Source organism: Synechococcus sp. UW179B, assembly GCF_900474245.1.
GTDB lineage: Bacteria > Cyanobacteriota > Cyanobacteriia > PCC-6307 > Cyanobiaceae > Synechococcus_C.
The window spans coordinates 55,814-111,820 of the sequence record NZ_UCNZ01000021.1; the positions used below are offsets into that span (position 1 = coordinate 55,814).

General features: G+C 51.7%; 58 protein-coding genes and 1 tRNA gene (2 of these 59 only partly in view). 25 read left to right on the forward strand and 34 right to left on the reverse strand.

Features of this window, described 5'->3' with window-relative positions:
- The 4 genes from DXY38_RS09025 to DXY38_RS09040 form a co-directional block, all read right to left on the reverse strand.
- Positions 1-2,660, reverse strand: partial view of a type I secretion system permease/ATPase gene (locus DXY38_RS09025; protein WP_115071366.1) — the 5' portion only. Its footprint begins 295 nt before the window's first position; the window shows 2,660 of its 2,955 coding nt (coding positions 1-2,660); its start codon is at positions 2,658-2,660; its stop codon lies beyond the left edge, outside the window.
- On the reverse strand, positions 2,660-3,418 hold the full coding sequence (locus tag DXY38_RS09030) for a peptidylprolyl isomerase (RefSeq protein ID WP_244279073.1): 759 nt from the start codon (positions 3,416-3,418) through the stop codon (positions 2,660-2,662). Before DXY38_RS09030 ends, DXY38_RS09025 begins: the two co-directional genes overlap by 1 nt.
- Before the next feature lie 114 nt (positions 3,419-3,532).
- Positions 3,533-4,141, reverse strand: a complete 609-nt coding sequence (locus DXY38_RS09035; RefSeq protein ID WP_115071367.1) for a 7-carboxy-7-deazaguanine synthase QueE — start codon at positions 4,139-4,141, stop codon at positions 3,533-3,535.
- The gene (locus DXY38_RS09040; RefSeq protein WP_115071368.1) at positions 4,138-5,811 is read right to left on the reverse strand and encodes a CTP synthase; all 1,674 of its coding nucleotides are present in this window, start codon (positions 5,809-5,811) and stop codon (positions 4,138-4,140) included. Before DXY38_RS09040 ends, DXY38_RS09035 begins: the two co-directional genes overlap by 4 nt.
- A gap of 53 nt (positions 5,812-5,864) precedes the next feature.
- Between DXY38_RS09040 and DXY38_RS09045 the strand changes: the two genes are divergently transcribed.
- Positions 5,865-6,599 (forward strand): SDR family NAD(P)-dependent oxidoreductase, encoded by a 735-nt coding sequence (locus DXY38_RS09045; protein WP_115071369.1) that lies wholly within the window; start codon positions 5,865-5,867, stop codon positions 6,597-6,599.
- Between the two features lie 3 nt (positions 6,600-6,602).
- On the opposite strand, the gene DXY38_RS09050 is transcribed toward DXY38_RS09045, so the two are convergent.
- From DXY38_RS09050 to gcvT, 4 genes are all read right to left on the reverse strand, one after another.
- Positions 6,603-7,085 (reverse strand): Dps family protein, encoded by a 483-nt coding sequence (locus DXY38_RS09050; protein ID WP_115071370.1) that lies wholly within the window; start codon positions 7,083-7,085, stop codon positions 6,603-6,605.
- Between the two features lie 30 nt (positions 7,086-7,115).
- Positions 7,116-8,246, reverse strand: a complete 1,131-nt coding sequence (locus DXY38_RS09055; RefSeq protein WP_115071371.1) for an RNA polymerase sigma factor, RpoD/SigA family — start codon at positions 8,244-8,246, stop codon at positions 7,116-7,118.
- 93 nt (positions 8,247-8,339) lie between these two features.
- A complete protein-coding gene (gene aspS / locus DXY38_RS09060) occupies positions 8,340-10,175 on the reverse strand; it encodes an aspartate--tRNA ligase (RefSeq protein ID WP_115071412.1) in 1,836 nt (611 codons plus the stop codon).
- A 74-nt stretch (positions 10,176-10,249) separates the two neighbouring features.
- Positions 10,250-11,359 (reverse strand): glycine cleavage system aminomethyltransferase GcvT, encoded by a 1,110-nt coding sequence (gene gcvT, locus DXY38_RS09065; protein WP_115071372.1) that lies wholly within the window; start codon positions 11,357-11,359, stop codon positions 10,250-10,252.
- A gap of 225 nt (positions 11,360-11,584) precedes the next feature.
- On the opposite strand from gcvT, the gene DXY38_RS09070 reads away from it, so the two are divergent.
- A complete protein-coding gene (locus DXY38_RS09070; RefSeq protein WP_244279074.1) occupies positions 11,585-11,773 on the forward strand; it encodes a hypothetical protein in 189 nt (62 codons plus the stop codon).
- 143 nt (positions 11,774-11,916) lie between these two features.
- Here DXY38_RS09070 and speB read toward each other — a convergent pair whose 3' ends face one another.
- Complete coding sequence (gene speB / locus DXY38_RS09075) at positions 11,917-12,798, reverse strand: agmatinase (RefSeq protein ID WP_115071373.1); 882 nt, start codon at positions 12,796-12,798, stop codon at positions 11,917-11,919.
- Positions 12,795-13,658 (reverse strand): polyamine aminopropyltransferase, encoded by an 864-nt coding sequence (gene speE, locus DXY38_RS09080; RefSeq protein WP_115071374.1) that lies wholly within the window; start codon positions 13,656-13,658, stop codon positions 12,795-12,797. Before speE ends, speB begins: the two co-directional genes overlap by 4 nt.
- Positions 13,659-13,780: 122 nt before the next feature.
- On the opposite strand from speE, the gene arfB reads away from it, so the two are divergent.
- The gene (gene arfB / locus DXY38_RS09085) at positions 13,781-14,215 is read left to right on the forward strand and encodes an alternative ribosome rescue aminoacyl-tRNA hydrolase ArfB (protein WP_115071375.1); all 435 of its coding nucleotides are present in this window, start codon (positions 13,781-13,783) and stop codon (positions 14,213-14,215) included.
- A 22-nt stretch (positions 14,216-14,237) separates the two neighbouring features.
- On the opposite strand, the gene mazG is transcribed toward arfB, so the two are convergent.
- Entirely contained in the window at positions 14,238-15,080 is an 843-nt protein-coding gene (mazG, locus tag DXY38_RS09090; protein WP_115071376.1) for a nucleoside triphosphate pyrophosphohydrolase, read from the reverse strand.
- Positions 15,081-15,189: 109 nt separating this feature from the next.
- Positions 15,190-15,708, reverse strand: a complete 519-nt coding sequence (locus DXY38_RS09095) for a metal-binding protein (protein ID WP_115071377.1) — start codon at positions 15,706-15,708, stop codon at positions 15,190-15,192.
- Between the two features lie 56 nt (positions 15,709-15,764).
- On the opposite strand from DXY38_RS09095, the gene DXY38_RS09100 reads away from it, so the two are divergent.
- From DXY38_RS09100 to DXY38_RS09105, 3 genes are all read left to right on the forward strand, one after another.
- Positions 15,765-15,836: transfer RNA gene (locus tag DXY38_RS09100), tRNA-Val, on the forward strand.
- Positions 15,837-16,002: 166 nt separating this feature from the next.
- On the forward strand, positions 16,003-16,161 hold the full coding sequence (locus tag DXY38_RS13700) for a hypothetical protein (RefSeq protein ID WP_006854200.1): 159 nt from the start codon (positions 16,003-16,005) through the stop codon (positions 16,159-16,161).
- Positions 16,162-16,172: 11 nt separating this feature from the next.
- A complete protein-coding gene (locus DXY38_RS09105) occupies positions 16,173-16,373 on the forward strand; it encodes a hypothetical protein (protein ID WP_006854199.1) in 201 nt (66 codons plus the stop codon).
- 69 nt (positions 16,374-16,442) lie between these two features.
- Here DXY38_RS09105 and DXY38_RS13705 read toward each other — a convergent pair whose 3' ends face one another.
- From DXY38_RS13705 to DXY38_RS13710, 3 genes are all read right to left on the reverse strand, one after another.
- Positions 16,443-16,619, reverse strand: a complete 177-nt coding sequence (locus tag DXY38_RS13705; protein WP_170952906.1) for a hypothetical protein — start codon at positions 16,617-16,619, stop codon at positions 16,443-16,445.
- 172 nt (positions 16,620-16,791) lie between these two features.
- Positions 16,792-17,025: a chlorophyll a/b-binding protein gene (locus DXY38_RS09115; protein WP_115071379.1), complete on the reverse strand. Its 234-nt coding sequence runs from the start codon at positions 17,023-17,025 to the stop codon at positions 16,792-16,794.
- Between the two features lie 483 nt (positions 17,026-17,508).
- Positions 17,509-17,679: a hypothetical protein gene (locus tag DXY38_RS13710; RefSeq protein ID WP_006854194.1), complete on the reverse strand. Its 171-nt coding sequence runs from the start codon at positions 17,677-17,679 to the stop codon at positions 17,509-17,511.
- Positions 17,680-17,933: 254 nt separating this feature from the next.
- Here DXY38_RS13710 and DXY38_RS09125 point away from each other — a divergent pair, with 254 nt between their 5' ends.
- Positions 17,934-18,278: a hypothetical protein gene (locus DXY38_RS09125; RefSeq protein WP_115071380.1), complete on the forward strand. Its 345-nt coding sequence runs from the start codon at positions 17,934-17,936 to the stop codon at positions 18,276-18,278.
- Positions 18,279-18,553: 275 nt separating this feature from the next.
- Positions 18,554-18,757 carry a hypothetical protein gene (locus DXY38_RS09135; RefSeq protein WP_115071413.1) on the forward strand — a complete coding sequence of 68 codons (204 nt, stop codon included), beginning with the start codon at positions 18,554-18,556 and terminating at the stop codon, positions 18,755-18,757.
- A gap of 18 nt (positions 18,758-18,775) precedes the next feature.
- Here DXY38_RS09135 and DXY38_RS09140 read toward each other — a convergent pair whose 3' ends face one another.
- Genes DXY38_RS09140 through DXY38_RS09150 form a run of 3 tightly spaced genes read right to left on the reverse strand, consistent with a single transcriptional unit; the run spans position 18,776 to position 20,398 of the window.
- Positions 18,776-19,174, reverse strand: a complete 399-nt coding sequence (locus tag DXY38_RS09140) for a transcriptional repressor (RefSeq protein ID WP_115071382.1) — start codon at positions 19,172-19,174, stop codon at positions 18,776-18,778.
- A 6-nt stretch (positions 19,175-19,180) separates the two neighbouring features.
- On the reverse strand, positions 19,181-20,101 hold the full coding sequence (locus tag DXY38_RS09145) for an oxidoreductase (protein WP_115071383.1): 921 nt from the start codon (positions 20,099-20,101) through the stop codon (positions 19,181-19,183).
- A gap of 39 nt (positions 20,102-20,140) precedes the next feature.
- On the reverse strand, positions 20,141-20,398 hold the full coding sequence (locus DXY38_RS09150) for a hypothetical protein (protein ID WP_006854188.1): 258 nt from the start codon (positions 20,396-20,398) through the stop codon (positions 20,141-20,143).
- Positions 20,399-20,460: 62 nt separating this feature from the next.
- Between DXY38_RS09150 and DXY38_RS09155 the strand changes: the two genes are divergently transcribed.
- Both DXY38_RS09155 and DXY38_RS09160 read left to right on the forward strand, forming a co-directional pair.
- On the forward strand, positions 20,461-20,928 hold the full coding sequence (locus DXY38_RS09155; protein WP_006854187.1) for a hypothetical protein: 468 nt from the start codon (positions 20,461-20,463) through the stop codon (positions 20,926-20,928).
- The gene (locus DXY38_RS09160; RefSeq protein ID WP_115071384.1) at positions 20,928-21,590 is read left to right on the forward strand and encodes a 2OG-Fe(II) oxygenase; all 663 of its coding nucleotides are present in this window, start codon (positions 20,928-20,930) and stop codon (positions 21,588-21,590) included. Before DXY38_RS09155 ends, DXY38_RS09160 begins: the two co-directional genes overlap by 1 nt.
- A 13-nt stretch (positions 21,591-21,603) precedes the next feature.
- Here DXY38_RS09160 and DXY38_RS09165 read toward each other — a convergent pair whose 3' ends face one another.
- Positions 21,604-21,885: a hypothetical protein gene (locus tag DXY38_RS09165; RefSeq protein WP_244279075.1), complete on the reverse strand. Its 282-nt coding sequence runs from the start codon at positions 21,883-21,885 to the stop codon at positions 21,604-21,606.
- 91 nt (positions 21,886-21,976) lie between these two features.
- Between DXY38_RS09165 and DXY38_RS09170 the strand changes: the two genes are divergently transcribed.
- Complete coding sequence (locus DXY38_RS09170) at positions 21,977-24,721, forward strand: valine--tRNA ligase (RefSeq protein ID WP_115071385.1); 2,745 nt, start codon at positions 21,977-21,979, stop codon at positions 24,719-24,721.
- A 23-nt stretch (positions 24,722-24,744) separates the two neighbouring features.
- Here the strand turns inward: DXY38_RS09170 and DXY38_RS09175 are convergent, their stop codons facing one another.
- The gene (locus DXY38_RS09175; RefSeq protein ID WP_244279076.1) at positions 24,745-26,379 is read right to left on the reverse strand and encodes an alpha-amylase; all 1,635 of its coding nucleotides are present in this window, start codon (positions 26,377-26,379) and stop codon (positions 24,745-24,747) included.
- Between the two features lie 47 nt (positions 26,380-26,426).
- Positions 26,427-28,298: an alpha-amylase family glycosyl hydrolase gene (locus tag DXY38_RS09180; protein ID WP_244279077.1), complete on the reverse strand. Its 1,872-nt coding sequence runs from the start codon at positions 28,296-28,298 to the stop codon at positions 26,427-26,429.
- A gap of 291 nt (positions 28,299-28,589) precedes the next feature.
- Between DXY38_RS09180 and DXY38_RS09185 the strand changes: the two genes are divergently transcribed.
- The 7 genes from DXY38_RS09185 to DXY38_RS09215 all read left to right on the forward strand — a co-directional run bounded on the left by DXY38_RS09185 (position 28,590) and on the right by DXY38_RS09215 (position 36,564).
- Positions 28,590-29,180, forward strand: a complete 591-nt coding sequence (locus DXY38_RS09185) for a DJ-1/PfpI family protein (protein WP_115071386.1) — start codon at positions 28,590-28,592, stop codon at positions 29,178-29,180.
- A gap of 45 nt (positions 29,181-29,225) precedes the next feature.
- Complete coding sequence (locus tag DXY38_RS09190) at positions 29,226-31,055, forward strand: AGE family epimerase/isomerase (protein ID WP_115071387.1); 1,830 nt, start codon at positions 29,226-29,228, stop codon at positions 31,053-31,055.
- A 16-nt stretch (positions 31,056-31,071) separates the two neighbouring features.
- Positions 31,072-31,410, forward strand: a complete 339-nt coding sequence (locus DXY38_RS09195) for an STAS domain-containing protein (RefSeq protein WP_115071388.1) — start codon at positions 31,072-31,074, stop codon at positions 31,408-31,410.
- A complete protein-coding gene (gene glgX / locus DXY38_RS09200; RefSeq protein WP_115071389.1) occupies positions 31,410-33,518 on the forward strand; it encodes a glycogen debranching protein GlgX in 2,109 nt (702 codons plus the stop codon). The genes DXY38_RS09195 and glgX overlap by 1 nt, the downstream gene beginning before the upstream one ends.
- Before the next feature lie 58 nt (positions 33,519-33,576).
- Positions 33,577-33,888 carry an STAS domain-containing protein gene (locus tag DXY38_RS09205; protein ID WP_115071390.1) on the forward strand — a complete coding sequence of 104 codons (312 nt, stop codon included), beginning with the start codon at positions 33,577-33,579 and terminating at the stop codon, positions 33,886-33,888.
- A 3-nt stretch (positions 33,889-33,891) separates the two neighbouring features.
- The gene (locus DXY38_RS09210; RefSeq protein WP_115071391.1) at positions 33,892-34,350 is read left to right on the forward strand and encodes an ATP-binding protein; all 459 of its coding nucleotides are present in this window, start codon (positions 33,892-33,894) and stop codon (positions 34,348-34,350) included.
- An 81-nt stretch (positions 34,351-34,431) separates the two neighbouring features.
- Positions 34,432-36,564, forward strand: coding sequence for a PP2C family protein-serine/threonine phosphatase (locus DXY38_RS09215; RefSeq protein ID WP_136988093.1), 2,133 nt, complete (start codon positions 34,432-34,434; stop codon positions 36,562-36,564).
- Between the two features lie 119 nt (positions 36,565-36,683).
- Here DXY38_RS09215 and DXY38_RS09220 read toward each other — a convergent pair whose 3' ends face one another.
- The 4 genes from DXY38_RS09220 to DXY38_RS09240 all read right to left on the reverse strand — a co-directional run bounded on the left by DXY38_RS09220 (position 36,684) and on the right by DXY38_RS09240 (position 41,705).
- Positions 36,684-37,907, reverse strand: coding sequence for a mechanosensitive ion channel family protein (locus tag DXY38_RS09220; RefSeq protein ID WP_244279078.1), 1,224 nt, complete (start codon positions 37,905-37,907; stop codon positions 36,684-36,686).
- 71 nt (positions 37,908-37,978) lie between these two features.
- The gene (locus DXY38_RS09225; RefSeq protein ID WP_136988095.1) at positions 37,979-39,229 is read right to left on the reverse strand and encodes a hypothetical protein; all 1,251 of its coding nucleotides are present in this window, start codon (positions 39,227-39,229) and stop codon (positions 37,979-37,981) included.
- A 108-nt stretch (positions 39,230-39,337) separates the two neighbouring features.
- Complete coding sequence (locus DXY38_RS09230; protein ID WP_115071395.1) at positions 39,338-40,297, reverse strand: aminoglycoside phosphotransferase family protein; 960 nt, start codon at positions 40,295-40,297, stop codon at positions 39,338-39,340.
- 334 nt (positions 40,298-40,631) lie between these two features.
- Positions 40,632-41,705, reverse strand: a complete 1,074-nt coding sequence (locus tag DXY38_RS09240) for a mechanosensitive ion channel family protein (RefSeq protein ID WP_115071417.1) — start codon at positions 41,703-41,705, stop codon at positions 40,632-40,634.
- Positions 41,706-41,845: 140 nt separating this feature from the next.
- Here DXY38_RS09240 and DXY38_RS09245 point away from each other — a divergent pair, with 140 nt between their 5' ends.
- The 3 genes from DXY38_RS09245 to DXY38_RS09255 are packed head-to-tail and all read left to right on the forward strand — an operon-like array spanning position 41,846 to position 44,406.
- Positions 41,846-42,820, forward strand: coding sequence for an ATP-binding cassette domain-containing protein (locus DXY38_RS09245; protein ID WP_115071418.1), 975 nt, complete (start codon positions 41,846-41,848; stop codon positions 42,818-42,820).
- Positions 42,820-43,617 (forward strand): ABC-2 family transporter protein, encoded by a 798-nt coding sequence (locus DXY38_RS09250; protein WP_115071397.1) that lies wholly within the window; start codon positions 42,820-42,822, stop codon positions 43,615-43,617. The genes DXY38_RS09245 and DXY38_RS09250 overlap by 1 nt, the downstream gene beginning before the upstream one ends.
- On the forward strand, positions 43,618-44,406 hold the full coding sequence (locus tag DXY38_RS09255) for an ABC transporter permease (protein WP_006854179.1): 789 nt from the start codon (positions 43,618-43,620) through the stop codon (positions 44,404-44,406). It begins immediately after the preceding gene.
- Here DXY38_RS09255 and DXY38_RS09260 read toward each other — a convergent pair.
- Complete coding sequence (locus tag DXY38_RS09260) at positions 44,323-45,693, reverse strand: mechanosensitive ion channel family protein (RefSeq protein ID WP_115071398.1); 1,371 nt, start codon at positions 45,691-45,693, stop codon at positions 44,323-44,325. The two genes, DXY38_RS09255 and DXY38_RS09260, sit on opposite strands and share 84 nt — an antisense overlap.
- Positions 45,690-46,958, reverse strand: a complete 1,269-nt coding sequence (locus DXY38_RS09265) for an ABC transporter substrate-binding protein (protein WP_244279079.1) — start codon at positions 46,956-46,958, stop codon at positions 45,690-45,692. Before DXY38_RS09265 ends, DXY38_RS09260 begins: the two co-directional genes overlap by 4 nt.
- 115 nt (positions 46,959-47,073) lie before the next feature.
- On the opposite strand from DXY38_RS09265, the gene DXY38_RS09270 reads away from it, so the two are divergent.
- Complete coding sequence (locus DXY38_RS09270; RefSeq protein WP_115071420.1) at positions 47,074-47,685, forward strand: TVP38/TMEM64 family protein; 612 nt, start codon at positions 47,074-47,076, stop codon at positions 47,683-47,685.
- Positions 47,686-47,857: 172 nt separating this feature from the next.
- Here DXY38_RS09270 and DXY38_RS13715 read toward each other — a convergent pair whose 3' ends face one another.
- Genes DXY38_RS13715 through DXY38_RS09285 form a run of 4 tightly spaced genes read right to left on the reverse strand, consistent with a single transcriptional unit; the run spans position 47,858 to position 51,667 of the window.
- A complete protein-coding gene (locus DXY38_RS13715) occupies positions 47,858-48,016 on the reverse strand; it encodes a hypothetical protein (protein ID WP_006854174.1) in 159 nt (52 codons plus the stop codon).
- The gene (locus tag DXY38_RS09275; protein WP_115071399.1) at positions 48,013-49,128 is read right to left on the reverse strand and encodes a TIGR00341 family protein; all 1,116 of its coding nucleotides are present in this window, start codon (positions 49,126-49,128) and stop codon (positions 48,013-48,015) included. Before DXY38_RS09275 ends, DXY38_RS13715 begins: the two co-directional genes overlap by 4 nt.
- Positions 49,129-49,143: 15 nt before the next feature.
- Positions 49,144-51,237, reverse strand: coding sequence for an NAD-dependent DNA ligase LigA (gene ligA / locus DXY38_RS09280; RefSeq protein ID WP_115071400.1), 2,094 nt, complete (start codon positions 51,235-51,237; stop codon positions 49,144-49,146).
- Between the two features lie 10 nt (positions 51,238-51,247).
- Positions 51,248-51,667 (reverse strand): hypothetical protein, encoded by a 420-nt coding sequence (locus tag DXY38_RS09285; RefSeq protein ID WP_006854171.1) that lies wholly within the window; start codon positions 51,665-51,667, stop codon positions 51,248-51,250.
- A 99-nt stretch (positions 51,668-51,766) separates the two neighbouring features.
- On the opposite strand from DXY38_RS09285, the gene DXY38_RS09290 reads away from it, so the two are divergent.
- From DXY38_RS09290 to DXY38_RS09300, 3 genes are all read left to right on the forward strand, one after another.
- Positions 51,767-52,315 (forward strand): SprT family zinc-dependent metalloprotease, encoded by a 549-nt coding sequence (locus DXY38_RS09290; RefSeq protein ID WP_170952907.1) that lies wholly within the window; start codon positions 51,767-51,769, stop codon positions 52,313-52,315.
- A 106-nt stretch (positions 52,316-52,421) separates the two neighbouring features.
- Complete coding sequence (locus DXY38_RS09295; protein WP_115071401.1) at positions 52,422-52,949, forward strand: RNA helicase; 528 nt, start codon at positions 52,422-52,424, stop codon at positions 52,947-52,949.
- A gap of 46 nt (positions 52,950-52,995) precedes the next feature.
- Positions 52,996-53,517 carry a DUF1269 domain-containing protein gene (locus DXY38_RS09300; RefSeq protein ID WP_006854167.1) on the forward strand — a complete coding sequence of 174 codons (522 nt, stop codon included), beginning with the start codon at positions 52,996-52,998 and terminating at the stop codon, positions 53,515-53,517.
- 14 nt (positions 53,518-53,531) lie between these two features.
- Here DXY38_RS09300 and DXY38_RS09305 read toward each other — a convergent pair whose 3' ends face one another.
- The 3 genes from DXY38_RS09305 to DXY38_RS09315 form a co-directional block, all read right to left on the reverse strand.
- Complete coding sequence (locus DXY38_RS09305) at positions 53,532-53,966, reverse strand: hypothetical protein (RefSeq protein WP_115071402.1); 435 nt, start codon at positions 53,964-53,966, stop codon at positions 53,532-53,534.
- 87 nt (positions 53,967-54,053) lie between these two features.
- The gene (locus DXY38_RS09310; protein WP_170952908.1) at positions 54,054-54,659 is read right to left on the reverse strand and encodes a chorismate lyase; all 606 of its coding nucleotides are present in this window, start codon (positions 54,657-54,659) and stop codon (positions 54,054-54,056) included.
- Between the two features lie 505 nt (positions 54,660-55,164).
- Positions 55,165-56,007: the final stretch of a PP2C family protein-serine/threonine phosphatase gene (locus tag DXY38_RS09315; protein WP_136988097.1), read on the reverse strand. The gene runs 1,176 nt beyond the window's last position; only the last 843 of its 2,019 coding nucleotides appear in the window; its start codon lies beyond the right edge, outside the window; the stop codon is at positions 55,165-55,167.

Consider the following 56,007-nt stretch of genomic DNA (forward strand, 5'->3'; position numbering starts at 1 on the left):
TGTCCACCACTGAGGGATGCGCCTCGTTCACCCACTGGCGTGGAGTAACCACTTGGCAGCTGCATGATGAATTCATGGGCGCAGGCGATCTTGGCAGCCGTCACGATCGTGTCGCTTGCAACATCAGGCTGGGTTAGTGCAATGTTTTCACTCACGCTTCCTGAGAACAGAAGTGGATCCTGGGGCACGATGCCAATTTGGCGTCGGAGCGAATAAAGCTCAACCTTGTCGATGTCGTAGCCATCGATCAGGATCCTTCCTTGATCAGGGGCATAGAGCCTGGGGAGAAGTTTCATCAAGGTGCTTTTCCCGCTGCCGCTCTGCCCGACGATCCCTACAAAGGTCCCAGCTTTTACATGCAAATCAATATCATTCAGAACAGGTGGTGAGCCTTTACTGAAGGTGAAGCTGAGGTTTTCGAAGCTCACATCTCCTTGAAGAGATGGAAGTGGAACTTTGGCTTTATCGAGTTCGTTTGATTCCTGAGGTGTGTCGATCACATCGGCGAGCCGTTCGAAGCTCACTTTCAGCTCCTGAATGCTTTGCCAGATGGTGGAAAGGCGTAGAAGTGGCTGGGTGACGTAACCGGAAATGATCCGGAAAGCGATCAGTTGTCCCAGGGTTAGATCTCCGGAGAGAACCAAAGTGGCACCTACCCAAAGAACAAGTAGCTGAGAAATTTTTTGAAGCACTTGAGAGGTCTGACTCAGAGCTGTGCCGCTGATGGTTTTCTCAAAGGTGCTGCTGATGTATTCGGCGTAGCGCTCTTGCCAGGTGTATCGGCTCACCATTTCAACGTTCTGACTCTTCACCGTTTGGATGCCAGTGAGCACTTCCACTAAGTGACTTTGAGTTTTGGCATTGGCTTCTGCCGCTTTTCGGTACTGACGCCGGAATAGGGGTGCTCCAAGGAGGGTGAGCCCTATCTGAATTGGGAGGACGGCGAGGGCAATGAGGGTGAGCAACCAGCTGTAAAACAGCATGACCACGATGTAAATCACCGAGAAAGCAGCATCAAGAACTGTGGTGAGTGCCTGACCAGTAAGGAAGTTGCGGATCTTTTCCAGCTCGCTGATCCTTGAACCCAACTCACCGACCGGTCTTTTGTCGAAATAGCCAAGGGGCAAGCGCAAAAGATGGTCGATGACTTCTGCACCTAGACGCTGATCGATGCGATTGGTGGTTTCTGCGAAGAGGAACGTTTTGAGGCTTCCAAGCACACCCTCAAGAATGGTGACTGCCACGAGGGCGATGCCCAGCACTTGAAGAGTGTCAAGGCTGCGCTGATTAATCACCTTGTCGATGATGACCTGAATCAGCAAGGGATTTGCCAGCGTGAACAGCTGTACGACGAAGCTGGCTGCAAGCACTTGCACCAAAACATTGCGGTAGCGCTTGAGTGCCGGCCAGAACCAGCCCGGGCCGAAGTTCTGTTCAGGAGTGGTGTTGGTGCGATCGAGCAGTAATAATTCGATTCCCTCTGGGAAGACCTCTTCAAGTGTTGAGGCTGGAAGATCGACGAATCCCTGGCTAGGTGAGGCGAGTACGACACCGCGCTCATCACTACGGATGACAAGCGCAAAACCGCCCAGCCACGGGATCATGGTGGGTGTCTGCAGGCGGGTTGCGAAACGCGCAGCAACCTTGGCGCCTGAGACATGCAAGCCAAGGCCTGCTGCAATCTGTCCGCATAGGCGCAGGGTTGGGGTTTGACCACGCCTTAATTGATCACGGAGCACCTTCTCAATGGCGTCGCGCCGGAAGGGCAGCTTCATCAGCTTGGCCAGCATCTGGAAGCAGGCGAGGGTTTCCTGCAACGGTCCCTCTCCGCCAACGAAAAAGTCGCGGTCTTCCGCTTTGCTGCTGTTGAAGCGGCTGACGGGTGGCCTCAGTGGTGCCTTTGGAATGTCTTCTTGACTGGACTTGTCTTGCGCGACGTTACCGACCACTTTTGCGACAACAAGTTCGGCTTGCGTGTCCTGATGGAGCTCTTGAATGTCTGCACTTGGAAGGGCAATCAGCCGAAGGGGCAACTGATGGATGTCTGTTGGGAGGGCAGAAATCTCATCAACATTCGTGAGTTCCTGCCCAAGTTCGGTGGAGCCATCTTCGCCTGGTTCCCCACCGACAAATACACGCTCTTTAGCTGTGAGGGCCGATTGGATCGCGTCGTGGTCGGTTGGATCAAGGAGATGAGCTTTTGGGAGAAGCTCTTCGATCCAACTGCTGAGAGGTCGGGTTTGCTTGGGCGCCTTGTTCAGTAGGGACGTCAATAATGCTGCAAGCTCAGCTGTCCATAAGTGGTTTCGGCAGCCAGCGGCAACATCACTGTTGTGACGAACAAGATCTAAAAAATCTTCGTCGCTAATCCGAAGCGCAACAAGTTCAGATGCAGCACGAACGTCCTCACAAGGTGCTCCTCTTAACAGGGAAGCCGCTCCTACCAGTTGACCTGCTTCCAGTTTGGTCAGGGTGCTGAGGCGTGCTCCTTGTTCGCCTAGAAGACGAGCACTGCCGCTTTCAATCAGAAGAACCTGGCCGGGAATGAAGCGAGATTCGCAAAGTGGTTGTCCGAGTTCGTAACGCAAGGCTTCACCGCGTTCACGAATGATCTGCTTCAGGGCTGTAAGCCCCTCGAAGGGTGAGGAAGTCAGGTTCATCAGGTCAGTCCCTCACCATTGTTGCTGGAGAGAACGGCTTTGACTACCTCGTTTGTTTCCGCATTCATCCATTGCTGGAGAAGTTCGGTGGCCATCCGCTGCCGCATCGGATCGTCGAAGCTGGCTTCAAGGCGCTCCTCCAATCTCGACACAACCCACCACTTTTCAATGAGGACTGGTTCGAGAACGACCCCAGGGGTGGCAGTCTGAAGGCGCTTGCGCAGTTGGGGATGAGCCCGCATCAATGAAGCGGGCCCGATTTTTCCACCGCTTCGCTGCTCCGGCCCTTCGCTGTATTGGGTTGCCAGGGCCTCGAAGCTCGTTTCACCGGCTTCCAATTGAAGGTAAAGCTCATGAGCCAAACCTGAATCCTTCACCCGTAGGAGGCTGTAGGTGGCTTCATCTAGTGCTTCCTTGCGTTGAAGGAACTGGGCTTCAGATTTGGCGGCAAAAGAATCGAGAGCCAGTTTGCTGAGTTTGAGAGGGAGGCTCAGTTGCAGCAGCAGTTCGTCTTTGTTGATGAACCTCTCTGCCAACCAGCTTTTTAAGGCTTCCTCGTTGTTGAGTTGCTCCTTCTGACAATGGTTTGACAGCGCTTGTGTCAGAAGCTCTTCAGGAGGATTGAGCTCATGGGTCGCCTCTTCAACCAGCAAACGTCGCACGAGTGGCCGCAACTGGTCGGTGCGTCTTAAAAGGTCAACCGTGGTGCTCTCTACATCGTTGAACTTCGACAAAACCATCGGACGGCAATCTTTCATGACTGTGAGGCGTTCCGTTCCAACGACGTTGATCGTGATTCAGATCAGCTGCATCGTCATCCATTCATGACGAATTCAGATTGATTGCTAAAAGCAGGGTTTGGACAGACTGCCTCAGCGCACGCCAAGCCATTTGTGGCTTTGCATGCTCAACCTCCAACGCTGATCTTGCCGAACTTTGCCTATGGCTAGTTGCAGACCTTCCTCGCAGTCCCAGCCAGGCTGAAGCAACCAATTGGCTTGTGGCGCTTGTGCTGCCACCACCTCCGCAAACAGCAGATCTGCCGGCTCGTGCACAACAACCTTGAGCTCATGACACGCTTGCAACACATCCGGCCTTGGCGGCTTGTGGCGCTTTGGAGAGAGGGTGATCCAGTCGGGGGCACCACTCAATCGATCGACGCCACTGGTTTCAAGATGCACGGGCTGAGCGCACTGTGAGCGAATCGCAGCGGTGAGCTCATCAAGGTTGTGGTGCAAGGGTTCTCCACCGGTGATCACCACGAAGGCGGCTCCGCTGTCAGCAGCATCAGTGGCTTCAGTCGCTAAGTCCATCACTAGACGCTTCGGATGCGAGTCAGCAGGCCATGAGTGCTTGGTGTCACACCAGCTGCAGCCCACAGTGCATCCCGCCAGGCGGATGAAAAAAGCACTTCGCCCTGTATGAATCCCTTCCCCTTGCAGAGAGTGGAAGGTCTCAACAACGGGCAACGCGTGGGTCAAGGCTGCAGGCTGGGATGACTGGTTCCAGTCGCTGAATTGTTTTGTTGGCGCATGGCTTCGCTGGGGCTGGAGGGCAAGCGTTGTTGGGCCGCTTCGATCAGACCCCGGAATAGGGGATGGGGCCGGCCGGGTCTGGATAGGAATTCAGGGTGGTATTGACAGGCTGTGAAGAAGGGATGTTCAGGGAGTTCGATCAGTTCCACCAACCGGCCATCGGGGGAACTTCCGCTGATTTCGTAGCCAGACTCGAGAAACAGGTTTCGGTAGGCGTTGTTGAATTCGAAGCGATGGCGATGGCGCTCATAGACCACTTCTTCCCCATACAGTTTTGAAGCGAGGGTGTCTGCAGCAACCCTGCAGGGATACACCCCAAGCCGCATCGTGCCCCCAAGGTCAACAACGTCTTGTTGCTCAGGCAGAAGATGAATCACAGGATGGGTGGTTCCTGGCTCGAGCTCAGCGCTTGTGGCATCGGTAAGGCCTGCCAGATTGCGTGCCCACTCGATCACGGCGCATTGCATCCCTAGGCAAAGGCCAAGAAACGGCACGCGTTGCTCTCTGGCCCAGCGAATGGCGGCGACTTTTCCGTCGACACCACGGTTGCCGAATCCACCTGGCACGACCACGGCGTCCATGCCTTTGAGAAGGGCATCGGCGCCTTGATTTTCAATTTCTTCGGCGCAGACCCAGTGCAGATCGAGGGAGGCATCTTGGGCTAAACAGGCGTGGCGCAGGGCTTCCACAACCGATAGGTAGGCGTCATTGAGTTGGACGTATTTGCCCACCAAGGCGACTTTGACCGCGGGACCGGGATTGCGGAGTTTGTGAACCAGTTGCGCCCAGTCCACCATGTCGCTGTCGTGATCTTCAAGGTCGAGGACGTCGAGGACTTCACGGCACAATCCTTCGTCTTCGAGCGTGAGCGGCACGGCGTAAATGCTGTCGGCATCCAAGGAGGGGATCACAGCGCGCTGCGGTACACCACAGAAGCCTCCGATTTTGCGTTTGAGCTCATCGTTGATGTCGCGATCACTGCGGCAGACGAGCAGATCTGGCTGGATCCCGATCGAGCGCAGCTCCTTAACGGAGTGCTGGGTGGGTTTGGTTTTCAGTTCTCCCGATGTGCCGATGAAGGGGAGCAGGGTGACGTGGATGTAGGCCAGATCGCGTCGCCCCACATCCCCTCGGAACTCTCGAATGGCTTCCAGGAAGGGCAACGATTCGATGTCACCAACGGTGCCACCGATTTCGGTAATCACCACATCGGCATTGCTATTCGAGGCCACACGGTGAATGCGGTCGCGGATTTCACCGGTTATATGGGGGATGACCTGGACGGTCCCGCCGTTGTAACTGCCTCGGCGCTCCTTATTAATGACGGACTGATAGATCGAGCCGGTGGTCACGCTGTTCAGGCGTGACATCGCGGTGTCGGTGAAGCGTTCGTAATGGCCTAGATCCAGATCGGTTTCGGCACCGTCTTCGGTGACAAACACCTCACCATGTTGAAACGGGCTCATCGTTCCTGGATCCACATTGAGGTAGGGATCCAGCTTCAGGATGGAAACGCTGTAGCCCCGAGACTTCAGCAGGCGCCCGAGGCTCGCGGCCACAATCCCTTTGCCGATGCTGGAGACCACACCGCCGGTGACAAACACGAACTTGGCCATGGCTTGCTCGGCAACGTGTCAATTTACCGCTGTAGACCTTCACCCGTGTAGCCGTGCGCACTCTCCTAATTAGTGGTGCAAGTCGTGGGATTGGTCGAGCGGTCGCTGAACGCGCTCTTGCTGACGGCCATCGCCTCAGCCTTGGGCTTCGCGATTTGGAAGCGTTGAGACAGACCCCCCTTGACCCTGACTTGGTTGGGAGTGAACGGGTCTTGCTTCAGCCCTATGCGGCTGAGGACCCAGCGGCGGCTCAGGCCTGGGTTGATTCCACCATCGAGCATTTTGGTGGCTTCGACAGCGTGATCCATAGCGCTGGGATCTTCAGCCGTGTGCCGCTTCTGTTTGAGCCGAGCGAAGAGCATGAAATTGCCCACACCATCAATGTGAACCTGATGGGACCGTGGTGGTTGACGCGCGCCGCCTGGCCGCAGTTGGCATCCCATGGACAAGGTCGCATCCAGGTTTTGGTTTCCATGAGTGGGAAGCGCAGCAAGGGTCGCCTGGCGGCCTACAGCGCCAGCAAATTTGCCCTGCTTGGTCTCTGCCAAACCATGCGCAATGAGGGTTGGGCTGCAGGAATTCGGGTGACGGCGATTTGTCCTGGCTGGGTGAATACGGATATGGCGGCTGCTGTGCGCAGCGGTTCGAGCGATCGCTGGCCAACGCAGGCGATGGAAGCAGAAGCGATGACTCAGCCCGAGGACATCGCTTCGATGAGTGCTGAACTCTTGAAACTTCCCAACCGGGCGGTTCCCTTTGAGCTTGCGGTCAACTCCAGCCTGGAGTGATGCTTAGTTTTCCAGCAGGCTGCGCAGCATCCAGGCTGTTTTTTCGTGGATCTGAAGCCGTTGGGTGAGCAGGTCAGCAGTCGGTTCGTCGTTAGCAGCCTCTGCCAGCGGAAAGATGCTTCTTGCCGTGCGGGCCACGGCCTCATGGCCTGCCACCAGCTCACGCACCATGTCGAGGGCTGCAGGTTGTTGCTCTGCTTCTGGGATCGAGGCCAAGCCGGCCAGGGTGGATCCGCCATGGGGAGCCAAAACGCCGAGGGCGCGAATGCGTTCAGCGATGACGTCGAGGGCGTTCCACAGCTCGGTGTATTGGTTCATGAACATCAGGTGCAACGTGTTGAACATCGGCCCGGTCACGTTCCAATGGAAGCCGTGGGTTTTGCCGTACAGCACGTAGGTATCTGCGAGCAGGCGGCTGAGTGCAGCCGCGATCTCTTCCCGTTGTGCGCTGGTGATGCCGATGTCGATGGTGGAGTGACTAGCCATGGTTGATGAGAGATGAAACGGGTGGTTTGTTTAGGAATCCAGGGCTTGGATGTAATCCCGCACCTTGCTGCGGCGCTGGGGTTGGCGCAGCTTCAAAAGGGCTCGGGTTTCGATCTGCCGCACCCTCTCGCGGGAGAGGTTCATGTCTTCGCCGATTTGAGCGAGGGTTCGGGGGGTGTCGTCTTCAAGTCCAAAGCGACAGCGAATCACGGTGGCTTCCCTCGGGGTGAGCTCATCCAGCAGGTGTTCGAGATCGTCGTGGAGTGCATCACGGGTGAGGGTCTGCTCTGGTGTGGCGTGCTCGTCTTCGAGAAGCTCCCCAAGCTGGGTGTCTTGATCCCGGCCCACCTTGGTTTCCAGGGAGACGGAACGGGGGACGCGAGCCAGGGTTTGACGCACGGTGTCTTCGCTGACGCTGAGCTCCCTCGCAAGATCTGTCACCGAAGCGGTGCGCCCCTCTGTGCTGGCAATTTCTTGCTGCACCCGTTTGATGCGGTTGAGCTTTTCGGTGATGTGGACGGGGAGGCGGATGGTGCGGCTTTGAGTGGCGATCGCCCTGGTGATGCCTTGGCGAATCCACCAGTAGGAGTAGGTACTGAAGCGAAAGCCTCGGGTGGAATCGAACTTTTCGACCGCCCGTTCCAGCCCCAACGTGCCTTCCTGGACGAGATCCAGCAGCTCCATACCTCGGTGCTGGTACTTCTTCGCTACGGCCACCACCAAGCGCAAATTGGCCTGGATCATCCGGTCACGGGCCTTCCGCCCCTCACGCAGACGCCGCTGCAGGTCGCGGCTGTCGGAGGCGATCAGATCCGCCCAGGTTTGATAGCCCTCGGTGAGGGCCAGGTTCAGCTCTTGCAAAGGCATCTCGGCAGCCCGTGCCCATTCCTGTCTTGTGGGCCAGTGAGAGAGATGGTTCGCCTCTCTCAACTGCAGTTCCTCAAGGCATAGCAACCGTTCGATTGCCGGATGATCTTCGGCGAATTGACGTTCTTCGCGCTTTAGTCGCTCGTATTGCTGCACGAGGCGCGACAACACCACCTCGTCCTCAGCGGTGAGCAGGTCCACCCGACCAATGTCCTGCAAGTAGAGACGCAACAGGTCGTTGCCGCCGCTCCAGCGGATCGGGGTGGATCCCGTCGATGAGGAGCTGGCGGACAAAGGACTGAGAATTCGATGAGATGTCTCAAGGGTCTCGGTTTAAGCCAGTTGGTCTGCAGAAACGTCGGTTTCTGTTCGGGTTTTGCGCTCCGACTAGTCAGTGTTCTCTGTCACGGGATCGACCCAGGTGCTCGCGACATGCAGATCCTCGAGCTGCTGCCCGGAGACCCCTGCCGGCGCTGCCGTCATGAGGCAACGTGCCTGCTGGGTTTTCGGGAACGCAATCGTGTCGCGGATGGAGTCCTCTCCCGCGAGCAACATCACCATTCGGTCCACACCAAACGCCAGTCCACCGTGGGGAGGTGCGCCCATGTCGAGGGCATCAACCAAGAATCCGAACTGCTCTTGGGCCTCCTCTGGAGCGAGCCCAATGCTGTTCAGGACTTCACGTTGCAGGGCGGAGTCGTGGATGCGCAGGGAGCCCCCTCCTAGTTCCAGGCCGTTGAGAACCAGGTCGTAGGCCTGAGCTCGTGCGGTGGGGAGCTTTTTTGCCCAATCTTCAGCGTTATCGCCCAGGTCGGTGGTGTTTGGGGCGCAGAAGGGATGGTGCAGGGCTTCAAGCCGATTTTCGTCCTTGTTGAATTCGAACATCGGGAAATCGACGACCCAGAGAAAATTCCACTGATCGTTCTCCCTGTCGGCTTTCACGAGCCCCATCTCTTTGGCGAGATACTGGCGCACGCGGTCGAGAGCTTTGTTCACCGTCGCGGTGTCTCCAGCGCCAAAGAGCAGCAGGGTTCCGGGCTCAGCCCCGGTGCGCTGCAGCAGGGTTTGCTTTTGCTCGTCTGAGAGGTTGTCCTTGATGGCACCGATGGTGTCGATTTCGCCGCCCTCTCGCACCCGGATGAAGGCCAAGCCACCGGCTCCTGCCGCTTGGGCTTCGCTGAACACATCACCACCGGGTTTGATCCGCACATTGGACACAGCGTCATTGCCTCCGGCAACCGCAATGCACTTCACGGAGCCGCCGGACTTCACGGCTCCACTGAACACCTTGAAGCCCATGTCTTTCACAATGTCGCTCACATTGGTGAGCTCCATGCCGTAACGGGTGTCGGGGCGATCCGTGCCGTAGCGCTCCATCGCCTCGTGCCAGGTCAGGCGTGGAAAGGGCAGAGGTAGATCAATCCCTTTGACCGTTTTCCAGATGGCGGCAATCAGACGCTCGTTGAGAGCGAGGATCTCTTCCTGGCCCATGAAGCTCATCTCCATGTCCAGTTGCGTGAACTCAGGTTGCCGGTCCGCCCGTAGGTCCTCATCGCGGAAGCAGCGAGCCACTTGGTAGTACCGCTCAATGCCGCCCACCATCAGCAACTGCTTAAACAACTGCGGGGACTGGGGGAGTGCGAACCATTCACCACCGCAGACGCGACTGGGAAGGATGTAATCCCTGGCGCCCTCTGGGGTTGAGCGGGTCAGCACCGGAGTTTCCACTTCGATAAACCCTTCGTCTTCAAGGAATCGCCGTGCCGTTTGGATCGTTTGGGCCCGCAAGCGCAGGTTGTCGTTCATGCGCTTGCGGCGCAGATCTAAGAAGCGGTGGCGGAGGCGTAGTTCTTCGCGCGTGTTTTCCTCGTCATGCACAGACACAGGAAAGGGCAGCGTGCCCTTCACCCTGTTGAGCACGTGGATGCTGCTCGCTAAAACCTCCACCGCACCGGTGGCCAGGCGGTCATTCAGCGACTCACCAGGACGGGCCCGAACCAAGCCCACGACTTGCAAGACGGTTTCACTGCGCAAGTGTTCGGCAACGGCAAAGGCATCAGCACCTAAGTCGGGATCCACGGTGATTTGAACCGTGCCGCTGCGGTCGCGCAGGTCGATAAAAATCACCCCGCCATGGTCGCGGCGACGATCCACCCAGCCGCAGAGCTGAACGGTTTCGTCGATGTGCGTGTCGCGCAGGTCGCCGCATCCGTTGCTGCGCATGGGAGTTTCGCTGGAGAGAGGCGAGTTTCCCACAGCCTGTGCCCACAACCTGTGCCCAGGAGCCCGTGCCCCAACTAGGAACGGCGATAGAAGGGGCGTTTCACGACAGTGGCCGGCTGTAGCTGTCCACGGATCTCCACGCTGAGCTCTGTGCCGAGTTTGGCGAGGGCTGGGGGAACGGAGGCGAGAGCAATGGGCTCTTCGAGGGTGGGAGACCAGCTGCCGCTTGTCACCACGCCCACGGTCGTCCCGTTGTGGATGACGGGGTAATCGTGGCGAGCAATCGACCGCCCCTTCAGCTTCAAGCCCACCAGACGCTTGGACGGTCCCTGTTCAGCAGCTTGCTCGAGTGCGTCTCGTCCGATGAAGCTGGCTGGCATCTCCAGATGCACCAGCCACCCCAAGCCCGCCTCAAAGGGGGTGGTGCCGGCGTCCATGTCTTGGCCGTAGAGATGCATGGCTGCTTCCAGTCGCAGGGTGTCGCGAGCGCCAAGGCCGCAGGGTGTCACGCCCTCCCCAAGCAATTGCTGCCAGAGCTGCCGTCCGTCGTCTGCGTTGAGCAGCAGCTCCACGCCATCCTCTCCGGTGTAGCCCGTGCGGGCTGTGAAAACCGGAGCTTTCAGCCCGTGAATGTTGAGACTGCAGTGGCCAAAGCGCGGCAGCTCGCTGAGATCGCTGCCACTCAATCGCTCCAGCAGGCTGATGGCCGTTGGCCCTTGGAGAGCGACCAATACCCCGTCCTTCTTTTCGTCGAGGACCTGCAGATCAGCTTTCTCAAGATGGTGGCGAATCCAGGCTGTGTCGGTTTCTGCGCAAGCTGCATTGATCACAACCAGCAAGGTTTCGTGGTTCGCGTTTACCAACGATGGTCCGAGGTCGTAAATGATTAAGTCATCAATGATTCCGCCCTGCTCATTCAGCAACACCGAATAGCAGGCTTGCCCCGGACCGATTCGGTGCAGATCACTCGGTACGAGTTCTTGTAAAGCATCTTTGGGATTGGCACCTTCAATGCGCAGAACTCCCATGTGGGATATATCAAACATGCCACTGCCGTTGCGAACGGCCTTGTGCTCAGCCATGAGCCCTGAAAACTGAACGGGCATCTCCCATCCAGCGAAGGACACCATGCGACCTCCGGCCGCGATGCAGAGGTCATGGAGCGGTGTGAAGTTCAAGTCCATGACCGAGGTGCGAGCACGCAAATCCTATGAACCAACTTTGCGCTTGCATCGGAATGATTCCCGGAAGTGGAAGCAAAGCAGCAGATTGCGGCGGTTTTGTGGTCCGCTTTGGCAAGCGTCCTTAGTCTGAGCTCGCGTTTCAGCAGGCGTGATGTGACTCAGTCAAGTTGTCAATCCTGCGTGCATTGCACTCCCCCTGCAGCAACAGGATCTGGATGGTGTCGGTTGCGACGACTGACCGTTCATGCGGAGTTGGCGAGCCAGGTGTTTTGTCACCACTGGACGTGCCGTCCACCATCACTTCCCGAGCTCAATCTTCAGGAGCCTCTGTTGATCCCCATGGATCGTCAGTTGGATTTATGTGATTCGATGCAAACGTCTGATCAGGATTCCGAAAGAACCGTTCGGTTATGAATTCGGCTCAAAATTCATTTTGGTCGTGTTGGATTCTTTGTTGATGCTTGAGGGCTAGGGGGCTTATCAACGCCAAGTCTTAATGCTTGGTTGTTTGATCTTTCATGGCGTTGATTGAATGCCTGAGCGATGGTTTGCGTTGCTTATTGGGCCAGCAACAGCAGCAGGCTGCGTGTGACTTTGGCCGCCAAAACGCTACTAATCCCACTCGGATCGAGTTGAGGAGCGAGTTCCACCACGTCTGCTCCGATGAGGCGGTGATTGTTTAGTTCGTTGATGACGGCTGCGAAATCGTTCCACACAAATCCACCTGGTTCTGGGGTCCCTGTCCCTGGCATCACAGCCGGGTCGAACCAGTCGAGGTCCACCGTGAGGTAAATCGGCCGTCCCCTGAGCGCGTTCATTCGCTCCGGGATGTCTTGAATGGAGATCAGGCGTCCGCTGCGACGCAGTTCTTTGAACTCATCACAGGTGCCGCTACGGATTGCAATCTGCATGAGCTGTTGGCTGGGAAGCACCTCCAAACAGCGGCGCATGGCGCAGGCATGGCTGTGACGGGCTCCAAGCCACTCATGCCGGAGGTCGGCATGGGCGTCGAGTTGCACGAGCACGAGGTCGGGGTGGTGCTCCGCTACGGCAGCAACCGCACCAGAACTGATGGAATGCTCACCGCCCAGCATCAGCGGTTTCATCCCTGCAGCTAGCACTGTGCTGGTGGCGTGGCGCACGGCATTCACAACGGGCTCCGGATCGCCATAGGGAATCTCAACAGCTCCTATGTCGGCGTAAGCGATGTCTTCGAGGTCCCGATCCAGCTGGGGGCAGTAGGTCTCAAGACCAGTGCTCACCTCACGAATCGCGGCTGGGCCAAAGCGGGTGCCAGGGCGGAATGAGGTGGTGCCGTCATAGGGCACGCCAAAGAGGGCCACGCGGCACCCCTCAGGATTGCGCTGCGCTCCCATGAAAATCGCACCTTCATCGTCAAACAGGCTCTGATCCATCGGTTGGGCTTTGGGATTGGTCATGGATTCAGTTCCCGTTCAATGAAGGCTGGAATGGTGTGGAAGGCTCCTTGCTGCCAGCGGGGACTCCAGATGGCACACCCTTCGGCCACGGCCGTGGCGCGTTCGTTTTGAACGGTGAGGTAACGGGGCCCATCCTTTGCGGCAAAGGTCCAGCTCCACCAGCCACTGGGATACATCGGCACCCAGCCGTAAAGAGGATCAGCGTGGCCAAACAGCTCCCGAATGAGCTTCACCATGTCGATGTGCACTTGGCGGAAGGCTTCGGGTGATTCGCTTTGAGTGGCAAAGACACCCCCCGGCTTGAGGATGCGGCAGCAGTGGCCAAAGAAGGCACGGTTGAACAGGCCTTCCGCGGGCCCCGTGGGGTCGGATCCATCCACCAGCACAACGTCGTAAGACGCGTCTTCAGCTTCAGCAGCCCAGGCGATTCCATCACCAATTCTCAGCTGGAAGCGGGGGTCGTTCCAGCACCCGCCTCCGATTGAAGGGAGGTGTTCTTGACTGAGCTCCACAACCCGGCGGTCGATCTCCACCATGTCGAGGTGCTTCACCCCTGGGTGGCGCAGGCATTCGCGGGCGGTCCCGCCATCACCACCGCCGATCACCAGCACGCGCTCGATGGCCTCGGCCGAACAGAGCGCAGGATGGACTAATGGTTCGTGATAGTGGCGTTCCTGGTGTTCTGCCGTCATCCAGCAGCCGTCTAGGAGGAGTCCTTTCCCATAGCGATGGCTATCGATCACAGTGATGCGCTGAAACGGGCTGGTCTCGTCCACCAGCACGCGTCCCTCCAGGCCGTAGCGCACGCCGTTGTGGTGCTCATCGATCCAGTTGCCACTGGTCTGAGGTGCCGTGGTCATGGCGGGTCGCTAGACGTTCGCTCCATCCAGCTAAAACCAGCACCGGTTTGAAGGCGAAATGCCAAGGTCAGGGGTGTCAGTCGCTCGTTCAGCGATTGATGCCGTGACGGAGTGCTGGAACGATGCCCCAGGACCTCACCGTGAATGCTCGCCTGGTGATCCCTTCAAGGGAGCTTCAATGGCGGTTTTCTCGCGCTTCAGGTCCTGGAGGGCAGGGCGTGAACACGACGGATTCTCGGGTTGAGCTGGTGTTCGATCTGGCGAATTCGTCGGCGCTGGGCCCCTTTCGGCGACAACGGTTGATGGAGGTCCTGGGATCGCGACTGGTGGATGGTTGTGTGCGTGTGGTGGCCGCAGAGGAGCGATCTCAGTGGCAAAACCGCCAGCGAGCGATGGCTCGACTTGCTGATCTGTTGCGTGAGGGCTTGAAGCCACCGCCTCCCCAGCGCCGGGCTACGCGGCCTGGCAGAGGTGCGGTGCAGCGACGGCTTGAGGCCAAAGGGCGTCGCGGTCAGATCAAAAGAAATCGCCAACAGCGTCCGTCATTGGACGATTGATCGATGGGGCGCTTGCCCACTGTCAGCGGTGGTTGTTGGGTGCTGTGGGCTTGGAGGCTTGTTCAGCACGGATTGCCAGCTTTGCTTGTTGCCACACCATTTCAAGCTCCTTGATGTTGCGTCCTTGGAGATCTCCTCCCAGGGCGGTTTCCACGCGAGAGAAGCGATCGAGAAAGCGCTGGTTGGTGCCGGCGAGGCCTTCTTCCGGCTGGATCTCACACCAGCGAGCCACATTCACAAGCGTGAACAACAAGTCACCAAGCTCTTCCTGAGCATGTTGTTGATCACCAGAAGACACCGCTTCCTTGAGTTCATCAAGCTCCTCATGCACTTTGTCCCATACCCCCTTCATGTCATCCCACTCAAACCCCGCCTTGGCGGCTTTGCGCGAGATGGTCATCGCTCCAGCCAGAGCGGGTTGTCCACGGACTTTCTTGGTGAGTTGATCGCTCAATGGGCTGGTTGATTCGGAGGAAATCTCTCCCCGTTCGGCTTGTTCTGCGGCTTTGATGCTGTCCCAATTCGCGGAGACGGTTTCGCTGTCATGGGCTTCTGCATGGCCAAAGACATGCGGATGGCGGCGAATCAACTTGTCCGTGATTCCACGTGCAATCGCGTCGAGATCGAAGCGTTGTTGCTCCTGAGCGAGTTGGGCATGGAGCACCACTTGCAGAAGCAAATCGCCTAACTCCTCCTTGAGGTGCCGATCATCCCCGTGGCGGATCGCGTCCACGACTTCGTGAGCTTCCTCTAGGACATAGGGCACCAAGCTCTGATGCGTTTGCTTGAGGTCCCAAGGGCAACCGTGGTCGGGGTCGCGTAATTGCGCGACCACCTCGACCAGATCGTGCATGGCGTCGCTCATGGGGGTAGGTGGAGGATTCTTTAAGTCTCGTTGGCAGGACAGCCACCAGCCGTGCTCAACGAGGGCGTCAAGGTCAAGGTCAAGGTCAAGGCCAAGGCCAAGGTCAAGGTCAACCTCGGCGTCTTCGTCTTCGCTTGGGAGACAGAGGACGCTTGATCGGCAGTTTTGGCATGGGGTCCCCGTCCTGAATCAGATGCAGCCAAGCGCTTGCCTCAAGACCAATCAACCCGATCAAAATGGCGTTTGATGATTCGTTCCATGCCTGTTGCAGCCAGCTTCGCCATTGTTCTGGCGTAGGCGTTCCCCAGCGGCTGCCCAGCCAGCTGATCGCCGCTACGAGGAGGCTGAGATAGGCGAGCCGAATCGCCGTTCCTAGGAATGGACTGTGCGATAGCACCGAGCGGTGATGGATCAGGCGTTGGTAGGGCCACCACAGCCAGCGCAGCACACCCCAGCGTTGATAGGGCCTGGAATTGATATCGAGATCAGGGGAAAGAAAGAGGCCGCCGAATAAAAAGGCCGCGGCACTGCCGGCGGCACCACTGATCCCTAGCCATGGCCACCAGATGGCCCCGTAGATCAGAGCGAGGACACAGGTGGCGCGATCGTGCTTCCGGCCGGAAGCCATGCTTTAGAAACAGTGTTGGACGTAGCCTGCCACCTTCAGGCAGAATCCCTGTCTAAGGGCGATTAGCTCAGCGGTAGAGCGCCTGCCTTACAAGCAGGATGTCCCTGGTTCGAAACCTGGATCGCCCATCTCAGCTCACCTTCAAAAGTCCGTGTTTGCTGCGGCGCGACCCGGCTAGCGCTGCACTCCATGGCGCATGGCCATGGGCCGAGACATGGGATTTGCTTTGAGTAGAAATGACTACCAATTGAATCTTGATGGTTCTTTACATTCAATTGTAACGACTGCTTCGCCATGGGTTTGCCTCTCCACTTCCAATTCGAGAAGCTTCGGCTTCAGGGGGCTATCCAACAGGCCAGCGATATGGATGAGCTTAAAGAAGTAGCTGGACAGCTTTTAGACCTTTACTTCATGCAAAAGGCTGCTACAGCACGCGTCATTTCTGAAAAATAACGAGTTATCCCATGTCACAGGATCATTCCGAAGAAATCGTCGCGACTGTCCACTTAAGCCGAGAAGCGTTGCGATTGGCGTACAAAACCACTTGCGATGCGCTGCGCAATTGGCCTGGTGGTGATCCCCTCGAACAACAGTTTTTAGCAGAAAGCAAAGATCAGCTTTTCCGTTGTTTGCTTGAACAGTCGTTTGAACTTGAGGCTGGATGAGTTGTCGCTAGTGACTTGTTCGAGTATGGGTTTGCTCGTGAAGTGTTCGTCTAAATGTGTGCCTTAAAACTAGATAAGGGCTCCATCCGTTAAGTCGAGCAGCATGTCCTGGGTGATGGTCAAGCTGCTCGGATTTGTCTCATTGATTTGCTTAGCCTGAATGTTCAGAACCTCTTTGGTTTTGGCTTTTGGGTTATTGATTGCTCTAGTTGTCTGTGCCGCAACATAGGCCAGAAAAAGATCCATGCAGTGGGTGCTCAGGGTGTTGTCTCCCCTCGGCGTAATAAAGTTTTTCCATGAGGAGATTTGGTTTTGCTCCCATCGTTGCCTGTGCTGGAGTAGCCATCAGAGTAATAGCGGCAAGGGCGGAAAATAGTTTCATAGTTTTCATCCAATGAATTGATCTTTGTGGACCTTGTTAAAGGCCGATCGCATGCAATAAGCTCTCGCCCGTGATCATTTCTGTGACGACGGCAGCAACGAAGCCAAGCATTGCCAAGCGTCCATTGAGCTTTTCTGCACGCTCATGGAAGCCCCAACCAGCATCGGAGGCCGCATAGTCCATTAGTGGCTCTTTGGCATACACATTGTCGTGACCTTCGCCATCTCTGGTGACGAGGCCCATTGGGGTATGGAGGATTGTTGTGGTCATCGATGTCTCCAAGTGGGACCAGGTCGGTCTAGATCTGCTCCCCTACGCCTGGAAGGGGGGCAGCCGTATCGGAAGGTTCGGTTTCAGGACCTGACTATTTCGTCTTGGCGTGAGTATTGAACGGTCTGTTTTTGCTTTGAGCGTGCGCCATGCTCTTAGACCTCATTTATGAACTTCCTTCACTCATGTATTGAGTTGCGTTAGTCAGGTGTTTGAAGGACAGCTGTAATGCTGTGGGGCCTTTGCATGAGTTCTTCGTTGAACTCCATTGCTAAATGTTGTGCTTCCATTGCATCTGAGGCATAGACATTGTCTTCATGAGTCGATCCGAATGAATCTCGATATCGAATGGCGTAGCGTTTATAGGGTTGCTGGATGGACATAAAAGTTGCGCTGAGCTTGATCAGATGGGAATGAAATGTGTCCTGCCTGCAGTGAAGGCGGCAGGACACGTTGAAGGACGAGGTGAGTGGTGTGTTGTGATTAACCAGCAATCGCTGAAATGCTGTAAGGAGCCTCAGGAAAACTGGTTGGCATTGGGTCAAGTTTGCCTTGGGCTAATGCTTTGGCGCGTTGATACATTTGGCTCGATGTTGCGCCTGATGCCTCCATGGCTTTGGCAACAACGTCCCAATTACGAATTTCAGTGGACATTTGAATTCAATTCAGAACCCACAAATAATCGCTAGTTGATCGCGTGTGGCGTGACAGTGAAATCCCCCCATCGCCCGAACACGCGTTTGCGCTGAGCTGTCGATACAGTCTTTTCAAATAGTGGTTTGGTGTTGACCACGGCCGAAAGACTTTTTGGCTTGCGCTTTGCTCGCTCGAGCGATAAGGAGCAATTGCAAAGATTGGCTGACATCCAGTCAGTCAAGAGCCATGGTTGAAGTTTGTGGTGTAACTGGATGCTGAAAGTTGAACATGTGGCAATTGCCTGCTTTGCCGCATTGCAATCACTCTCCTTTGCTGGCCTGCCTGTGAGTGCGGCTCAAAATTGTGGTCCTAATCGGCACTGGGTTCAGACGGGCGCGGGATACGGCTCTGGATATTGCAAACCCAAAAACAGGCGGGACCATCAAGTTTGTGCGATCGGCTATCACTACGAAGGTCGTGGTGTTTGCAAACGCAACGGAGACTGGTGGAAAGGGCGTAGGCCAATTAACTGGGGGCCTCGCTATGAACCTCAGAAACCAGAAGGTGGCGTCACATTCCAAGGTCCTAACGGTGGAAAGATTCGAGTGAAATGGTGAGATCTTTTTGGTCTTAAATGGGTTGCTGCAATCTGTCTTTTCCCCGTGTCATGCGGGGTTTTTTATGGTTTGTGCCTGAGTTATGCCTACGCTGATTTCTTTCGTTCAGGCAGTGACTTTGCGGTGATAGGTGATTTGGCGAAATGCAATGCGCGGACATGGATTCGCTCAGATGCCATTCGTTGTTCCGTAAGCGATGAAACGATTTCTTGTTGGATGGTTTCTTCTGGCTGCGCGATTGGTCATGATCAAGCTTGATCCTTGGGGAGCAGCTCATGTCAAAAGCACGCGAAATGATCAATGCCCATCTATATCCAGTGCTGGCTACATTTTCTGTAATTTATTTTTCGATCCAAATCGCTCCGATTGCCAATCAAGCTCGATATTTTGACCATTGTGTGGATGAAGTCATTCAGGAAGCCAAAGGTAGTTTTGCTCAGAAACGGGCCTTTGCCGTTAACCGCTGCAGTGGAAGTTGATCCGTGTGTGCAGGCTGATTAAGGCTGATTGTGTTGGCACTCAGAGCAAATGCCGAAGAATTCCAAGGTGTGGAACAACATCTTGAAGCCAGACTGTTCTTCGGGTGTGATGGAGACTCCGTGAATTGGGCAGTGATCCAAAGCCTTCGTGCTTCCACAGTCCACACACGTGAGGTGATGGCGATCCTGTTCAACCGGGGCATAGAGGGCCTCCCCAGTCGGTAGATGGCGACAGCGCACGAGACCCTGCTGCTGTAGTTGCCTGAGGTTCCTATACACCGTGGCGAGTCCCATGGAACTGGACCCGCTCTCTAAGAGCCGATGAAGCTGTTGCCCACTCATTTCGTCACCACAGTGACGCAAGGCTTCGAGCAGGCGTTGTTGTCGATTTCGGCTTGCGGACGGCTGGGTCTTCATGGTGATTCAGACCTTGCTCATTGAGGATTGAATCATGTCTTCGCTGGTCGTCCAAAGACGCTCGCGTTGTTGGGGGTCTCTGGCCGTACGGGCCACAGGCTGACGTGTTGGCATTCCACGCATGGAGGCAAACCCACCTGGACCGAAATGCTCTCCACCCTTAGCGCTGCTCGCTGTTGCGGCATGCAATTGGGGCAGTGCGCCCATCGCGGCACTTTGGAATAAGGGATCCATGAGCCGGTAGGCCAGAGACTCTTGCCAGGCACCGGTCGCGGCAATGGAGACCGGTTGAAGATTGGTACGGGCCAGGCCTGGATGGGCGGCGAGAGAGATCACGGTGCTGTTTTGCTGCTGAAGCCGCTGGTTGAGCTCGAGCGCAAACATCACATTGGCCAATTTGCTTTGGCCGTAGGCACTCCATCGGTCGTAGCGCTGCTCACCTTGCAGATCTGACCACTGCATTTTGCCGAAATATTGAGCGCCAGAGGTCACCGTGACCACACGCGCATCAGAGCGGCCTTCCATCAGGGGAAGAAGCCTTTGGGTGAGAGCCATGTGCCCAAGATGGTTCACAGCAAACTGCATTTCGAAGCCTTGGACGCTCAACCGTCGTGGGGGTGCCATCAGGCCCGCGTTGTTGATCAACAGGTCCAGGCGTCCGTATCGCTCTTGGACAACGTTGGCGCAACGTTCAACACTGTTGAGATCGGATAAATCAAGATCCAACAGGTCAACGCCCGTTCTGCCGAGATCCAGCAAGTCACGGCGTGCCGCTTCGCTTTTGCGTTGGCTGCGGCATGCCATGAGCACGGTGGCACCTTTTTGCAAAAGCGCACGCGTGGTTTCTAAGCCCAGGCCGCTGTTGGCCCCGGTGACGAGGGCCACGCGTCCAGTTTGGTCTGGGATGTCCTTCAGGGTCCAGCCCATGGAGCAGGCGTCAGAGAGCGTCCAGTCTCGCTGTTGGAATCAGTCTTCGGGGAACAGTAAGTCGGCTAGCTCGTCGGCATCCACGTCGTAGACACGGGCAAGGGACGTTTCGATCGCGCTCGTTACTTCGCCTGGGAGGAATCTCATGGCGTTGAGGGCGTCTTCGGCGATCTCGTCTGTCAGGAGCTGGTCATCGCCTTCGAGCTTCTCGTCATTGATGACGGCCATCACCCAGCTCTGATAGGCGTACACCAGATCCGAGAATTCGAGTTCGGGATCGTTGAGATCCAGGGTCATGGTCCGAGCCGGTCGTTGGCGTTCCTAGTTTGACCTCCAGGGGGGAAGATGTCTTGCAGCAGATGTTCGGTATGAGCCTTCCGGATCCTGATCAACTGCAGGGAACCCTTGTGGACTTCGCTCTTTTGGAGCTGATTCGACAGCACCGTCTCAGTTTTCAACCGCTGTGGACTGTGGACAGTTGGGCCAAATTGATGATCTGGCTTGCCTTGAATTGCGGACTTTCTGGTGATGCAGACAGTTTTGAGCATTTCGCTCAGGCGCTAGGCGAACGGATCACCACGCGGATGCGCCGCACGTTTTTTGAGCGAGAGCTGGGCGATCTTGAGTTGCATGTCTTGGCGGATCCAGCTGATTCTCAAGTGCTGTTGCTGTCTCAGGCCCCGCAGGACCCTGCGGTTTTGGCTCCGGAGTGCTTGACCCGTGCCTTGAAGCGGGTTGATTTGTTGGAGCTTGTGAGTGCCGATCGCAGTCAGTGGCAAGCCCTCGATGGCGTTGTTGCGATTCCTTGGAAACGTCTTGAAGCCTGATGACTACTGACTTGATCGCTCGGTATCGCAACGCCGGTTTTGAAGCGGTGGCGGATGGTGCCATGGCCTTTTTTGATCGCCGCAGGGATCTGCAGCGGGCTGGGGTGGCCTTTGGGCCTGGCGGTGCTGATGAGGAACCGGCCAAGGTGTCAACGGATATCAGCTTGGTTGCGATTGATCGCAGTGATCCAGACGCCTTCGGATTGTCGGAGGTGATCTTGCGCGGCGTTGCTGCGGGTTTAGAGCGCTATCTGCAAGAAAGACCTCTGTTCCGTTCGGTTTGCCCTGATCAAGAGTTGTTTGTAATGCCGATCTTCAACTTGCAGCGGTATGCGCCTGGAGAAGGTTTTAAGCAGTGGCATTGCGATTGGACGATCAGCGATGAAGCGACTGAGCCCGTGCATCGCGTGCTGGCTTGGATTCTTTATTGCGACACGGTGGAAGAAGCAGGCACGGAATTCCATTGGCAGAACCATCACGAACCTGCCGAGCGCGGGAAGTTAGTGATTTTCCCTGCGGGTCCATCGCATATTCATCGGGGCCGGGTGAATCCGGATCTCAGTAAAACGATTGCCACGGGTTGGATCAATGCTGGTTCGCGGCAGGGGTATCTGCAGCGCCTGGCGCAAGGGGAAGACAAGGACTCCCTCTCCCTGGCGTGACGTTGAGGTTGGTTCAGGCTTGCCAATTTTTCATTGTCCACAGCAACTCACCGGCATCCCAGCTGCAGAGATCGAAGTTGTGGATCGCGGTTGCATCGGACGCATCGAGCAAGCGTTGGGCGTAATGCTTCACCAGTGCCGCAGGGTCGATCTCAACCCCTGCCTGGGCGGCCAGTTCGCCCACGGCACCAGCGGTGGTGGCCATCCGCAGGCCCCTCTTCAGATCGTCATTTTGGTCCACAGCTTCAAGCATCTGCTCGATTGCAGCGCTGAGATCGTTGGAAGTGGAGTCCATGGATCCTCGGCATTGATGCCGTTTGATCATCGCTGTCAAGCCGCCTGAAAACGTCTTTTGCGACCATGAATGGCGTGTATGGGCTCTACCCGTGTCGGATCTGGCGAAGACCTATGACCCGGTTGGTACGGAAGCCAGATGGCAGAAGGCCTGGGAGGACGAGGGGGCCTTTCATCCCGATCCTGCGGCTGAGGGCGAACCGTTTGCGGTGGTGATCCCTCCGCCCAATGTCACAGGCAGCCTGCACATGGGGCATGCCTTCAATACCGCTCTGATCGATACGATCGTTCGCTACCAACGGTTGGCCGGCAAAAATGTGCTTTGCCTGCCTGGCACGGATCACGCTTCGATTGCCGTGCAGACCATTCTTGAGAAGCAGCTGAAGGAGGAGGGCAAAACGCGCCATGACCTTGGGCGTGAGGCCTTTTTGGAGCGGGCTTGGACGTGGAAAGCGGATAGTGGCGGGCGCATCGTTGATCAGTTGCGCCGGTTGGGGTATTCCGTCGACTGGAAGCGACAACGCTTCACGTTGGATGAAGGCCTGAGCGAGGCGGTGAAAGAGGCCTTCGTTCGGTTGCATGAGCAGGGCCTGATTTACCGCGGCGAGTATCTGGTGAATTGGTGCCCCGCTTCGGGCTCCGCGGTGAGTGATCTGGAGGTGGAGATGAAGGAGGTGGATGGCCATCTCTGGCATTTCCGCTATCCGCTCAGCAGTGGTGAGGGCCATCTCGAAGTGGCCACCACCCGGCCAGAAACCATGCTCGGTGACACGGCGGTGGCGGTGAACCCCAGCGATGAGCGCTATGCCCATTTGGTTGGTCAAACCCTTGATCTGCCTTTTACCGGCCGTCAGATCCCGATCGTTGCCGACGATCACGTGGAGAAGGAGTTTGGGACTGGCTGCGTCAAGGTCACACCAGCTCATGACCCCAATGACTTTGCGATCGGGCAGCGTCACGGACTGGCTCAGATCACGGTGATGCGCAAGAACGGCACGATGAATGCCGAGGCGGGTCGCTTCGAAGGGATGGATCGCTTTGAGGCGCGTAAGGCTGTGGTGGCAGCCCTTGATCAGGAGGGTTTGTTGGTCAAGGTGGAGGACTATCGGCATACGGTTCCCCACTCCGATCGGGGCAAGGTACCTGTGGAGCCTCTGCTCTCTACCCAGTGGTTTGTGAACACGGAGCCCCTTGCGGCACGCTGTCGTGAGGCCCTCACGAAACAGGATCCTCGCTTCATTCCTGAGCGCTGGGAGAAGGTCTATCGCGACTGGCTCACGGATATTCGCGATTGGTGCATTAGCCGTCAGCTGTGGTGGGGCCATCGCATCCCCGCCTGGTTTGTGATTAGTGAGACCGGCGGCCGATACACCGACACCACTCCTTATGTCGTGGCGCGGAATGAGGCGGATGCTCTGGCCCAAGCCCAAGAAAAGTTTGGTGCTAGTGCACAGATTGAGCAGGATGAGGACGTGCTCGACACCTGGTTTTCCAGTGGTCTTTGGCCGTTCTCAACCTTGGGGTGGCCCGATGCGAATGCCGCTGATTTTCAGCGCTGGTATCCCACCAGCACGTTGATCACGGGTTTCGACATCATCTTTTTCTGGGTGGCCCGGATGACGATGATGGCGGGCGCTTTCACGGGTGAGATGCCGTTTAAGGACGTTTATATCCATGGGCTGGTGCGGGACGAGCAGAACCGCAAGATGAGCAAAAGTGCCGGCAACGGCATCGACCCACTGCTCTTGATTGAGCGCTACGGCACCGATGCCTTGCGCTTCGCCTTGGTGCGGGAAGTGGCGGGTGCCGGTCAGGACATCCGCCTGGATTACGACCGCAAGAAGGACACCTCTGCCACGGTGGAGGCGTCGCGCAACTTCGCCAACAAGCTCTGGAATGCCACTCGGTTCGCCCTGATGAATCTGGGTGGGGCCACACCCGCGCAGCTTGGTGAGCCTGATCCGTCAGCGTTGCAGCTCGCCGACCGTTGGATTCTGTCGCGGTTGGCGCGCGTGAATCAGGAAACGGCAGCGCGATACAGCAGTTATGCCCTTGGTGAAGCCTCTAAAGGCTTGTATGAGTTTGCTTGGAATGATGTTTGCGACTGGTACTTGGAATTGAGCAAGCGCAGGCTCAATCCCGGCGACAGTCCTGCGGCGGAAGCATTGGCGGATCAGCTCACCGCTCAGCAGGTGCTGGCCAAGGTGATCAGCCAAATGCACTTGATGTTGCACCCGTTGATGCCTCACCTCACGGAGGAGCTTTGGCACAGCGTCACCGGTGAACCAGAGACCACTTTCCTGGCACTTCAGCCCTGGCCTGTCCTGGATCAAGCCGCGCTGGATGATGGGCTTGAGGCCTCCTTTGCTGAACTGATTGCTGCGATCCGTGTGGTGCGCAACTTGCGAGCGGTTGCTGGCTTGAAGCCATCGCAATCAGTGCCCGTGCGTTTTGTGACGGGCCGCCCAGAGCTGATGGCGGTGCTGGAACAAGGGACGGCTGAAATCACGGCTTTGACCCGCGCCGACTCGGTTGCTGTCATGACGCCTGCTCAGGCCGATGCTGCGCCGGTGGCGAAAGCACTGGCTGGTGTGAGCGGTGAGTTGCAAGTGTTACTGCCCATCGAAGGCCTGGTGGATCTTGAGGCGCTTCAGGGCCGTCTTGAAAAAGACATCGCCAAAGCGGAGAAGGAGATCAAAGGATTGGCGGGGCGTTTAGGGAATCCAAACTTCACAGATAAAGCACCACCAGCTGTGGTGGCGGAATGCCAAGCCAATCTGGAAGAAGCGAAGGCACAGGCTCAGTTGGCGCGTAAACGTTTAGCGGATATGGGGTGAGCTGTTTTTGAAGTGACTGCTTGTCAGGATTCGAGTCTTTTCCTTAGCTGCTCAGGGACCGCATCCAAGGCGATCCAGATGGAAACAGACCCGCCTTTGCATTCAAACGGTCCCCAACCATCACTGTTTGTGATCACGGGTTTTGGGCAGTGATGAGTGATATCAACGAATTTTGTATTCGGCTTACCTACGTCCATCCATTTTTGCCCCATCTCTCCATCACTCAGCAAAACAGCCAGGCCAAAGGGATGAAGCTCAGTACCTAATCGGGTCCATCCAACAATATTTGGATCATCAAAATAGTTAATTTGATCACCATAGGCAAAATATTTTCTCGCGAAAAGCATCCTATCTATGAGATATTTATGGCTGGTCATTGTGACAGATTGCATCTCTCCATTCGTTCCATAATCACTGTATTCGGCGCCATAATAATCAGGATAAAATACGCATGGGTATCCTTCGGCCCTCAAAAGTATAAATGAATATGCGAGTGGCTTGAACCAATCTTCGACTGGAGACTCGAGGGATTGAAGGGGTTGTGTATCATGATTCTCTACAAGTGTTACTGCCAGTAATGGCACTTCCTGCATGAGCGTGTCATTAAGAATCGTGCTCATATCAAATTGACCACCTGATTTGCTGGCGCGATGGAAATTAAAATGAAGAGGCGCGTCAAAAAGTGACATTTGGCCTTCAGTCTTTGATATATAGTTGCAGATAGTATTGATGTCATAGGTCCAAAATTCGCCAACAACAAAAACATCTTTGCCTGCGTATTCTTCAATATGTTTTATCCATTCAACAAAAAAATTGCTATTGATGTGTTTAATAGCGTCAAGCCTGAATCCTGTGGCTCCAGTTTGTTCTAAAGTCCACTCACCCCAGAATTTGAGCTCATTTCTGACATCAGGGTGATCTAGATCTAGATCACACCCCATTAAGAAATCATAATTACCGCGCTCTCCATCAACGTCAGCCTCCAGGGGTTTGTCTTTAACTTGCCAAACAGCTGGATAACCTGAATTTAAGCTATTACAGTCTACGGAATCAAAGTGATTCCAATTCCATTTCATTTTGGAATGAATGTCACCTCTTCCTGGGAAGTTAAAACCAGTCCAAGAGCGGATTCTTTGTGCTGGGCCTAATGCGTGGTGGCGATTGTATTCATCCAGTGGCACCGCCTCAAACTCTTCTTCATAATCACCACCTATTTTGTGGTTAAAAACAGCATCTGCATAAACTTCAATTCCGTTAGCACGACAAGTTTTTATAGCACTTAAGTATTCAGATTTAGTACCATATTTTGTTCGAATACATCCTTTCTGATCGAATTCGCCCAGGTCAAATAGATCATATATTGCATAGCCAGTATCGTTAATGCCATTCATTCCTTTGCAGGCAGGTGGAAGCCAAACGGCGGTAATTCCAGCACGAGCAAGATTTGACGCTTCCCTTTCGAGTCGGCTCCAATGTGAACCATCATTGTTGCTATACCAATGAAACCATTGCATCATTGTTCCATTAAATTCACCAATATTCTTTTGCGATAGTAATCCTGGAGAGTGAATCTCTAACCACTCCTGAATAGAGGTGAGGATATCTTGACTCCCTTGTGTAGTTGCCTCAGAGAGCGAATCGTGATTAGACTTTGACATTAGATCGGTGGATTTGGACAGTGTTGTGTGGCGAGTAATTGAATTCTTTAGCTGATTTGATTCCATATCGTATCAATGTTAATACGATCACTATTAGGTAGCTGCACAACTCTAGGAAGGATGTTTTCTACGGTTTTGACGGATCCGTTCATCATCACCATGAATTTATAACGAATCTGTTGTTCAGCACTTACGTCAAAACCTACTTCTGCAATCCACGTATTGTCGTTGACGTATTCCATTCCAAAAGCCTTTGTTGCATCCCAGTTGCCCAGTTCTTCTGCAGATCCAGTAATGAAGAGAGTTTCACCAGGTTTTGTTTCGTAACCATTGAGTTCAAAAACACCAACAACTTTACCGGACACAGGTTCACCAAGTATTGAAAAGATATGCGCTTCATTTTCGTCTAATTGAAGCCCTTGTATTCCGTTATTTGAAATTGAAATGGTTTTATGACTGAGGGAGCATTTTAATTCACCATCTGGTAATCCTGTATTTTGGACATCAATACTCGTACTTTTGGATTTGTTGATGCATACGAGGACATGATTATTTCTATAGTGCCTTGAATAAACATAAATATCTTTCGTGATGAATCTTTCTTCGAAGCTTCCCATTGACAGAGCGGGATTGACTTTTCGCAAATTAGCCAGTACTTGAATGAGCATGTAATTTGGATGCGATGAGTTCCAGCTCTCCATCATTGGGCGGTTGTATGGATCAGCACCGCCATTGATATCGCAATGAAGAGATTGTTCTGTCCCATAGAATAAACAAGGAACTCCTCGGAGAGTCATTAATATACTAATGGCTAATCTTAAATGCTCTTCATTACTAACTATGGACAAAAATCTAGGCATATCATGATTGTCTATAAATGTAACGAGCTGGCTTGCTCTTTTGTATTCTTTGTCATATGAAAGAACTCGTTTGATTTGGTAAAAACCACCGGGCTCTGCGCCACTAAATGCAAATCTAATGCCATCACAAAGGCCAAAGTCAAGTATTGACATTCCGCTATGGTTGGCATAGTTGACGGCTCGTTGATCCCAGGGCTTGCTAAATCCGTATTCTCCAAAAATAAACAAATCTGGTTTGTGAGCACAAATATCCGAACAAAATTCTTGCCAAAAAGTTAGTGGCATATGCTTAATAGTGTCGACTCTTAATGCGTCAACGCCGATATCAAGCCAATGCTTTACAGCATTTTTGATGTAATTTCGATAGTTAATATTGTTTTCATTGAAGGTTGCGAGCCCGCACATTTCATGGTGAATCAATTGAAATTCATCTTCCCAGTCCGTAATTTCCGGGTAATGATGATAAAAATTCTGCTCATCATTGTTATAATCTGCCAAAAGGTTTCCATCGCTATAAACAACACCTTTTGAGCCATTGATGTCTGGAGAGCTATGATTGCAAACAATGTCTAGAACCAATTTAATTCCTGCCTCATGAAGCTTCTCAACTAGCTTTTTAAGAGTTTGGCATTGATCTAAGCTGCATGAATCTTCGATATCTACGAATCGCGGGTTGATACGTTTGAAGTCTTTAGTCCAATATCCATGCATCGGAGCTCTATCGAATTGCATATCATCCACTTGTTCAAAAAGTGGGGATAACCAAAGAGCACTTACTCCCATTGATTTCAAATAATCAATCTTTTCAATTACTCCAGCAATATTCCCACCCCAGTACTTCCCCCAATCCATCCATGTTTTATCTAGAAGTCCAGTTTTTTTCCCGCGATCCCAGATTCCTTTGCGTTCTTCTTCATCAGCACTTCCATCGTGGAATCTATCAACGATGAGAAAATATATAACCTCTTGGCGGAAATCAATTTGATTACTATTTAGCCACTTGGCTGGCATTTTGGCTGTCTCATTCGAATTATTGCCAGTAGATTCATATTTCGCCATATTTAGGACCATTGGGCATAACGATACTTATCGATACTAGTTGTGAGCTAATGAGCAATAATGGGCTTAATAATTTCTTCCATTATTTTCCCATTCTTGTGTGTATCCTGACGATGGGTGCGCACTAAGCATGATTGAAAATGTCCATGCCTATTCGCCATTTTTTTATTATAGCTGGAGCCATTATGGTGATTCCGCTTGAGGAGTTTGAGGTTTCAGGCTTTATGACTTTACCCTAAGAGATTAAGCTAGGGCTCTAATTTTTCACTTACCTTCTCACATTCTTCCTCAATGTCAACCTCTAATAAAATCCTTGTCCTGATCGAGGAACATTTCGATGAAACAGAATACAATGTTTTCAATGAATTCTATCCTGCCAATGGATTAGAGATTGTTTACGCGTCTTATCTATGGGGCAATGATTCCCTATCTTTTGAGGGTAATGATAAAACAGCAAAAGTAAAAGTTGAAACCTGTGTTAGCAAGGTTAATTTGGACGACTATAAAGGAATGATTTTAATCGGCGGATATGCCATGGATAGATTGAGGTACGAACCTAAACTTTCACAAGAGAGTAATCAAGCGCCGGCTGTTAAATTACTTCGAGATGCTGTAACTAGGATGGATGCTGGTCAATTCTGTATAGGTACTATCTGCCATTCACTATGGTTATTTTGTGCAGACCCTGAATTGCTTCGTGGTCGTTCCGTTACATGTGCTCATAATATTTATTGCGATGTTATCAATGCAGGAGGAGAAGTTGTCCAAGCAGATGGTGAAACTGTTGAAGTTCATCAGGATGGGTTATTGATTACGGGTAGACACCCTGGCGCTGTTCATGAATTCGATAAAGTGTTTTTAGCCCAGCTTAATCAGCTGTAATTGATTGGCTTTATTTTAAAATCTTCCTTTTTACTGATTTTTTAGATGACTAACTCTTTTGATTTCACATTTTCCGACCTTATCTCAGGTTATGTAACTTCTTATGATCCTCAAGAGAAGCAGATTGAACTCGAAACGTCAGATGGACGTAGCTATTCGTTAACTCTTAACGATAACTCCTATGCCAAGCTTAGCCAGAATTTAGGTGAGTCTTGGCAGGATCGGACATCGCTTCTTTCTGAGCGCCTTAAACCGGGGCAAATGATCTTCGCCTATGGAACATTTTTTCCAGAACAAGATATTAAGTTCGAAGTCAATTATATTACTTTTCCAGGGGATAGTGCGAATTCCTATTTGCACAGAGACAAAGGTTGGTGGGTCCAACAGGTTGATCAGATCGCTAATCGCTATTTGTCGTGGCAATTTGATTGGCCCAATGTTGATATTGATTACCGCAATTATCGGACACTTGTTAACATTACTGGTGACAAAGACGAGTCCGACTATCTGCAAGAAACCGATACCATTTCCAGAATGGTTTATGGAATGGCATCGGCTTACATGCTTACAGGTAAGGATGAGTACCTAGAAGCTGCTGAAAAAGGTACTGAGTATTTACGAGACAAGATGCGTTTTGTTGATACAGATACCGGATTAATCTACTGGTACCATGGACTTAAAGTTCAAAGCCAAAATCAAGAACAAAAATTACTTGTATCCGAATTTGGTGATGATTACGATTGCATACCTGCTTATGAACAAATCTATGCTCTAGCTGGACCAATTCAAACATATCGATTGACAGGTGATCCGAGAATTCTTGACGACACTGAGCGCACGATTGATTTGTTTGATCAGCACTATAAAGACCATCAGAATGGAGGTTATTATTCTCACATACATGCAGTTACGCTGAGTGCCCATGAGGAGAGTTTGGGACGGAACAAAGCAAGGAAGAATTGGAATTCTGTAGGTGATCATGCACCCGCTTATTTGATTAATTTATGGCTTGCTACTGAAGAAGATAGATATAAGGTGATGCTTGAGGATACTTTTGACACTATCGAAAAGTATTTCCAGGATTACGATAACAGTCCATTTGTTCAAGAAAAGTTTTTTGACTCATGGGAAAAAGATCAAACATGGGGTTGGCAGCAGAATCGTGCAGTCGTTGGTCATAATTTGAAAATTGCTTGGAATTTAATGAGATATTATTCTATAGACTCCAAAAAATCTTACAAAGATTTAGCTGAAAAAATTGCTGACTTAATGCCTAGTCATGGTTATGATAAGCAGCGATTTGGCTGGTACGATGTTGTTGATCGTGTTTTAAAACCTGGTCAGAAATTCCATCGTTATGCTTGGCACGATCGCAAGGCTTGGTGGCAACAAGAACAAGGCATATTGGCTTACTTTATTCTTCAAGGCCTTTTCCCCGAAAATAAAAACTATGAAAAGTATGCTGACGAGTCTGCAGCTTTCTATAACTCTTTCTTCCTAGACAATAGTGATGGTGGTGTTTATTTTAATGTTCTTGCTAATGGCATGCCATACCTCCTAGGCACCGAAAGATTCAAGGGAAGTCACTCAATGAGTGCTTATCACTCAACTGAGCTCTGCTTCTTATCTACTGTTTATATTGACTTGATGACCAATAAACGCCCTCTTGATTTGTATTTCTCGCCAATTCCAGGTGGTTTCAAGGATAATATTCTTCGTGTTTCTCCAGACATTTTGCCTAAGGGGAGCGTAAAGCTCACTGGCTGTGAAATTGATGGCCAAGCTTATTCTGACTATGACACTGAAAAATTACTGGTTAACTTGCCTAATTCCACCAGCCGTCTGAAGGTTAAAGTTACACTTACTCCTGTATAGATCCCCTCAAACTGAAATGTCTTCTCTTTCATTTTCAAAAACATCTCATCTTGATTGGTCTGTTCTTTCTGTTGATGGTCAAATTGATTCTAAAACGGTTGGGCAGTTTCAAGATGCTCTGAATCAAATTAGCGTTGATGCATTACGTCTTGCAATCGATCTAACTAAGGTCACATTTATGTCAAGTGCTGGATTGCGAGCCCTTTTGGTTATACACAACAAAGCATCTGCTCAAGGTACAACGCTCTCTTTTGTGGGAATTAATGATGACATCCAAGATGTCATGCGCGTTACTGGTTTCCTGGAGCACTTTACTCTCGTTTCTACTCTTGATGATCTCGCTGTGGTGACCTAATGACTTATCAATCCAATCGAGTTGATACCCATCCGACCTCAACCATTTCTGGTTTTGAAGTTCGTCCAGGCAAGCCATTGCCTTTTGGAGTTACTCCAGCACTGAATGGTCTTAATTTCTCCATATTTACATCGAGCGGAACATCATGCACTCTTGTTCTGTTTCGGTTGGGTGAAATTAAACCTTATGCTGAGATCCAAATACCAGAGTCGTTTCGAGTAGGAAATGTATATTCTATTGTCGTATTTGGTTTGGATATTGAAAATCTAGAGTATGGGTATCGTATTGATGGCCCAAATGATTTTGCGTCGGGTAATGCATTTGATCAATCCAAAATATTAATGGATCCTTATGCCCGTCTCATATCAGGTCGTGATACTTGGGCTAGTGATCCCGATTGGAATAATCCATTTCCCTATCGTTCACGTGTCCCTTTAGATGATTTTGATTGGGGCGATGATAAACAATTAGAGATTCCCTCGCAAGATCTTATTGTTTATGAACTTCATGTTCGTGGATATACTATTTCAAATACATCTGAAGTTAAGTATGCTGGCACTTATGCTGGACTTGTTCAAAAAATTCCCTATTTCAAAAGTCTTGGCATTAACGCTATAGAGTTAATGCCTATTTTTGAATACGATGAATATGAGAATTCCCGTGATCATCCAGAAACTGGGGAAAAGTTATACAATTTTTGGGGTTATAGCACGCTTGGCTTCTTCGCGCCAAAGGCTGCTTTTGCCTCTACCGGTCACTTAGGCATGCAAGTTGATGAGTTCAAGCAACTCGTTAAATCTTTTCATGCTGCAGGCATTGAAGTTATTCTCGACGTTGTTTTTAATCACACTGCTGAGGGTAATGAACAAGGCCCCGTCCTTTCTTTTAAGGGATTGGATAACAAGGTTTATTATATGCTTACCCCTGAAGGGTATTACTTTAATTTTAGCGGGACTGGTAATACACTTAATTGTAATAATCCTATTGTTCGTAATCTTGTTCTCGATTGCTTAAGGTACTGGGTTGCGGAATACCATATTGATGGTTTTAGATTTGATCTTGCCGCAATTCTTGGTCGCGATCCACTGGGATATCCCTTATCCAATCCACCTTTGCTTGAGTCTTTAGCTTTTGACCCTATTCTTTCGAAAGCCAAATTGATTGCTGAAGCTTGGGATGCTGGTGGCCTTTACCAGGTTGGAACTTTTCCAGCCTTTGGACGCTGGGGAGAGTGGAATGGAAAGTATAGAGATTGTGTTCGTCGATTTTTAAAGGGAGACCAAGGAATGGTCGGTGAATTAGCTCAGCGTGTGCAGGGCTCTCCTGATCTGTATGAATCTTCTGGTCGCTCACCAGCAACATCTGTGAACTTCATCACCTGTCATGATGGATTCACTCTTCATGACCTTGTTTCTTATAATGATAAACATAATGAAGCCAATGGTGAGTATAATCGTGACGGAGGAGATGATAACTATAGCTGGAATTGTGGCGAAGAGGGTTACACTTGTGATGAAGGTATTTTGCAATTTCGACTTCGTCAAATGCAGAATGTGTTGACTATTCTGTTCATGTCTCGTGGTGTCCCGATGTTACTTATGGGTGATGAATTTGCTCGTACCCAATCGGGTAATAATAATGCTTACTGCTTAGACTCTCCTGTTAGCTGGGTAGATTGGTCTTTACTTGAAAATAATAAACACCTGTTCGATTTCACGAAGGCTTTGATTTCGATTCGGAATAATCATCCATCTCTCAGAGTGAATTCCTTTTCGGCGTCTGGATCTAATGTATTGGGTCTTTCTTCCTCAAGTTTTCATGGATCTTCACCATATCAACCTGATTGGTCTGATTCATCTAAGCAATTGGCCTGGATGTTCTCATGTGATCTTGAGGATTCTTCTTCAGCCGATGCCGTTTATGTATTCGCCAATATGTCTCAATTTGCTAGCTGGTGTGATTTGCCTCAACTTCCGGATTCGGCAACTTGGTCTATTGCTATCAACACTGGAGATCGTGCATCTCCCTTCGCTCGGGATCCTGGATCGCCATTCAATAGCAATGGATTGCTTGTCGGAGAACATTCAGTTGTCGTACTGACAACGTAGTTTTCTAGGCTATTCATTAGCATTTTATCTATTTATTTCCTTCAACACTTTTCTTACCATGACACTTCAAATTTCTTCCACTATCAACGATTCAGAAGCGACAATTAAGCTCGTCGGCACTGTAGATACAAAAACTGCTCCCGACTTTCTGCAAAATCTAACTTCACTTGATTTACCCTCTTTGACTCAGCTTAAAATTGACATGAGTGAAATGTCTTTTATGAGTAGTGCTGGTCTACGAGCTCTCTTGTTTGCTAAACAAAAGATGAATCAGAACTCTAATCTCACTGTGTGTGGAGCCAATGAAGGTGTTGTTGACACTATACAAAAAACTGGACTTTCTCAAGCAATTGTTATTTCTGAGAGTTAGGCTATGACAAATACATCTATTCATCTTGATGCCTCAATGAATCATTGGGATGAATTCATGTCCTTTATTGACTTAATATCGCATACGAAGTCTCTTTCTAAAAAAAAAGCTTATCGATTCAAGTTGGCGGCTGAAGAGCTCCTTTCTAATATTGTTCGTTCTTCAGAGTCTTCTTTTCAATCTACTGCTCATATGTCTGCCTTGCAGATAACTTATACCGTTATTTCTTCTTCAGATCCACCAATTCTTCAAGTTGTTCTTACGGATAATGCCCCACCTTTTGACCCTGAATTTGAAAGGTTGGAGTCTCCTGATCACATTGATGCACCAGTAGCTCTTAGACCAATAGGTGGCCTTGGCCTCTTCTTGGTAAAGGATTCTGTTGACTCTGTTTCCTACAAATACTGCAGTGGTCAGAACACTTATACACTTGAGATAGAGTTGGATATAGCGTCTGACTAGTCTTTCAAGATTTGTAATCAGTAATATCTCGTGATTTCTCCCACCAATCGAGTAGTTTAGTGTTAATCAGTATTTATAGTTTTGATCCCAAGCCGTCGTTCAAGCTTAAGCGCAAAATATTCTATTTTGCTTGCATCAATTTTGAGTGCTTTGGGTTTCATATTAAATACATTTTTCGAGATACCTATATTTCTTGATTATTACTTTCTGATTGGTCTTTCTACCGCTTGGTTCGCATTATTCTTTATGCGTGGATGGTGGCCAGTTGTTGTTTCGATTCCTGCTGCCTTAGCAACTATTCCTCTTTTTGGACAGCCCTTTTCTGCCATATTGTTTTTTATACAGGTTTTTGTTGTTACTTGGATATATAGAAACAAGATGAGTGACGATGCAGTCGAGAGTGGTCATGTTGTTTTCCTTACGATTCTGTATGCGTTATTTGTCCATGGTCCCCTCTATTTCCTGGCTCAATACTACATTAGTGGTCTTCCCTTCGAGATAGCAAAGCTAGTCTCGATTAAAGCCGTTTTGAATTCAAACATATGTGTTTTACTTGCTTACCTTGTCTTTGTGGTTTTAAAACTTCTTTCCGGAGGACGTAGTAAGTATAAGTCCAACTCTGTTTCGGTAAGTGGACTTGTCTTTTTGACCTCCTACGGGGTTATCTCTCTTGTTTCTTTAATTGTGATTATTTCTTTTTCTAATTATTACAAGGGCGGTATTGTAAGAATGTATTATGAAGGAATGAAAATCCAGGCAGCTAGTGTTTATCGTGTGTTCAAAGACGCTGATGCTGAACCGGATCCATTTTTAAATATAGACCAACTTCGCCATTCATTAGCCCCAGGAATTGAATTCCAGATTAGTTCTAATGGTAATGATATCTATAGTTCTGATAATGATCTTTTTCACCGCCTTAAACTCTTTTATGAGTCTTCTGAAGGTGAAGATGAACATGTCGACAAGTATCCAGATCTTAATATACTCCTGCCCTCTAATGATGGCGCCGATTTGGGTAGAATGGTTGATAGTTTTTATAAGCTTTCTGCTGAGTTTGGTCCCTCTGTCGAGGGATCTAGTGCTGTTATTCAACTTGTGCAAAATGCAAATACAGCCGTTCTTGATGCCATGGAAAGCTTCGCTGGCATTGTCTTTTCATATCTTATCATCATCTTGTCTGCAGCTGCATTTTATAGTTATTGGCTTTCCTCTCGAGCACAAAAAGAAATCAATACGCTCTTCTCTGCTTCTAAGTCGTCATCTAGTGGTGATTATAAGGCTGATGATAATGCTGATCTTAACTCTGATGATCAGACCTACTCCTCAAGCGATTCCGTTCTTTGCTATTCCCCAATACGTGAAATATCAAGAGGTGTAGATATTATTAATCGTAGTTTTGCTGAAATCCTTGAAAGTAGAGACTCTATTCGTGTCCTCAACGCCATCGCTCAGAAGCAGTTGACTAATGCTGGAACAATTCAGCAATCTTTTCTTGTTAAGTCGTCTCCAAAGTTAGATTCTGTTGATCTAAGTCTATTTATGCAACCTGCTTACAATGCTGGCGGTGATTGGTATGACGCATTTTCTGTAGGTGATAAACTATTTCTAGTGATTGCGGATGTCTGCGATAAGGGAGTGCCGGCAGCTCTTTTCATGTCTGTTTTTCGTAGTTTGATCCGATACGATACCGTTAGTCGGCCCAGGTGGGATCTTACAGACCAGGCTGTCGCCGAGCAAATGGTTAATGTTATCACTCATGTCAATGACTATATGAGTTGTAATCATGGTGATGACGTTTATTTTGCTACCGTTCTCTTTGTTGTTTTCGATCAAAAGTCCGGATGCATGACATATATATCTGCAGGTCATGAATCCCCTTTAATATTTACCCCGGATCGAGCATGTATTCAACTTGATACCACCGGACCAGCTGTTGGTATCTTCCAAAACTCGTTGTATGTTGCTAAATCTCTTTTTCTGCAGAGGGGTACAACTTTTGTTGGCTTTACAGATGGCGTAATTGATGCCCGTAATGAAGCTGACGAGTCATTTACAACCGAGCGTTTAATTGATCTTTGCGACCACTTACTGGCTGCTTCCCCTGATATTACTTCTTCTGAGATTATGGATCGTATCAAGGCTGAGTTGATGAGCCATATCGGCACTGCATCTCAATTTGATGATATTACCTTAGCTTCCTTCGTTTATAAATAACTCTCACATTATATTCTTTTTGGCTTCCTTCACTTCGGAGCTCTGTTGTGCTGAAGCGGAGGCTCAGGCTGCCCTGGCACGCAGACGGTTGGAGGATCTGGGTTGATCTGAGCGCTAGCTCAACCCAGATCTTGCTGATCCGCTGTGGAGTGCTCGTGTGGGTTGTGCTGGGATTGCAGGCTTGATTGCCTGTTTGGCGGCCACTCCATCGGATACACCTGTCGTTGTGGGAAGGGGATGCCAATTCCGTGGTTGTTGAATGCAGTCCAGATTTCTTGCCGCAAGTCACTGCTCACGGTGCGAGCCTCCAAGGGATTGCGGACCGAGTACTTGAGTTTGTAGTTAATCGACGACTCTGCAAAGTCGATCGCGAAAGCCTGGGGTGCGGGATGTTGTAGGACCCTTGGATGTTGGCAGGCGACCTGCTCGAGAAGCGTTATCACCTGCTTCGGTTCATGGTGATAAGCAGCACCGACAACCACTTCGTCTCGCCTGTAGTTTTCACCAGCGGTGAATGATTCAGCATCTTGGGTGAAAAAGGTTTGATTGGGAATGAGCAGTTCAGCATCATCCCGTTGACGGGATAGAAGTGTGGCTCGAAGACCTAATTTGTTGACTTGGCAAGGCTCGCCTTTGATCATCAGAATCTCTCCAGGTCGGATCGATCCTTCAAACAACAGCCAGATTCCGCTGATGAAATTGGCAAAGATTTCTTTGATGCCAAAACCAAGACCGAATGACAAACCTGCTGAAATGGTGAGCAATGCTGTTGCGTTAAAACCTGCCTGAAGGGCCACAGCCAGGAGGCCAAAACTGATGATCAAATAACGAATGATGATTTCAATCGCATAACGACTTTGATTGCTGATTTTCAGGCCTTCTTTTGAGATCCATGAGATGAGGAATGCGATTGGTGAGCTGGCAATCAGAATCAGATAGAGGCCGATTATCGAGTAAAAAAGCTTGCCTAGCGCCAGTTGGGTATTCAGCAATGTGCCCACATTAATCAGACCAATGGATGAGAGACTGCTGAGTCGATCGATGCAGTAAAGCAGTGCAAAAACAAGGATGGCAGGCCGCACCAGGCGCCTGAGCCAGACCGCTCCTCGATCCTTCGGGTTGCGTTGGATCAGTTTCAGTTCGATCCATAAAAGAAGGTTCCAGGCTGCCCAGATCCATCCAAAGCGGATCGCGATTCCTGTGGGAATGGAGGCCACCCTAAGCACAATGCTGATGCCAAGTAGCGCAAGAGGACCTACGGCCTGAGAAACGATGAGTGAAACATTTTTTGTACCCAGCTTTTTGCGAATGAATACATCAGTGATCAGTGCGCTGGCAACCAAGATCAACTGCCAGCTAACTGCTGCTCGATCAATGTATCCAGTCCAGGATGAAACCTCGAAGAGAAGATTGTTCATTCTTTTCCTTTTTGGCCCAGGTTGATTAAAGTTTGTACGGCTTCATCAACGCTGATAGTCCCACTGGTGAGTTCGGTTAATATTTTATCGATTGCTACGTGATTCTGGGATGTTTCTAGGTATTGAGTGATCATCGGCCACTGTTTGAGATAGCTTAGGGATTGTGTGTTCCATGAATTGTTGTAGGCGTTGAGAGTTTGTGAGCTTTGATTCGGAATATCAACAGCCTGGTTCGTAGGAAGGAATCCTTCACTTTGCAGCATCGCTTGCCTTTGGCCTACAGCATTGGTGTTCGCTTTCACATAACTCAGTGCGAGCTCCCGTTGTGTTGGGCTTGAATCAGTGCCTAGGCCAAACCCAAAGATGAATGGCCATGCAAAAGCTTTTGTTTGAATTCCATCTGGAAGGATGGCAACGCTGAGCTGATCTCCCATTGTCTCCTTTATACTCAGGGCTTGGTATGAATCGCAGGTGATCCAGTCAAGATTATTGGCGGCTAATTCATTGGCCAGTTCAGATTGCGCGCTGAAAAAGGAAATGTTTTGGTAGAGTGCCGCTTGTCGTAGCCACGTGATCCATTCTCTGATTTTTGGCTGTGGTTTATTTTGATTTTTCTTGTTCATCAGTGAGCTGATTTCTGGGATAGCGTCGGTCGATCCAGCCGTCCAGAAGATCTGATCGGTGCGCGTTGATAAGCCAATGCGAGCGCCGCTGGCACCAAGCTTCTCCAATTCTTGGATTGTTTTGGGTGGCTGCTTTATGGTCTTGTTGTTGTAACAGGACACTTGTGGGAAAATTATAAAGGGAGCGAAAATAAGCTTGTTATCGACGATGGAGAAGTTTTTGATGATATCGCCGTACTGTTGTGTCCACTGAGAGCTGTTGGGAAAGGCGCTTATTAATGAGTCTCGATAATAAGCTTCCAGCATATATTCTGGTCCTAATATTAGGTCTGGCCCAAGGTTTAGTTTGCTGTCTTCCTTGATCTGACGATGCATTGTATTTGCTTTGTAGGCAACTGTGACAACACGTGTGTTGGGATTTGTTTTGAGGAATCGCTGATTAAAAAGGCTAATTTGCTTTTCCGCTTGTTCTTTTGAGGACCGTGTGAATTCGTTCTCTCCAATTGAATAGGCGATATAGAGGGTCTGTGCTGGCTTGTTCGCTGATGAGCAACCGGAAAGCAACATCGTCAACAGCGTTGTTGCGGTTGCGATGGTGTTGATTAATCCAGCTCTTGTTGGCATGCCAGGGGTTCTGTGCGGCTTTGTCTAATTGTATATGATTGATGTTTTTATTGTAGGAGAATGATCAAGTGATTGCATGAATGTATTCCCTATTACGCAATGATCTATTCAGGAGTTGGGTAATGCTATTTCAAGCTTGGTTATAGTCTCGATGGTGGTTTTGAGGCTTTGAAGCATGGTTGGCGAGGACGTAATGATGTCTTTTTTGCCTGAGAGGCAATGAAGAAGAAAGCCCGTGCAGTGGCAGACTCTGCAAGCATTAACGGCTTTCTCATCAATTGATCTGATTGATTGATACGCGTCTCGATACTGCTCATTGTTTTGAGAGACTATTTCATGGGTATAGTCATCACTAATATTGGGTACGATGTCCATGATGAGTGTGATTGTATGCCCGACATCAAATGCTGGATCGCCTATAAAGAAATTCCAGTCAATGATTCCTGTTATATGCCCTGAAGCGTACATAATGTTTTTGGGATGATAGTCACTGTGATTGATGGATGCATGGGCTGAATTAATTGGCAAGTTGTTTTGTAGCCAATTGATTATATTGCTTAGCCAGGGATGGTCTTTCAGCGCTGAGTCTAAAATAGTAGGCATAAATAGACAGGCCATGAAATCCTTTTCATTCAACCCTTGTTTTTTTAACTCGTTGATGATTTGTGTCGTTGAGAGATTGTGCATCTCTGCATGAGATTTCCCAAGGATTTTCAGCTGGATATCGCCTGGTTGTTCTGATAGAAGTGGATCTGGGAAGAATTCCATAATTGCAAAAACTCCACCCAACGCGGATTTGTCTTCGCCGACCCAGTGCACCTTTGGTGCTTTGATGTTTGATTGAATGAGAACTTGGCTATGAATCTGTAATCTTTTAACTTCCTCCGCGCCTCTGTCGCTGCCAAGGAGGCGGAGGACCATCGGCTCCATTCCTCTAAGTTTAAATTTATAGGTCGTTGCATCGATTCCGCCTAGTAGAGGTATGGGCTCCTGCTCATAGATGACCCCCCTCCCAGTTTGTTCGTGAATGAAGCTGAGAAGCCCTTCGTTGATTTCCTGGTTCGTCATCTTGATCAGTGGAGGACTCGGTTATTTGATTGCCGAGAGATCGAATTGTATCCTGCCTCTAAAATTGTCCTTGAGAACCATTGTTGTCCTCTGGGCGGTATGTGGTTCGAACAAGTTCTGAAATGCCACTCGGTTTGCCTCGATGAATCTGGGGGGAGCACTTCTGCGAAGCTCGGTGAGCTTGATCCTTCGGCTTTTTTGCTAATGCCGTCGCAAGCGCTGACGGTGCTGCTTCTGCCGGTGGTGGAGGAGTGCAAAAACAAGCTCGCAGATGCAGCATCTCAGGCGGCGCTTGCGCGCCAACGCTTGGCAGGTTTGGCTTGAGACTTGTTCGTCAGGATGCGGGGAATAACTGCTCTGGTTTCAGGTTGGGTGCTGGATAAAGGGTGGTGCAGTCGAAAGCAAAGTCGGCATTATTTGCCTTCACGATGTTTGCAATTTCCAGAAAAATCTCCTGCTGGATGTCTAAGTAGTCCTGCCAAACGGTGGTTTTAGTAAAACAGTAAACTTGAAGATTGAGTGATGAGCTTTCCCATGCATTGAAGTGAACCAAGATGATTTGATTATTGTCAATGGCGTTGTGGTTTTTTAGAAGTGCGCGAACTTGTTTGGTGATGGTATCCATTGCAGGGATGTCTTCATAGCGCAAGCCAATATTTGCCAGGATCCTGCGGTTATACATTTGCCCAGGATTAACGATGCTGTTTGTGGCGAATACTGCGTTGGGGATATACATCGGTCGTCGCTCAAATGTCCGTAGACGTGTGTGATACCAGCCGATATGTTCAACCGTTCCTTCTAGGCCGTCCGTGCTGATCCAGTCGCCTTCCTTAAAGGGGCGGTTAAAGAACAACATGAAGCCGGAAAAGAAGTTTTGGGAGATGTTTTGAGTTCCGAAGGCCAGGCCGACTCCTGCACCGCCGCCCAAGGCCGCGAGGGCTGTGGCAGGAACGCCGAAAGCGATCATCAACGCACCAGCACCAATCACGAGAATTAAGATCGTGAAGATCCGCCCGATAAAGCTGATGGCCATTGCCCGATCTTTCGGGTCGTCCATTTGGAGCCATCGCTCAAACCGCCTGGTTTCCATGACGGCATGGCCCAATCGGTGCAACGCCCACATGACGGCGAGGATCGTGATGGTGGCGGAGAGTTTTAAAGCGTTGCTGCCGTCCAGCCATGCAACGTTGTTGGCGATGAGACGTCCTAGCCAGCCCAAATACAGAGACGCGCTGAGACCTAATAGCAATGGCTGTCGGATTGCTTTGGCGACCAGGCCTCCAAGATGTTGTCCTCTCCGCTCCATGAGGCCAAGGACAAGCCAAAGCAGCAGGAGAACGACAGTGCCTACCAGCACCCCAGTGTTGGAGTGGATCACGTCCATGTCCTGAACGATTCGTTCCTTCATTGCCTCGTTGTGTAGACCTGTCCCTTGCAGTCTGCCTTCTGTTTTGAATTCGATCAGGCCGAATGTTGAGGCTTTTAAAATTTCATTGATTTGGTATGCCATAGCGTTCGCTATATCTGCCAGTGACTGATGGTTCTGTTGTGATCGAGGTTCAGGGCCTCAGCAAGACTTACCGAGTTGCTGATAAGCAACCGGGTTTGGGTGGAACCTTGCAGCACTTCATGCGCCGGCGTCACCGTGACGTTCAAGCCGTGAGCGACGTCTGTTTCAGCATTGCTGCCGGAGAGATGGTGGGATTTCTTGGTGCCAATGGCGCCGGGAAAACCACCACCTTGAAAATGTTGTGTGGGTTGATCTACCCCAGTGCTGGTCAGGTGGTCGTTGCAGGTCATCAGCCGCAAAAGCGTCATCCTGATTTTTTGCGTCGGATCACTCTGGTGATGGGCCAGAAGCAGCAGTTGTTGTGGGATCTGCCGCCGATGGATTCCTTGAGGGTGAATGCTGCTGTTTATGGCATTAGTGATCGGGATGCCAAACGCCGCATTTCCGATTTGTCGGATTTATTGGAGTTGGGAGAGGAGCTCACGCGTCCCGTTCGCAAGCTGTCGCTGGGCCAGCGCATGAAAGCTGAGCTTCTCGCTGCCTTGCTTCACCAGCCGGATGTTCTGTTTCTTGATGAGCCCACCCTTGGTCTGGATGTGAATGCGCAGTCGAGAGTGCGGCAGTTTTTGACTGATTACAACCAAAGAACCGGTGCCACTGTGCTGCTCACGAGCCATTACATGGCCGATATCACGGCCCTTTGCCCGCGTGTGTTGTTGATTCATCAGGGGCATTTGTTCCATGACGGCCCCCTTGATCGCTTGGCGAATCGGCTCGCACCCGAGCGCCATGTTCGTTTGGAACTTGCTTCACCCGTTGGGGCTGAGGCGTTTGCTGGTCTTGGCCGGCTCGATCGTTGCTGCGACTGCGAAGTGAACTTGCGTGTGCAGCCCCATGAGCTCACGGCTGTGGTGGCTCAGTTGTTGGAACGCTTTGAGGTCCGTGATCTTGAGGTGAATGATCCCCCGATCGACCAGCTGATTGGTGATTTGTTTCGCCAGGGAAGCTTGTAATGCGGATTTTTGGACTCAATCGCAAGATTATTCGGGTTTTGTTAGGCACGGAATACGCCCATATGTTGGAATATCGCGCCGAAATTGCTCTTTGGGCTCTTTCCGGTGTTCTTCCTTTCATCATGCTTAGCCTTTGGAATGGCAGCGATGCTCGTGGAGCGTTGGGGATGGAAGGAGTGGGCCTTGATCGTTATTTCTTGAGCGCCTTTTTAGTGCGCCAGTTTTCAGTGGTTTGGATGATTTATGCCTTTGAAGAGGATGCTCTCTCTGGGAGATTGTCTCCTTATCTTCTTCAGCCACTCCATCCGCTCTGGCGTTATGTGGCAAGTCATCTTGGCGAGCAGCTCACGCGTTTGCCTTTTGCTGCAGGCATCACCGCGATTTTCTTCTTGATACAGCCCAAGGCCGTTTGGTTGCCATCCTTGGGTCACTTTGTGTTGGCTTGGTTGGCCACATGGATGGCCTTCTCGATTGCTTTTCTGATGCAAAGCCTGATTGCTTCTCTTTGCTTTTGGAGTGAGAAGGCCAGTGCTCTTGAGCGCTTGTTGTTCATCCCTTTTCTGTTTTTGTCTGGGCTGCTGGCTCCTCTTACGGCTTTTCCACCCCTGGTTCGCAGGTTGGCCCAGTGGACGCCGTTCCCCTATCTGATTGACTTTCCGGCGCGTGTCTTAGCGGAACAGCCTGTGGACTTGTTGGCTGGATTTGCGACTCAATTGGCTTGGATTGTGTTGCTTTTGCCGCTGGTCTTGCTGCTTTGGCGCGCTGGGGTTCGGCGGTACAGCGCGATGGGGGCCTGAATGGGGCGTTATTTCAAAAGTCTGCGGCGATTTTGGGGAACGGCAGTGGCTTCGCAGTTGGAGTATCAACTCAACATTGTGATTGAGCTCGTTGCCGTTGGCTTGAGTTTGCTTGGCAGCCTGTTCATGCTGTCTCTTTTTTTTGGACCAGGACGGGCATTGGGTGGGTGGAGCTGGCACGAAGCCTTAATTGTTCAGGGTTTTTATACGGTTCTCGATGGGATGGCCAGCACCTGGTTACGCCCCAACCTGTCGTCGATCGTGACCCATGTGCGCGAAGGCACGCTGGATTTCGTGCTGCTAAAGCCGATTGATAGTCAGTTCTGGTTGTCACTGCGGACCATCTCGCCAGCCGGGTTGCCGGAGATTGTTCTTGGGTTGTTCTTGGTGATTTGGGGCGGACATCAGGCTGGTGCTTCCTTGTCGGCGGGAGGCATTGCACTGGTGTTGTTGATGCTCTTGGCTGGTGGACTGATTTTGTATTCGCTTTGGTTTCTGATTGCAGCGACCAGCATTTGGTTCGTGAAAACCTGGAATGCAACGGAGGTTTTGCGAGCTGTGTTGGCGTCAGGCCGCTACCCGGTAGCGGCCTATCCAGCTCCTTTGCGTTTGTTGTTTACCTTGGTGATTCCGGTGGCCTTTCTGACAACGGTTCCGGCTGAAGTTGTGCTGGGCCGAGCAAGTGCATCCATGCTGTGGCTGGGATTAGGCCTTGCTGTGGGGTTCTTCGTCGCTGCCCGTCAATTCTGGTTGTATGCCTTGCGGCATTACACCTCCGCTTCCAGCTGAGTGCAGGCTTTGTTGAAGGCTTGGTGGCCACTCCATGGGGTAGACCTGACGTTGCGGGAAAGGAATGGTGATTTTTTTCTGTTCAAATTGCTTCCAGATTGTTCGGCGTATATCACTGCCAACTTCAAATGCATCGAGGGGGTTGGAAACCCAAAAGAGAACCTTGTAATTAATCGAAGACTCTGCAAAGTCGATTACAAATGCATTGACTGGTGGGTATTCTAAAACTTTTTTGTGCTCTTTTGCAATTGTTTTTAATAGCTCAACGATGATATCTGGGTCGTGCTCATAGGCGGCACCAACCACCACGCAGTCACGTCTGGATGTTTCTGTTGCGGTGAAGGATGTGGCCTCTTGCGTGAAGAAGTTCTGATTCGGGATTAATAGTTCAGCTCCATCGCGTCCACGCCTTAGTTGAGTGGCCCTCAGCCCCAGTTTGCGCACCGTGCAGGGGTCGCCGTTGATCATCAAAATTTCTCCGGGGCGGACTGACCCTTCAAACAGCAGCCAGATGCTGCTGATGAAATTGGAGATGATTTCTTTCACTCCAAAGCCGATTCCAACCGACAGTCCACCGGCGATGGCAATGAATGCTGTGCCGTCGATGCCGATGAAGTAAGCCACTCCGATGATGCCAATGATGATCACGCTGTAGCGGAACAGGAGCTCTAATCCGCGTCTGTTTCTGGGGCGGACTCCAAACAGCACCCCACTAAGCCATGCCAGAAACGTTGCAGGCCTTGAGGAGAGCGTCATGATGACGTAGATGGCGATGATTGCCACGTAAATTCTTCCCAGCGTTAGCTCAACTCCAAATAAATTTGCGACGGGAGTTTGCGCCAAGTTTTCTGTGCTTCCCATCAGTCTGATGAAAGACATGGTGGCGACAATGACGTAGACGGGTCTTAAAAATGTGCTTTCTAATTCGTCAACTGGAAATTTCTTGTTGATACTTAAAAGCAGTGTCTTTAGGGGTGTAAATAGCATCCAGCCCAGCCAGAGAAGTCCGAAATAGCGCAGTAATCCCCATGGCAAGCCCACCAGGAGGAAAAGGGCTGAACTCATTAAGAGGAGAATGGGTCCGATCAGCACTCGGATGTGTTCGGGAAGCAGCCTGTGCTCCACTCTCCGCCGAAGGACACCGCGTTTCTCCGCGACCATCACAAGGCCAACCAACAGCAGTTGGAGAAGAACGGTGCCACGGTTGAGATAGGCGAGCCAGCTCAAGAGCTCGTTGGCAATGGCCCCGGGGCCGATCGTGATGATGTACGACATGGAAAGAGTCATCGCTTCGATTTGATCTGGGTTTCAAGTTCAGAGGCTGCTTTCTCAGGAGATAATCCATCGAAAATCAACTGATTGAGTGTTGATTGAATCTCTTTCTCTAATCTTGGTCGGGCGTCGATTGCGGAGACAATCGCATCTCCTCGGGTTATCCGTTTGTTTTCATCTTCAGTGAATGCCTTGAACCCTTGAGGTAACTGTTTGCTGACGATCAGTGCCGCGGCTGGATTGACTGGATAGCCCGTTCGGTATTTGAGGGCATAGGTTTTTTGGGCCCAGGGTTGCACCATGAAATTCAGCAAGTTCAGACTTGATGCCCGTTGACGTTTGCTTGAGTTTTTGCCTAGTGCCCAGACCTGCAAGCGTGTGATCGGTGTTGCACGACCAAAGTCTCCATTGGGCAACGGGGCGATGCCGAGATGCTCTTTGAGCTCTTCACGGAGTTGCGGTAGCTGGGAACTCCAACAGCTGATCCAATGCATGTCGCCCTGGATGAGCGCCTTTCGAAGGGCGGCTTGATTTGGTAAAAACACAATATTTTGCTGATAGCTGGAGGCCTTGAGCCAACGCATCCATTCAGTGAGTCGTGCATGGGCCGCCACAGTGGCTTTCTTGCCTGCTAACGAAGTGGCTAACGCCTCTCCAGCCCCGAAACTGCCGAGGCTCCAGTAAAGATCCTGGAGGTTGGTGACCATTCCAAAAATCGTGCCTTTGCCACTGGCCTCGGACAGCTCCTTGAGGGTTGTTGGTGATTGTTTGAGCTTGCGTTTATCGAAGCAAGCCAGCTGGAGATATTGCGAGACCGGTTGTCCCGCTAGAGATCCGCTGGCTGTTTTAACGCGCTCTAGGGCTGCAGGGTTAATCAAGTTCTGACGCTCTTTCGTCAGCTGGATCGGCTCGGTTAGGCCCAAGGCCAAAAGGTTCAAGGCTTGATTGCTATCGGCAATCACGAGGTCTGGTCCTAGGCCGCTATTGGTTTGAACTTTCAACTCCTTCTCGAGAGACTCCTCGGGATAAATCGAAGGATGCAGCTTGATCCCAGGCTGCATTTCTTTTAATTGCTGTTGAAAATCCTTGCTGATCTTCCGCTCTGCTTCAAAACGATCGGGGGAGCGTTGTTCGTTTTCATTGCTTGCTTGAGCCACCTTCAACACGATCGACCTTCGGCCATCGGTTATGCCGCAGCCCCCGAGCAAGGCTGTGCTTAGCAGGAGAGCGATGGAGTAGCTGTTCCTCCTGATCGGGGCACAAAGGCGGTTTGGTTCCATCCCTCTTGAACAGTTGTTCAATCTTTAGCGCAAAAGTGGGTTTGATCCCTGTTGGCGCCAAAACCACCAGCATGGATTGGTGACCTCGGATGGTGTGGAACACATGATTGAGGGAATGTCCTGGTTTGAGCCATTGATGCTGTGGCTGCGCTCTCCTTTGGGTGGACTGGTCTTTATCCCGCTCTATGCGGTTTGGGTGACGCTGTTGCTTCCAGGGGTATGGGCTTCGATGTTGGCTGGAGCTCTTTATGGCACCTGGTGGGGCAGCCTGATTGTGTTTGTGGGGGCCTGTCTCGGCGCAGAGGCCGCGTTCCTGCTCGGCCGATTCTGGTTGCGAGATTGGACGAGCCAGCGTTTGACGCACTATCCAAAGCTTCAAGCTGTAGAGCGGGCCGTCAGCCGAGAAGGGCTCAAGCTTGTGCTGTTGACGCGTCTATCTCCAGCGTTTCCGTTCTCGTTGCTGAATTTGGTTTATGGCTTAAGTGAGGTGAGCTTGCGTGATTACAGCATCGGTTTAATTGGCATTCTTCCAGGCACGATTTTGTTTTGCGCCTTGGGTGCGCTGGCCGGTGATGCGGCTCGTTTTGGTGAGGTGCTTGCTGGAGAAGCCTCAGCACAGGCTTGGATCTTGAGAGTGGTAGGCGTTTTGGCCACAGTCTCCGTTGTTTGGGTGGTTGGCCGCGCAGCGCAGCGCGCTCTCTCAGATGAACAAACCAACTTCTCTTGAAATACGATTGAATCGTGTATCAATTGCTGTTCAGCAGGAAATCATGAGTTGAAGTATAAGATTGCCGCTTTGATTCTTTGGCTAGAAACGACAAGGTAGGTGTAGATAAAGATGAAATTTCTTTGATGACTTCAACTCTTTTGATGTTGATCCGCCTGCGGGAGTGAGAGGCTCAGTCTGGGTTCGGAACTTGAAGGTCCCGTACGGCAGCGATCAGCACAAACCATCCCAGACGAAGCTTTGCTGTCATGCCGTTGCGAGAGGCTAAGTCGACATACTTGGCGCGACCACACTCTGTTTTGATCCAGCGGAAGGCTTGGGGTGAGTTCATGATTGCTTGCCTTCGGTGAAGTTGTATTTAAAGATTTGATTTGGAATAACACTAATGCTAACTCGGATTTCGTCTACCCCGTAATCCTCCCTTGCTCTTGTGATGATGCGCTGGTGGAGTTCGTCGATGACCTTTTGTGTGATCAGTCCCTCTTGGGCATTGAGGACAAGCTCAATGGTGGCATTGCTTTTAACAACGCGAACATTGCTGTAGAGCAGTTTTACTTTTTTCCAGAGATATGGATTCTTCTCGGTCATTTCAAATTGCTTCACTCGCCCCGCTTTAAAGGTGGCAAATTGAGCGTCAATGTTTTGGCGAATGCTGAAGTCTTGGAGTGATGATGCTAGGGGAATGCACAGCAGGCCAAGGAGTCCTAACCAAACCAGTAAGTTGCGCCAGCTGCGGTGAATTGAGCCATAGCGCTGCAGCAAGAACACCATCAAGCTGGCCACGGTGATGCCAATTAAGTTGGCCAGGAAAAGTAAAAAAGAACCTTCTGAGATCTGATTGCTGAGTCCAGCAACGCTTCCCCGACCGAACACGGCAATGACTTCTGAGCCCATGCTCAGTCCGATCCCGCACACGCATAGCGGTGGCACCAGGGCCACCGCTATGGCTACGCCTGCAATCGAATTGGATAACCGATCACGGGTCAATGTGAATGATCCGGCGATGGCTGCAGCCACTGCAATGCCGAGGTCGATCAGGTTGGGTGCGGTTCGGCTGTAGATCTCTCGATTCACCTCACTGGCATCAAGGATCAAGCCAAACAGCGTTGCCGTGCCAATCACAGTGAGAACGCCAATGATCACTGTGATGGCGGAGCGTTTCACCAATCGGCCGTCAGAGATGGCCAGGCCAAAGGCCAGGCTCAGGATTGGATCCATCAACGGGGCAACGATCATGGCGCCGATCACCACCGCGGTGCTGTTGGAGATCAATCCGAGCGTTGCAATCACCGCTGAACAGATCAGCAGCAAAAAGAAACCCAGGGTTGGTCTTGAAGAAGCAATGCGACTTTTGTAGAGGTCGTTCCTGGGGACCTGCGTCTCCAGGTTCAGCCTCCACTCACCAGAGAGGCTCCCAACAAGATTCTGAAAAAGGCTTGGCATGCCTGGTTGGGACTTTTAAGAGGATTCTCTCAGCATGTTCAGCAGGGCGTTTTCATCAAGGATGCTGACCCCCAGCGCCTGGGCTTTGGTGAGCTTGCTTCCCGCCTCGTCGCCTGCCACGAGATAGCTGGTTTTTTTACTCACGGATCCCGATACCTTTCCTCCGCAGGCCTCGATTTGTTCTTTGGCCTGAGAGCGGGTGAGTGTGGGCAAGGTGCCGGTCAGTACAAAGGTGGAACCCGTGAGCTGCTGGTTGGAGGCCGTCGCGTTGGCCCGCGTTTGTTCTTCCTCATTGAGCGACAGGCTGAATCCGAGGCTGTGCAATGCATCGAGGAGCTGTTGATTGGCTGGGTTGGAAAACCACTGCTGCAAGCTTTGGGCAATTTCATGGCCGATGCCAAAGATGGCGGTGATGCTCTCTGGTGCGTGACAAGCCGCTTGATTCAGGCTCTTTGCATTGGAAAAAGCAGCGGTAATCGCCTTGGCGTTCACCTCTCCAACGTGATGGATTCCGAGGCCATAGAGCTGTTTGGCCCATCCTTGAGAGCGGGATGCTTCCAACGCCTGAATTAAATTCTCGGCGCTTTTTGCGCCCATGCGCTCCAGGCTGCCAAGCAGGGCCATGTCGAGGCGATAAAGGTCTGCAATCGATTGAACGAGGCCTCGATCCACCAGTTGCTCAATGAGCTTGCTGCCCAGGCCATCCACATCCATGGCCCCCTTGCTGACCCAGTGGCGCAGGGCGCCCCGCAGGATCGCGGGGCAGCTGCTGTTGATGCAGCGCGTGGCGGCTTCGCTGCTTTCGCGCACCAGGCTGGATCCGCAGGCTGGACAGGTTTTGGGGAGCTCCACGGGTTGGGCCAGCGCAGGCCGTAGCTCCGGCAGCACCCGCACCACTTCCGGGATGATCTCTCCTGCCTTGCGCACCACAATGGTGTCGCCGTTGTGGAGGTCCAGTTCCACCAGCCTGTCGGCGTTGTGAAGGCTGGCCCGGCTAACGCTCGTGCCGGCCAAGAGCACAGGCTCGAATTCCGCCACCGGGGTGATCACCCCGGTGCGTCCCACCTGACAGCTGATCCTGAGGATCTTGGTGGGCGCTTCTTCTGCTGGGTACTTGAGCGCAATCGCCCAGCGTGGTGCTTTTTGGGTAAATCCCGCTGCATCCTGCAGCCGTAAATCATTGAGTTTCACCACCACACCGTCAGTGGCGTAATTGAGCTGCCGGCGCTCTGTGTCCCAGGTGTCGAAGAACTGCTCCACCGATGGAAGGTCTGGCAATAAACCCGCATTGGGGTTCACCTTGAATCCCGCATCTCCTAGCCATTGCAGGGCATTCCATTGCGTGAGAGGTCGTCGTCCTTGCCAATCGTCCGGCAGGTGAAGGGTGTAAGCGAAAAAGTCCAGCCGTCTCGAGGCCACCACGGTTGGATCCAGTTGGCGCAACGTTCCAGCGCAGGCATTGCGGGGATTGGCAAACAGTGATTCGGCACGGCTTAGGCGTTCGTTGTTGATGGCCTGAAAGGTGGCATCGGGGATGAAGGCCTCGCCACGCACTTCCACCCAGGCTGGTGCCGGTTCGATGTGCAAGCGCAAGGGAATGGAGCCGATGGTGCGCACGTTGGCGGTGATCTCTTCTCCTTGTTCTCCGTCCCCGCGCGTTGCCGCCCGAACCAGGACGCCGTTTTCATAACTCAGGGCAAGGGCGTTGCCGTCGATTTTGAGTTCCCCCACCATGGCCAGGGCCGGTTGGGGAGATCCTTCGGAGGGAGCGCGATCCAGCACCTTGAGCAATCGGCCATACCAGCCATGGAGCTCGTCGTGGTTAAACGCGTTGTCGAGGCTGAACAGGGGAATCCTGTGGCGCACGCTGCTGAAGCCTTCCGATAGGCGCCCACCCACGCGCTGGGTTGGGCTGTCTGCACTCACCAAGGCTGAATCTTGGTGCTCTAGCTCTTGAAGCTCCCTGTAGAGCTGGTCGTACACCGGATCTTCCATGACCGGAGCGTCGAGGACGTAATAGGCGTGTGCCGCTCGGTTGAGCAGGCGCCGCAATTCCTCTGCTCGCGATCGAGAGCTGCTGGACGATCTAACCGGCTGCGACCCACTCAACGCTTCGTGCTCAGCTGTTCACGGCGACGATGCGCTCGATCTTCCAGGACTCATCCGATTTGATAAATGTGAAATCCAGGGGCATCTCTTCCTTGTCGTCTGCGATCAACTTCACGGTCAGGATGATGTTGCCTTCCTGCAGCCGGGGGCGACCAGATTTGAGATTGCGGAAGCGATTGAGCTTCAAGCCCGCCAAGTAGCGAATGAACTGTTGACGGTTCACGTGCTGGCGATAGTTCTTGGTGGTGAGCAAGTAAGCAGCATCGATTCTTCCCGCTGCCACTTGCGTGAAGAACTGCTTGATCAGCGGATTGATGCCACGGGCGCTCAGCACCAGCTTCACCGCCGTGATGGTCCAGTAGAGCAGCAGCGCTCCACCGCCGGCTAATAAAGCCTTGCTACCGATCTCGCGAACCAAGCCCAGTTCCATCGGGGTGCATCCGAATGAGTGCAGATTCTGACTGACTGGATGCAGGAACGAGGCAGACTGAGCCGACTTTCGTGCTGTTTGGCTTCTTTCTCAGTCCCCATGCCCCTCGAGCCACTGCTGCCTTTGTTTCACAGGCTTAATCGAGAACACTTCGATGGCGGCCTGGTGCGGGGCACGGTCCCCCTGGTCTCCTTGCGCTGGAGTGATGGGCGGATGCGCAAGACGGCGGGCTTTTATCGCCGCGGGCCGGCGGTTGCACCGCCTCTTGGTCGGGAGATTGTGCTCTCAAAACCCTTGCTGGATCCTTTGCCACGGTCCGCCACCGAGAGCACCCTTTGTCACGAAATGATCCATGCCTGGGTGGACCTGGTCTTGGGGCAACGGGAGAGTCATGGCCCTTGCTTTCGGGCCCAGATGGAGGCGATTAATTCCTCTCAAACTCGATTCAAGGTGAGCATTCGCCATCGTTTTCCGGTTCAGCAAAGCCCCCCGCGTTGGATTGCCATCTGTCCGATCTGTGAACAGCGGACTCCCTATCGGCGCCGGGTCAGGCAAGCGGCTTGCAGGTTGTGCTGTGATCGGCATCATGACGGTCACTGGCATGTGAGTTGTCTACTCAGCTATGTACCTGCCCCCGCTCAGGATTGAGATGGATTTGTTTCTTTGGGTCCTAGAAGCTGGCGGGGTGTCGATTGCATTGATCGGTTGGCAAAGGGAGCGTTGGCTGCAGCAGCGTCGTCGTTAAGGTCAGGAGATGGATGGACGTTTTCAACCTCGGCAGCGCATTCAGGGGCAGCGCAGTCAGGATGTTGGTGATCGGCGATTGGATCAGTGGCTTGAAACCGGCCGCCAGTTGGTGGATGGTGTTGCTGGCACGCGACCTGGGCGAAGGCCTGGTGGAGGAGCCCGTCCTGGCATGGATCTCGAAACCGTGGGTCGCTGGGTCGGCGACAAGATCGATTGGCTGATGGACGAAGAAGAGGACTGGAGGGATCCGGTTCAACCACCCCTGCGGGCTGAATCGCCTGTTGCATCAAGCCGTAAGCGACCTCTTGATGCGATCTCACGGCGGGTGAATGTTGCACCGCTGCCTGAGCCTGAGTCCTCCTATGGGGAGGATGACAACAGTTGGCCTGATGACGAAAGTTTCCGCGTGGAGCGCTGGTCCCGGTCTGCATCCCCCCCATCAACGGCGTCTCCATCAACGGCGGCATCGCCCCAGCCTCTGTCCCGTGGTTCCTCCAGGCGCCCCTTGCCTCGTTCCAGCCGGCGAAGGGACTGATCGCTGGGACGTTTGCTCTCTAACCTTCTGAAAAGACGTTGTCTGTATGAGCAATTTGGTGGTTGTGGGCTTTCCAAAAGCTCAAGAAGCGGAGGAGGTGCGCCGCGAGCTGGTCACGATCCAACAGGAGCATTTGATTGCTCTTGAGGATGCCGTGGTGCTTGAGCATGGAGAAGACGGCCATGTGCACTTGCGTCAGGCGATCAACATGACGGCGGCTGGAGCGATGGGAGGAAGCTTCTGGGGTCTGTTGATCGGTTTGGTTTTTGCCAACCCGTTGCTAGGTCTCGCCGTGGGTGCGGGGGCTGGTGCCGCCTCTGGATCGCTCAATGACATGGGCATCAATGACAACTTTTTGAAAGAGCTCGCGGAAACCCTCCCTGTGGGCAGCGCTGCTTTGGCGTTGTTAGTGAGAGAGGCCACGCCCGATCGTGTGATTGAGCGTTTGCGTCGCCATGCGCCCCATGCCCGGTTGATCCACACCAATCTCAGCCATACCGATGAAGATCTGCTGAAGGAGCAACTCGAGCGGGCACGCCGGCAGGCCGAAGGCCTCAGGTTGGGTTGATTGAGAGGGTTGATTTAGAGGCTGGTGCTTTCTTCGAAACGTTGGACCTGAAAGCGACAGCCTCGATGGCTGAGTTGATGGTTCACCTCTTCGATCAAATCAAATGGCAGATCTTCGGCCATTTGATCTGGGCTCGTGGAGACAGAGGCCGATCCCTCTTCCATGGCTTCGAGCAAGGTCACCCACTGTGAAATCTGTTCGCTGCGATGGATGGGGCGGTTGCCATGCTTGGAAAGCACAGCGGCGCAGATCTCAACGTTCCAGCGGTTTGAGGTGCCGTGCTGATATCTGTTATGGCTTTGAGCGGCACCGGCTGTGATGGCTGCTTGGGTTGGATGGCCGTTGTGGTCGCGCCATCCCTCATGGTCGAGAGCGTGGCCGCAATGTCTGGCTGAAAGCCCAAAGCGGCGTCCGAGGTCGGACAGGGTTAGCCACTGGGTCGTTGTCATGAAACCATCGCAACTAGCGACATGATCCCGATCGCCTGATTTGCTGCAAGTTGACAAGCACAAATTTGGTGAAAACGCTGGCTTTCTTCATCTAGAAAGATGAAGTGGTTGGCGCGGGGTCGTTCCGAGCCATTCTTCCAAGGCAGGGCTGAACACTTCACGAATCACCGTGAGCTCCCGTCCTTGACGGAAAAAACGGTAGTGGCGACTCCAAAAGGGTCCAGAGCAGCCAAACCGTTTTTCAAGCCAGGGTTCTTGTACCAGCGCTAAACCATCCACCTCGCGGAAGAGCTCAGAACGACCCTGCGTGAGGCTGAGCCAGATCGGCAGGTTTCGGTCTTGCAAGTGTTGGTTGGCTTCGTCCTGGTTCCACCAGCTTTCAGCCCAAGCCAAGGTTTGCCCTCCACAACTCAACCAAACCTGACGGCGGAGGAGGGGAGGGGTGAGTTCCTGCACTTCGCGGGGGCAGCCAAGAGAAGCTTGTCCCACAGGTTCTTCCGCCATGGCAATCAGTTGCACGGCCACTGGATGTCCTGTGAGCAGGCGCATGTGACGGGTTGGACTGCCGTCTCCTAAAAGCATCAATCTCCAGGGGCCCGGCAATTCACCTGGGTCATCACCGGCCACAATCGTTTCGGCAGGTGCCTCCCAGAGGCAATGAGGAGAGGGCAGAAGCTCTGCGGTAGACGTCATAGAGCACCTCCTGCGATTAAGAGTTGGCTTTGTTCGCTGAGTGATTCATTTTTCAAATTTAGTATTTGCAATTTATTCAGCAGATTTTTTAATGGCGTAGCCGTACAAGATGTGGCAACTGTTTTGTTGAGGCCCACCCTAACTAGTGCGTCTCTCCATTATCCGACGCACCTCCCGCAATTAGGAATGGCCTAACTGTGTTGGCATGGCGGCTTACAGCGACTGTCTTGCCGTCGGGAGTGTTTCTTTCTCCTGAGGTGGCTTGTAGGCGAACTGGGGCCATTGGTGGGGGACTTGTCCTGGAGTTTGTTAAGTAGCAAAACCGCTGGGATAAACTTCAATCAAAGCTCATGAAATACTGCTCAATGATTTAATCAAAAGACTTATGAGAATAATTGGGAATAATTTAGGGCTATTGACTAGGGATTGAAAAGAGAATTTGGATCATATTGGTTGAGACAAGTCTTTTACGCTCGCCATCACGAATGAGAGGTGGTTTTCAGAATTAGAGAATTGCGGCCGCAATTGTAATATCGTCAAATTGCTCTGCACCATTCATGTGCAAGTCCACTTCCTTGACAATCGCATCACGGAGAGTAACGGCTGTGACTTCGGGGCTTTTTGATTTTATTTCTTTGATTAAATCAACTAATCGTTGATGACCATACGATTCGCTGTTTAAGTTTCTGCTGTCAATCACCCCGTCTGAATAACCAACTAAGATAGAACCATCTGTAAAAGGGAGGCTGCTCACCTTGTATGTGGCTTCTGGAAAAAGCCCTATGGCTGGGCCGGAGACTTCCAGTGAATGTTGATTTCCCTGAGCATCTAAAAAGATGGGTTCTTCATGCCCTGCGAGAACGTAATCTAAACGCTTGCTTTTATTGCAGATGCAGGCAATAAAGACTGTTGCAAACATAAGCATATCCTCATGCTCTGTACTCATATATTTATTAACGCTTGAGATGACTTCGTCCAAAGGTTCAGAATCGGAAGGATCAGCACAGAAGTTTTCGGCTGAATATCGAATCAAGCTTCTGAATACAGACATGAACAGCGCAGAACCAACTCCTTTATCGCAGACATCTGCAACAACGATAAACGTTTTATTGTCAAGGTCAAAGGCGTCGTACCAATCCCCTCCTGCATTATATGCGGGCCTCATGAACAAACTTATGTCAGGTCGCTTAGATGGTGAGCGATCACCAAGAAAACATTTTTGAATGTTGCCTGCTGTGTTCAGTTGCTTTTGAGCAATGATGTTTAACTCTTCAATCTTTAGTTTGTCTTTGCAAATCACTTCTGTCCTCTCATTGACCTCACCCGCTAATTCTTTGATTTCAGATAT

Bases quoted from the DNA above. Each gene is read 5' to 3' on its own strand.
- DXY38_RS09160 (WP_115071384.1), top strand. From the start codon at position 20,928: ATGACTACTGACTTGATCGCTCGGTATCGCAACGCCGGTTTTGAAGCG.
- DXY38_RS09165 (WP_244279075.1), bottom strand. From the start codon at position 21,885: ATGGACTCCACTTCCAACGATCTCAGCGCTGCAATCGAGCAGATGCTT.
- DXY38_RS09175 (WP_244279076.1), bottom strand. From the start codon at position 26,379: ATGTCAAAGTCTAATCACGATTCGCTCTCTGAGGCAACTACACAAGGG.
- DXY38_RS09265 (WP_244279079.1), bottom strand. From the start codon at position 46,958: ATGGAACCAAACCGCCTTTGTGCCCCGATCAGGAGGAACAGCTACTCC.
- DXY38_RS13710 (WP_006854194.1), bottom strand. From the start codon at position 17,679: ATGTCCACTGAAATTCGTAATTGGGACGTTGTTGCCAAAGCCATGGAG.
- DXY38_RS09125 (WP_115071380.1), top strand. From the start codon at position 17,934: ATGCTGAAAGTTGAACATGTGGCAATTGCCTGCTTTGCCGCATTGCAA.
- DXY38_RS09040 (WP_115071368.1), bottom strand. From the start codon at position 5,811: ATGGCCAAGTTCGTGTTTGTCACCGGCGGTGTGGTCTCCAGCATCGGC.
- DXY38_RS09105 (WP_006854199.1), top strand. From the start codon at position 16,173: ATGTCACAGGATCATTCCGAAGAAATCGTCGCGACTGTCCACTTAAGC.
- DXY38_RS09205 (WP_115071390.1), top strand. From the start codon at position 33,577: ATGACACTTCAAATTTCTTCCACTATCAACGATTCAGAAGCGACAATT.
- DXY38_RS09275 (WP_115071399.1), bottom strand. From the start codon at position 49,128: ATGCCAAGCCTTTTTCAGAATCTTGTTGGGAGCCTCTCTGGTGAGTGG.
- DXY38_RS09285 (WP_006854171.1), bottom strand. From the start codon at position 51,667: ATGGAACTGGGCTTGGTTCGCGAGATCGGTAGCAAGGCTTTATTAGCC.
- aspS (WP_115071412.1), bottom strand. From the start codon at position 10,175: ATGCGCAGCAACGGATGCGGCGACCTGCGCGACACGCACATCGACGAA.
- speB (WP_115071373.1), bottom strand. From the start codon at position 12,798: ATGACCAATCCCAAAGCCCAACCGATGGATCAGAGCCTGTTTGACGAT.
- DXY38_RS13700 (WP_006854200.1), top strand. From the start codon at position 16,003: ATGGGTTTGCCTCTCCACTTCCAATTCGAGAAGCTTCGGCTTCAGGGG.
- DXY38_RS09240 (WP_115071417.1), bottom strand. From the start codon at position 41,705: ATGAAGGAACGAATCGTTCAGGACATGGACGTGATCCACTCCAACACT.
- DXY38_RS09300 (WP_006854167.1), top strand. From the start codon at position 52,996: ATGAGCAATTTGGTGGTTGTGGGCTTTCCAAAAGCTCAAGAAGCGGAG.
- mazG (WP_115071376.1), bottom strand. From the start codon at position 15,080: ATGAGCGACGCCATGCACGATCTGGTCGAGGTGGTCGCGCAATTACGC.
- DXY38_RS09180 (WP_244279077.1), bottom strand. From the start codon at position 28,298: ATGGCGAAATATGAATCTACTGGCAATAATTCGAATGAGACAGCCAAA.
- DXY38_RS09140 (WP_115071382.1), bottom strand. From the start codon at position 19,174: ATGAAGACCCAGCCGTCCGCAAGCCGAAATCGACAACAACGCCTGCTC.
- glgX (WP_115071389.1), top strand. From the start codon at position 31,410: ATGACTTATCAATCCAATCGAGTTGATACCCATCCGACCTCAACCATT.
- DXY38_RS09095 (WP_115071377.1), bottom strand. From the start codon at position 15,708: ATGGCTTCCGGCCGGAAGCACGATCGCGCCACCTGTGTCCTCGCTCTG.
- DXY38_RS09050 (WP_115071370.1), bottom strand. From the start codon at position 7,085: ATGGCTAGTCACTCCACCATCGACATCGGCATCACCAGCGCACAACGG.
- DXY38_RS09190 (WP_115071387.1), top strand. From the start codon at position 29,226: ATGACTAACTCTTTTGATTTCACATTTTCCGACCTTATCTCAGGTTAT.
- DXY38_RS09135 (WP_115071413.1), top strand. From the start codon at position 18,554: ATGTCAAAAGCACGCGAAATGATCAATGCCCATCTATATCCAGTGCTG.
- DXY38_RS09150 (WP_006854188.1), bottom strand. From the start codon at position 20,398: ATGACCCTGGATCTCAACGATCCCGAACTCGAATTCTCGGATCTGGTG.
- DXY38_RS09250 (WP_115071397.1), top strand. From the start codon at position 42,820: ATGCGGATTTTTGGACTCAATCGCAAGATTATTCGGGTTTTGTTAGGC.
- DXY38_RS09185 (WP_115071386.1), top strand. From the start codon at position 28,590: ATGTCAACCTCTAATAAAATCCTTGTCCTGATCGAGGAACATTTCGAT.
- DXY38_RS13715 (WP_006854174.1), bottom strand. From the start codon at position 48,016: ATGAACTCACCCCAAGCCTTCCGCTGGATCAAAACAGAGTGTGGTCGC.
- DXY38_RS09155 (WP_006854187.1), top strand. From the start codon at position 20,461: ATGTTCGGTATGAGCCTTCCGGATCCTGATCAACTGCAGGGAACCCTT.
- DXY38_RS09260 (WP_115071398.1), bottom strand. From the start codon at position 45,693: ATGACTCTTTCCATGTCGTACATCATCACGATCGGCCCCGGGGCCATT.
- DXY38_RS09030 (WP_244279073.1), bottom strand. From the start codon at position 3,418: ATGAAAGATTGCCGTCCGATGGTTTTGTCGAAGTTCAACGATGTAGAG.
- DXY38_RS09210 (WP_115071391.1), top strand. From the start codon at position 33,892: ATGACAAATACATCTATTCATCTTGATGCCTCAATGAATCATTGGGAT.
- arfB (WP_115071375.1), top strand. From the start codon at position 13,781: ATGCCCCAGGACCTCACCGTGAATGCTCGCCTGGTGATCCCTTCAAGG.
- DXY38_RS09195 (WP_115071388.1), top strand. From the start codon at position 31,072: ATGTCTTCTCTTTCATTTTCAAAAACATCTCATCTTGATTGGTCTGTT.
- DXY38_RS09255 (WP_006854179.1), top strand. From the start codon at position 43,618: ATGGGGCGTTATTTCAAAAGTCTGCGGCGATTTTGGGGAACGGCAGTG.
- DXY38_RS09305 (WP_115071402.1), bottom strand. From the start codon at position 53,966: ATGACAACGACCCAGTGGCTAACCCTGTCCGACCTCGGACGCCGCTTT.
- DXY38_RS09230 (WP_115071395.1), bottom strand. From the start codon at position 40,297: ATGACGAACCAGGAAATCAACGAAGGGCTTCTCAGCTTCATTCACGAA.
- gcvT (WP_115071372.1), bottom strand. From the start codon at position 11,359: ATGGACTTGAACTTCACACCGCTCCATGACCTCTGCATCGCGGCCGGA.
- DXY38_RS09295 (WP_115071401.1), top strand. From the start codon at position 52,422: ATGGATGGACGTTTTCAACCTCGGCAGCGCATTCAGGGGCAGCGCAGT.
- speE (WP_115071374.1), bottom strand. From the start codon at position 13,658: ATGACCACGGCACCTCAGACCAGTGGCAACTGGATCGATGAGCACCAC.
- DXY38_RS09115 (WP_115071379.1), bottom strand. From the start codon at position 17,025: ATGACCACAACAATCCTCCATACCCCAATGGGCCTCGTCACCAGAGAT.
- DXY38_RS09270 (WP_115071420.1), top strand. From the start codon at position 47,074: ATGTCCTGGTTTGAGCCATTGATGCTGTGGCTGCGCTCTCCTTTGGGT.
- DXY38_RS09145 (WP_115071383.1), bottom strand. From the start codon at position 20,101: ATGGGCTGGACCCTGAAGGACATCCCAGACCAAACTGGACGCGTGGCC.
- DXY38_RS13705 (WP_170952906.1), bottom strand. From the start codon at position 16,619: ATGGATCTTTTTCTGGCCTATGTTGCGGCACAGACAACTAGAGCAATC.
- DXY38_RS09310 (WP_170952908.1), bottom strand. From the start codon at position 54,659: ATGACGTCTACCGCAGAGCTTCTGCCCTCTCCTCATTGCCTCTGGGAG.
- DXY38_RS09290 (WP_170952907.1), top strand. From the start codon at position 51,767: ATGCCCCTCGAGCCACTGCTGCCTTTGTTTCACAGGCTTAATCGAGAA.
- DXY38_RS09225 (WP_136988095.1), bottom strand. From the start codon at position 39,229: ATGCCAACAAGAGCTGGATTAATCAACACCATCGCAACCGCAACAACG.